The sequence below is a fragment of the Mycobacterium sp. NGS62 genome (assembly GCF_059812285.1).
Window position 1 is genome coordinate 398,038 of record NZ_JCALCK010000004.1, and the last position, 57,256, is coordinate 455,293.

Below are 57,256 nucleotides of genomic sequence, written 5' to 3' on the forward strand. Positions count from 1 at the left end.
TGTCGAACCGGGGCCGGGCCTGACGATTTCGCGGGATTTGCCCAAACTTGGCTACAAAGGTGTCGAAAGCTGCGAGCTGTCGTTTGACGGCTACCGCGTGCCGGCGGCAGCCGTACTCGGCAGCGCGCCGGGGCAGGGCTTTGCGCAGATGATGAAAGGCCTTGAAACCGGCCGCATTCAAGTGGCATCACGAGCACTGGGGGTGGCGTCCGCTGCGCTCGATGATGCGCTGGCTTATGCCCGGCAGCGGGAAAGCTTCGGCAAGCCGATCTGGAGACATCAGGCCGTCGGCAACTATCTGGCCGACATGGCTACCAAGCTCACCGCCGCGCGACAGCTCACGCGCTACGCCGCCGAGCGCTACGACAGCGGCGAGCGCTGTGACATGGAGGCCGGAATGGCCAAGCTGTTCGCCTCGGAGGTGGCGATGGAAATCGCCTTGAACGCTGTCCGCATTCATGGCGGTTACGGCTACTCCACCGAATACGACGTCGAGCGGTACTTTCGCGACGCGCCGCTGATGATTGTCGGCGAGGGCACCAACGAAATCCAGCGCAATGTCATTGCCGGACAGTTGGTTGCCCGCGGCGGGATCTAATTTTCGCGCCGAGCGGCCAGTTATGACACGGTTTTTCGCAGATTACGTGCGTCAACTGGCCACTCGGGCTGCTTTTCGCCGGGCTAGCCGACGGCGTCCACCAGCCCCCATGCCAGTGCTGTCACAGCATCGATTGTCTGCCCGGACAGCACCAAATACGCTGTGCGCCAACGTCCGATCCGGCGCGTGATGCTGACGGTGCCGCCCGCGCCGGGAATCAGGCCGAGGGCCAGCTCGGGCAGCCCGAATACCGAATCCGGTTGCGCTTCAACCCGACCGCAGAATGCCGCCATCTCCAATCCACTGCCCAGTACCTGACCGTGCACCTCGGCGCGGCAGCGCCGACCGAGCCGGCTGGTCAGCGCATCGAGCACTAGGGCGGGACTGTGGCGGGTGCGGGCCAGATGTGCGCTGGCCGGATCAGCGAAGGTGCCGAATTCCGCGAGGTCACCGCCGCTGCAAAACGACGGCCCATTTCCGGTGAGCACTACCTCGTCGACCGACGTGTCGTAGCGGGCGACGTCGAGCGCCTCGAGCAGCGCGGCGCGGGCGTCGGTGGAAAACGCGTTGTGGCGCGACGGCCGGTTGAAGGCGATGCGCAACGCATTGCCGTCGCGACCGGCCCGGACCGGGTCGGCAAGGTCAGGCATCCGGGCAGGCCCCCGTTCGGCAAGCCAGCGGGTGAACTCCGGACCGGACTGCAACGTGGAATAGGCCAGCGACTCGGTGACTACACCGGCCAACGTCGGACCGTCCGCGTCGACGGTTCGCAGTACGTCGTCGCATACCGCGGCGGCCAGCGGCCAGCGTTCCAGCCGCGCCGCGAGTTCGTTGACTGCAGCTTCGATTGACGGCACGGTGATCACTCGCCGGTCGCCGCAGGACTCCTCTGCCAGCGTGAAAGCCGCTTCGTCACTAGGGCTTTCGCTGTTGGTACCGATGACGATGCCGGCTGGCAACTCGACGAGCGTCACACCGAATACTTCTTGACCAGGTCGCCTTTGAACATTTTGCCGGTTTCGGTGCGCGGCAGCTGCGCCTCGAACGACAGCGAGCGCGGGCACTTGTAGTGCGACAGGCGATCTCGGAGCCAGGCCAGCAGCTCGTCGCCGAACTGGTCGGTGGCATCGGCTGGGTCGACGGTCTGCACCACCGCCTTGACGCTTTGACCCATCTCGTCGTCGGGAATGCCGAAGACCGCTGCGTCAAGGACTTTCGGATGGGTGACGAGCAGGTTCTCGGCTTCCTGCGGGTAGATGTTGACGCCGCCGGAGATGATCATGTGGTGACGTCGGTCGGTCAGGTATAGGTAGCCGTCGTCGTCGAGGTAACCGACGTCACCGACGGTCGCCCAACCGTGCTTGTCGCGTGACTTGGCCGTCTTGTCCGGGTCGTTGAGGTACTCGAAGGAGTTGCCGCCCTCGAAGTAGATTTCTCCGGGCTGATTCGGCGGCAACTCGTTGCCATTCTCGTCGAGGATGTGCACCACACACATCATCGGCTTGCCGACCGACCCGGGGCGAGCCAGCCATTCGTCGGCGCTGATCAGTGTCGAACCGTGCGCCTCGGAGGAGGCGTAGTACTCGTCGATGATCGGCCCCCACCAGTCGATCATCTGCTGCTTGATCTCCACTGGACAGGGCGCCGCCGCGTGCATCACGCGCTGCAGTGACGACATGTCGTACGAACTCCGCACAGCCACAGGCAGTTTCATCATGCGAGTGAAGTGCGCGGGTACGAACTGAGCGTGGGTGACCCGGTGGCGCTGGATGGCATCGAGGCAGCCTTCGGGATCGAATTTCTCCAGCACCACTGTGGTGATGCCGGCGGCTTGCGCGCTCATCGACCACACTGACGGGGCGGTGTGATATAGCGGCGCTGGACTCAGGTAGACGGATTCGGGCGTCATCCAGACCGACACCAGCATCGACATCATGCCGGGGGCCTCCGACGGCGGGACGTGCGGCAGTACGCGTTTGATGCCCTTGGGCCGACCCGTGGTGCCCGACGAGTACTGCAGCAGATCACCTTCGATCTCATCGGCGATCGGTGTATCCGGTTGATCGGCAACGCATTCCGGGTAGCGCTGCCAACCCTCGAGATCATCGTCGGCGATCAGCAGCAGGTCGGGCAGACCGTCCGGTAAGTGCTCGGCCAGGTTCTCACACGTCTTGCGCAGCGCGGCCGAGCCGATGATCGCCTTGGCGGCGCTGTTGTCGATGATGTACGCGGCCTCCGGCGCAGTCAGGTGGGTGTTGATCGGCACGTAGTACAGGCCGCTGCGCCGAGCCGCCCACATGATCGCGTGGAGGTGCTCGTTGTTCTCCATGAGGATCGCGACGACGTCGCCTTCGGCCAGACCGGCCCGACGGAAGTAGTGCGCCAGTCGATTGGCGCGGGCCTCCAGCTCGTCGAACGTGATGACCGTGCCGGACGGATGCAGGATGACAGCGGGTTTATGGGCGCCGACATGCTCGCGGATCTGCATGCGCAGACTGTACCGCCGTCAAACTTGACGGGTGTCAAGTGGTCGGTTGACGGCGATGCGCCACAAACCCCGCGAGCGTGCGCAAACCCGGCGACACGCTCGGCGTGTCGCCCGGGGACGCGCACGCTCGCGCAGGAAGGTGACTAGCCCAGCCGCTGCTTGAGCGCCTCGAACTCGTCTTTGACGCCGGTCGGCAACTTTTCGCCGACGAACTCGAACCACTCTTCGATCATCGGTAGTTCTTCGCGCCATTCATCCGCGTCGACCGCCAACGCCCGGTCCACATCGGCGGCGTCGACGTCGAGACCGTCGAGGTCCAGATCCTCAGCACTGGGCACGATGCCGATCGGGGTGTCCTGACCGCCGGCCTTGTGCTCGATGCGGTCCACGATCCACTTCAGCACCCGGCTGTTCTCGCCGAAGCCCGGCCACAGGAACTTGCCGTCATCGCCGCGGCGGAACCAGTTCACGAAGAACACCTTCGGCATCTTGGACTCGTCGGAGTTCTTGCCGATGTCGATCCAGTGCTGGAAGTAGTCGCCGACGTGGTAGCCGCAAAACGGCAGCATCGCCATCGGGTCGCGGCGCACGGTGCCCACCTTGCCCTCGGCGGCCGCGGTCTGCTCGCTGCCCATGGTCGCACCCATGAACACCCCGTGCTGCCAGTCCCGCGCCTGGGTGACCAGCGGCACCGTGGTCTTGCGGCGTGCCCCGAACAAGATGCCCGAGATCGGCACGCCCTGCGGGTCGTCCCATTCCGGCGCCAGGATCGGGCACTGCGACATCGGGGTGCAGTACCGCGAGTTCGGGTGGGCGGCTTTGGTTTCCGTCTCGCGGATGATCCAGTCCTGGCCCTTCCAGTCGATCAGGTGATCCGGCTCGCCCTCCAGGCCCTCCCACCACACGTCACCGTCGTCGGTGAGCGCGACGTTGGTGTACACGGTGTTGCCCGCCTCGAGCGTGCGCATCGCGTTGGGATTGGACTTCCAGTTGGTGCCGGGGGCAACCCCGAAGAAGCCGTACTCCGGATTGACCGCATACAGCCGGCCGTCCTTGCCGAACCGCATCCAGGCGATGTCGTCCCCGAGCGTTTCGGCGCGCCAGCCGGGAATCGTGGGCTGCAGCATCGCCAGGTTGGTCTTACCGCACGCCGACGGGAACGCGGCGGCGAAGTAGTACGCCTTGTTCTCCGGCGAGATCAGCTTGAGGATCAGCATGTGCTCGGCCAGCCAGCCCTCGTCGTGGGCCATCGCCGAGGCAATCCGCAGCGAGTAGCACTTCTTGCCCAGCAGCGCATTGCCGCCATACCCGGAGCCGTAGCTCCAAATTTCGCGGGTCTCCGGGAAGTGGGTGATGTATTTGGTGTCATTGCACGGCCACGGCACATCTTTTTGCCCCGGCTCCAGCGGCGCTCCGACCGAGTGCAGCGCCTTGACGAAAAACCCGTCGTCGCCGAGTTTTTCCAGCGCGGCGGTGCCCATGCGGGTCATCACCTTCATCGAGACGACGACGTACTCGGAGTCGGTGATCTCCACCCCGAGCTTGGGGTCGTCGGCGCCGAGCGGGCCCATGCAGAACGGCACCACCCACATGGTGCGACCGCGCATACAACCGCGGTAGAGGTCGGTCATGATCGAGCGCATCTCGGCCGGGTCCATCCAGTTGTTGGTCGGCCCCGCACCGCTTTCCTGCTCGGTGCAGATGAAGGTCCGGGATTCGACGCGCGCCACATCGGCCGGATCGGACAGCGCCAGGTAGGAGTTGGGCCGCTTCTCCGGGTTGAGCCGCTTGAAGGTGCCCGCCTCGACCAGTTGCTCGGCCAGCCGCAGCCACTCCTCGTCGGAGCCGTCGGCGAACACCACCCGCTCGGGCTCGGTGAGCTCGGCGACCTCGGCCACCCAGGACAGCAGACCCTGGTGGTTTGTCGGCGCGGTATCCAGACCGGGAATGGTCGCTGAGGTCATCGAAATCTCCTGCACTCTTCTGCGTTGATGTTGCGCAGCTGGTTTGCGGTAGTCCTTAATACAGGTTATCGCGGGCCGTATACCCAAAATGGCGCGGGCGTGTATCAGCTAGCTCACGGGAACGATTCAGATCGCCTCATCTGCCACAGCTGTGGGCACGGACACCGTCTCCGCCGGCATCTGATGCGGGTCACCCAGTTCGTCGCGGATGGCTTCAAGCGCGGCCCGCAGCGTCGGCATTTCCCGGTCCCGCAGGGCGGCGGCCCTCGCCGCGACGACGGCATGCTCGCGCAGTTCGGCGTCGATGCCGCCGATCTGATCGGCCAGCCGCGCACCTTCCGCCTCGTCGTGCTTACTGAGCGCGGCGCTCAGCGCGGATTCGGCAGCCACGACCCGGGTAGCGACCAACTGCTCGACCCCGGACCGCAGCGAACCCGTCGCCTCGCCGATCCAGCGGTCGAGCACCGCGCGATCGGCCAGCAGGCCACGAGTGCCCACCACCAGAACCGTTACCGCCAGTCCGACCACCACACAGCCGACGGCGCTGGCGGCGGTCAGGCCCGGAGCCAAGTCGACCAGCAGCCGGCTCAGCGTCAGCGCCACCCCCAACCCGAAGCCGGCGCCCAACAGCAGCATCAGCCGGGTTTCCAGCCGCCGCGACTTCAACGGCGGCGCCGGTATGTCGATCTCGGGCAGCGCACCGGGCGGCGGTTCCACGGCCAGCTTCAGCACGTGCGCCACATCGGCCAGATGCGTCGTGATGCCCTCGTCAACTTCGGTAACCACCTCTTCGATGCGGCCGCGGGCATAGGCCTCGAACTCGGGCAGTTTGCGCCGGGTCAGCCCGGCCGCATCCTCCTGCAGTTCGGAACGCACCGACGCGCAGCGGTTGCGGGCGAAATAGGCCAGCTGGACGCGGGCCTGTTGAGTCTGGCTGCGCAGCGCGATGCTGCGCTCGGATTTGGTCAGCCGCCGTTCCCGCAGCAGCGTGTTGCGCTGCTCGCGCAGGTTGTCGACGCGCGCGCGCCGACCCGCGCCGTCGACCTCCCGGTCATACCGGCGGGCGACCGTCTGTAACCGGGATTCCCAGGCCCGCAACCGGTTTCGTCGCGCGATATCCGACGCGGCAAGTTGCTCGTCGACCGCGGCAACCAGCTCGTCAACGCGTGCAGCACCGCATTCCGGCGCGGCGGCCGCTCCCACCCAAGGCACCCGGCGGTAGCGCGGCGCGTGCTTCGCCAACGCGTCGCGGTTGCCGGCCAGCGTCTCGCGCCAGTTGCGGTGCCGGTCGATCTTGGACACCACGGCGATCACGACGTCGGCGTCGGCCGCCGCGGCATCAAGCAGTGCACAGTCGGATCCGGTCAACGCGGCGGCCGCGGACACCACGAACACCACGGCCGTGGGCGCCTCCCCCGCCGTCAGGTCCGCGGACTCGACAAATGTGTGCCGAGGCAACCGTTGGCGCAGCGCGGCGAGCACGCCGCTGACGCCGGCGAGCCACGGACCGGTGACCAGCACGGCATCACGGCGCTGAACGACAGGTGCGGTCAGCCGTGGACCGATGGCATTCACCAATGCATCCACCTCGACAACCGGGTCGCGGGTCATAAGCGCCCAGCCTGCGACCACAGCCGCAACGACCCCTTGGCGATGTCCGCGCCACAGGCGCGGTGCAGGCTCGTCACCGGCCCCCGGCCGTACCGTTGCCAGCGCACCGCGCGCTGCAGATGCGCTGCGGGGCTGTCGCACCGGTCGACGTGCAGTCCGGCCGCCTCGATGACATCGGCTGCGGCGGCCATCCGGGCGATCACCGTCTCATCGCGGGCCAAAAACGCAGCAACCGACGAGTCGGTGACGGCCATCGCTGCCAGGCCGGCGATGGCGTCGAGCAGCCGCTGATACCGCACCTCGGCGCCGGCGGCCGTGATGGCGCCGACGACGGTGTCGATGCGGCTCAGCCGGCGCAGGCTGGCCTGGACCGACGCCGTGGGTGCTCCGGAGTTGAGGGCGGCGGTCGCCCGGATGACGCCGAAGAGGTCGAGCGTGTCCAGCAGCCGCCGCCGAACCTGCATCGGCAGCGGGTGGGCGGCGGCCAGGAAACTGTCCGCAGAACCCACGTCGGCCGGCTCGCTGGCCAACAGCCGCAGCGCGGCCCACATCGTGTCGTCCAGCAGGCCGTCGAGTACGGCGACGGCCAGCACTGCCACCATGGGCTCGACAGGTACTCCCAGCGCAGCGGTGGGTCCGGCTGCGATGTCGGCCTTGTTCAACACCGCCAGCAGCGGCCGGCGCGTGGCCGCGACGGCGGCGCGATCCTCGGGTTTGACCACTTCGGCGATGACGTAGACCTGTAGGTCCGCATCATCCTGCGACTGTGTCACCGCGATACCGGCGCGGGTGAGGGCCCGCGCGACAGTCCGGCGACCCACACCGCGGCGCCCGCAGACAACTACTCGCACCGGCGCGTTGAGCCGCTCGGCGATTCCCGCGCAGCGTTCGTCGTCGGTCTGGGCGGTGTATCGCGCCAGCTCGTCGACGAAATCCCGGTACCGCTGTCCGATCATGTCCGCCTGCTACATCAGATTGTCTGGTTGCTCGCCGGTTACCCGGCCTGCCATTCTGGCCGCGCGGGGGTGAGGAACCGGCGAGCAGGACCTATCGAATGGTGGCATCTGCCTCGCCGGCCCGCGAGCCACCCGCCAGCGTAAAAGGCAACTGTTGGGTATCAATCTGCACCACGGGCGGCTACCTGATGGGTTTATGGGTAACCATGGACAAATGCATGCACAGCCCGGGGTAGAGGCACGCCCCGATACGGCGGTGTCAGCGCAGCGCACGACCGGCAACTATCCCCGCACGACCAGTTTTCGCACCCGGCGTTCGGCCCTCAGCAACGCCCAGCAGCGGACCTGGGAGCGGCTCTGGCCGGAACTCGGCATGGCCGCCCGCGGCCCAGACGGCCCGGCCGCACAACTGGACGTCGGCGCCTGGTTCGGACGTGAAGCCCCGGTGGTTCTGGAGATCGGTTGCGGCACTGGGACTTCCACGCTGGCGATGGCACAGGCCGAGCCGGACGTCGATGTGATCGCAGTCGAGGTGTACCGCCGTGGCTTGGCGCAGCTGTTGAGTGCCATCGAACGCGAGAACGTCACCAACATCCGATTGATCCGCGGAGACGCCGTCGACGTGCTCGACCATCTCATTGCCCCTGCCGCGCTCACCGGGGTGCGGGTGTTCTTCCCGGATCCGTGGCCTAAGGCCCGCCACCACAAGCGCCGGCTGCTGCAACCGGCCACTGTGGCCCTGATCACCGATCGACTGCGTTCGGGCGGCGTGTTGCACGCCGCGACCGACCACGCCGGCTACGCCGAGCAGATCGCCGAGGTCGGCGACGCCGAACCACGGCTGCACCGGCTGAGTCCCGACGCCCCGGGACTGCCGATCTCGGTTGTTCGGCCGATCACCAAATACGAGACCAAGGCCCGCGACGTCGGCAGCGCCGTGACCGAGTTGCTCTGGGAAAGACGCCAACCATGAGCGTGACGGAACAAGCCGGCACCCAGACACCTGATCCGGCCACACCGGGCGGTGACATCGGCGGCGTGGCACCGGCCGCATCGCGGGTGCTGCTGGTGTGGGATGCACCCAACCTGGACATGGGCCTGGGGTCCATCTTGGGCCGCCGGCCCACTGCACTGGAACGGCCCCGTTTCGACGCGCTCGGCCGTTGGTTACTCTCCCGCACCGCCGATGTGACCGCCGGCGGTCAGGACGGCTCGGCTGAACCCGAAGCCACCGTCTTCACCAATATCGCGCCGGGCAGCGCCGAAGTGGTCCGGCCATGGGTCGATGCGCTGCGCAACGTGGGGTTCGCCGTCTTCGCCAAGCCGAAGATCGACGAGGACAGCGACGTCGACAGCGACATGCTCCACCACATTGCGCAGCGCCGCGGCGAGGGGCTGGCGGCACTGATGGTGGCCTCCGCGGACGGCCAAGCCTTCCGCCAGCCGCTGGAAGAGATCGCCCGCGACGGGGTTCCGGTTCAAGTGCTCGGATTTCGCGAACATGCGAGTTGGGCGTTAGCGTCGGATACCTTGGAGTTCGTCGACCTGGAGGACATACCTGGTGTTTTCCGGGAGTCGCTACCGCGAATCGGACTGGATTCGCTGCCTGAACAGGGAGCGTGGCTGCAGCCGTTCCGGCCGCTGTCGTCGCTATTGACCTCGCGTGTGTGACAACTCAAAAGCAATGCGCGGGTCGCCACAGATCCAGTAAGGAGCTTACGTGTTCGCCTGGTGGGGACGAACTGTCTACCGCTACCGATTCATCGTAATCGGGGTCATGGTGGCGTTGTGCCTCGGCGGCGGCATCTTCGGGATGAGCCTCGGTAAGCACGTCACCCAGAGCGGGTTCTACGACGAGGGCAGCCAGTCGGTGCAGGCGTCAATCCACGGCGACGAAGCGTACGGGCGCGACCGCACCAGCCACGTTGTTGCCGTCTTCACCGCGCCCAAGGGTAAGACCGTCGACGACAAGCAGTGGTTCGACAGCATCAAAAACGGGCTCAACAAGGTCAAAAGCGACCACCCGGACCAGGTGCTCAGTTGGGTGGGGTACTTCACCAACCCCGAGGCGCTGCATAACATGGCCGACCCCGACAAACAGCATGCCTTCGCGTCCATTCAGCTCAAGGGCGACGACGACGACACCATCCTGAAGAACTACCAGGCCGTCGAGCCGAGCCTGCAAAAGCTCGACGGCGGCACGGTCAAACTGGCCGGTTTGCAACCGATCGCCGACGCATTGACCGGCACCATCGCCACCGACCAGACGCGGATGGAGGTCCTGGCGCTGCCACTGGTGGCGGTGGTGCTGTTCTTCGTGTTCGGCGGGGTGGTCGCCGCCGGCCTGCCGGTGATGGTCGGCGGTTTGAGCATCGCGGGGGCGACGGGCATCCTACGGTTGGTCACCCTGTTCGGGCCGGTGAACTTCTTCGCCCAGCCGGTCATCAGCATGGTCGGTTTGGCTCTCGCCATCGACTACGGGCTGTTCATGGTGAGCCGCTTCCGCGAGGAGATCGCCGAAGGCTACGACACCGAGGCCGCGGTGCGGCGCAGTGTGATGACGGCCGGTCGTACCGTGGTGTTCTCCGCGGTGGTGATCATCGTCTCGGGCGCCGCCCTGCTGGTGATGCCGCAGGCCTTCGTGAAGGGGCTGACCTACGCCATCTTCGCGGCGGTGGGGCTGGCGGCGCTGCTGTCGATCACGTTGCTGCCGGCCTGCCTGGGCGTGCTGGGCCCCCATGTCGACGCGCTCGGGGTGCGAACCCTGTTGCGGGTGCCGTTCTTCCGTAACTGGAAGCCGATGAACTGGTGGCTGAACTTCTTGGCGGACAAGACCCAGAAGACCAAGACGCGCGAGGAAGTCGAGGGCGAGTTCTGGGGCAAGCTGGTCAACATCGTGATGAAGCGGCCGCTGGCGTTCGCCGTCCCGATCGTGGTCGCGATGATCCTGTTGATCATCCCGTTGGGCAAGCTGTCCTTCGGCGGTATGAGCGAGAAGTACCTGCCACCGGACAACTCCGCCCGCGTGGCCCAAGAGCAGTTCGACAAGATCTTCCCCGGCTTCCGGACCGAGAAGCTGACGCTGGTGATCGAATCCGAGAACCACAAGGACGTCACCAACCAGCAGGTCGCCGACGTCCGCAACAAGGCGATGGCGATCAGCGGGTTCGTCAAGCCCGACAACAATCCGGCCGACATGTGGAAGGAACGCCCCGAGCTGCCGGGCGCGTCGAAGGACAAGTCGGTGCGGGTGATCGAAAACGGCCTGATCACCCGCAACGACGCCGCGCAGAAGATCAAGGACCTGCGGGCGATCCCTGCCCCCAAGGGGCTCAAGCTCCTGGTCGGCGGCACCCCCGCGCTCGAGCAGGACAGCATCCACGCCTTGTCCGCCAAGGGTCCGCTGATGCTGGTGATCCTGCTGACCACCACCACCCTGTTGATGTTCCTGGCGTTCGGGTCGGTGGTGCTGCCGCTCAAGGCCACGGTGATGAGCGCGTTGACGCTCGGGTCCACGCTGGGCATCTTGACGTGGATCTTTGTCGACGGGCACGGTGCGGGGTTGCTGAACTTCACCCCGACGCCGTTGATGGTGATCATCATCGCGCTGGTGGTCGCGGTGGGCTGGGGCTTGGCCACCGACTACGAGGTGTTCCTGGTCTCCCGGATGGTGGAGGCGCGGGAATCCGGGATGTCCACTTCGGAGGCGATCCGGATCGGCACGGCCACCACGGGACGGCTGATCACCGCGGCGGCGCTGATCATGGCCGTGGTCGCCGGCTCGTTCGTGTTCTCCGACCTGGTGATGATGAAATACCTGGCGTTCGGCTTGGTGGCGGCACTGTTGCTGGACGCAACCGTGGTGCGGATGTTCCTGGTGCCGGCGGTGATGAAGTTGCTCGGCGACGACTGTTGGTGGGCGCCGCGCTGGATGAAGCGGCTGCAGAACCGCCTGGGGCTCGGCGAGATCCACCTGCCCGCCGAGCGGAAACGGCCGACTCGTCGACCCCAGCAGACTCCCGTCGCGGCGCTCGTCCCGGCTGCCGCAAAACCTCGACCGCCGCACGATCCCACCCACCCGGTGGAAGGACCTGCCCGTCGGCGTCCGCCCGTTCGGCCGGATCATCGGCCGCCGGTTCCGGAGGCGCCGTCGACTGCCGGTACCACCCGGATGCGGGTTCCGGAGCCCGACAACTCAGACGAGCCGGCGACGACTCGCATCCCCAAGCCCAGAGATGCCGCACCCGCTCCCACCCGCGGCGGCGACCGCCCACCCGCGTCGAGCGGTCAACCTGCAACGGGCGAACCGCCCGCCGGTGCGGGAGATCGCGAGATCGAGTCCTGGCTCAGCGAGCTGCGTGGCCCGAAACAAGGTGAACAGCAAGCCGATTCGCGCGACACGGCCAATGCCACACCGGTGCCGCCGGACCGACCCGCCGAGGAGGCATCCTCCGACGAGGGTGACACGACGACCGCCATCCCAATCGCGCCGTCGGATGACAGCGATTCCGACGCGGCAACCGAGAAGCTGAATTCTCGCGGTGCGGATTCTTCCAACACCGAACGGCCCCGACGCCGTGGCGGCGGCCTCAGCGCGCAGGATCTGCTGCGCCGTGAAGGAAGGTTTTAGCCCGACGCTGGCTCGGCTTCGACGTCGTCGGGTTCGGCCTCGATGATGGCCTCGCCGTTTTCGGCGAGCTCCTCGGCCTCCTCCGACGGTTCCTGGGCGAGCAGCACTTTGAACGCGTTATTGAGGAACGCCACCGTCGGGACGGACAGCAGCGCGCCGACGATCCCGGCCAGCACCCCGCCGGTCGAGATCGCCAACACGATCGCCAGCGGATGGATCGCTACCGCCCGCCCCATCACCAGCGGCTGCAGGATGTGCGCCTCGAGCTGGTTGACCCCGACGATGATGCCCAAAGTGATCAGCGCGTAGACGAATCCCTTTGCGAGCAGCGCCACCACCACGGCCAGAAAGCCACTGATGACCGCACCGATCAGCGGGATGAAGGCGCCGAGGAACACCAGCGAGGCCAGCGGCAGGGCCAGCGGCACACCCAGGATCGCCAGCCCGATGCCCACGCCCGCCGCGTCGACCAACGCCACCAGCGAGGTGCCGCGTACGTAACCGATCAGCGACCCGTATCCAGCCCGGCCTGCCTCGCGCACCCGTTCTCGCGCGTTGACGGGAAAGATCTTGGTGACGTACTCCCAGATGTTGCGACCGCCGTAGAGGAAGAAGATCAGCGTGAACAGCATCATCAGCCCGGCGGTGACGATCTCGGTGAGGGTTGCCGCCGTGGCCAGGGCACCGCTGGTCAGCTTCGCCTGGTTGTTCTGCAGCGCCTCGATCGCGGTGTTACCCGCGTTGTCGATCTGCTGACGGCTCACATGCAACGGGCCTTCGATCAGCCATTTGCGGGTGGAATCGATGCTTTGCGTGACCCGGTTGATCAGGTCCGGCAATCCGATGACGAACTGGGTGATGACGAACGACAGAATGCCGCCCAGAATCGCAAAGCCGCTCAACAACACCAGCGTCACTGCGAGGCCGCGTGGCACGCGCCGACGGTCCATCCAATCCACCGCCGGCACCAGCAGAGCGCTGAGCATCAACGCCAGCAGCACCGGGACGACGATGATTTCCAGCTTTTTGACGACCCAGAGGAACGCAACAGCAGCGGCCAAGATGACCAATAATCGCCAGGCCCAGGCCGCTGTTTTGCGGACGAGGGGTTCAACCGAGTCGTCGATTGACGGCATGCCGGTAAGCGTAACCGTCGATCCACCGCACCAACCGGCTAACAAACCGGTGCCGAAGGCGACACGGCGCGCCGCGGCGGCGAACATGGCGCCACCTGCGCGGCTACCCTAAACCACGTGTCGCACGACGCACCGTCCAACACCGTCGACGGTCAGCAGGAACTACCAGCCCACGGCAAGTATTGGTGGCTTCGTTGGGTTGTCCTGGGCATCGTCGCGATCGTGCTCGCCGTCGAGGTGGTGCTGGTCTGGGACCAGTTGGCCAAGGCGTGGAAGAGCCTTTACACAGCGAAGTGGTGGTGGCTGCTGGCCGCCGCGATCGCAGCCGGCGCCTCGATGCACAGCTTCGCCCAGATCCAACGCACGCTGCTGAAATCCGCCGGCGTGCACGTCAAACAATGGCGGTCGGAAGCCGCGTTCTACGCCGCCAACTCGCTGAGCACCACACTGCCCGGTGGACCGGTGCTGTCGGCCACGTTTTTGCTACGGCAGCAACGGCTTTGGGGGGCTTCGACGGTAGTGGCGTCATGGCAGCTGGTGATGTCGGGTGTACTGCAGGCAGTGGGGCTGGCGCTGCTCGGTCTGGGCGGCGCCTTCTTCCTGGGCGCGAAGAACAACCCGTTCTCGTTGCTGTTCACGCTCGGCGGCTTCGTCGCCTTGTTGCTGCTCGCCCAGGCGGTGGCATCGCGGCCGGAACTAATCGACGGCATCGGCGTCCGGGTGTTGTCCTGGATCAACTCGGCGCGCGGCAAGCCGGCCGACACCGGCGTGGCCAAGTGGCGCGAGACGCTGCACCAGTTGGAATCGGTCAGTCTGGGCCGCCGCGACCTTTCCCTGGCGTTCGGTTGGTCGCTGTTCAACTGGATCGCCGACGTGGCCTGTCTGGGCTTCGCCGCCTACGCCGCCGGCGGCAATGCCTCGGTGGCCGGGCTAACCGTCGCCTACGCCGCGGCCCGCGCGGTCGGCACCATACCGCTGCTGCCCGGTGGGCTGTTGGTGGTCGAAGCGGTTCTGGTGCCCGGGCTGGTATCGAGCGGCATGACGCTGCCCACCGCGATCTCGGCGATGCTGATCTACCGGCTGATCAGCTGGTTGTTGCTGGCCGCAATCGGCTGGGTGGCGTTCTTCTTCATGTTCCGCACCGAGAACGAGGCCGACCCTGACGCTTTGGAAACGAACGCCGAAACCGAGACCACACCCGACGCTCAGGCTCACACGGGGCCAGCAACACCGCAAAACGGAACCTCTCCCACCGATCCGTCCGACAACGCACTGCAAGGCCCGCTGCCCCCGCTGGAGCAGCACGCCAATAAATCGGTGCGAAACGAGGGCTGAGCGCCTACCTGCCCGGGGTTGACGACGCCGGGGGCGGACCCGGAAGCGGTCCCGTCGCCGCCGGAACCGTGCCCTGCATCCCGGCGACCGCCTGCGCTGCTGCACCTCCCGGCAACCCACCGGGCAGCCCACCCGGAAGCCCACCCTGCGCAGCTTGCATGGCGCCGAGCACCTGAGGGATCGAAATCGGCAGCTTGCACCGGGTCGACAAGCCGGTAAGCGGCTGCGAGATCGCCGTCAAATCGCCGGCCACCTTGGGGTTGGCTTCGAAGTAGGTCTTCAGCGACGCGACCGATTGGGGTCCGGCCGGCTGCTGCATGATCGCGGTCATCGCCTGGTTGGTCTCCGGGTGTGAATCCAGATAGTCACCAGCCGACTTCGCCACGGAGCTGACTGTCCGCGCCATCTCGCTGGCAGCGCAGGGATCCGAGGCACCGACCGCCCACGGCGCAGCCAACGACAGCGCCGCGGTGCCGCCCAGCGCAGTGGCGGCCAGCACGCCCAGCAGGCTGCGGCGCGGTGTGCTCCCGGACAGGAAACTCATCGATAACTCCTCGACGTCGGCGATCACCGGACATCCTGCCATCGGGTGCAGCGACCCGGCCAATTCACACCGCTGAGAGGCTGCTGTGGATCGGCGCCCCGTTGCCGAGTTGTTGCTGCTCAGAGACCGCCAAGCCGCAAAACATTACCCCATGCTGCGGTAGGCTCGCCTGCACGCAACGCGGGAGAATGCGGGGAGACAAGAAATCCAGCAATTCATAATGCGCCTCAGCAGTAACCTGCGCCGATTCCGCTGGTTGGTCTTCACGGGTTGGCTGCTGGCGCTGATACCCGCGATCTATCTGACGGTGACCGAATCGGGTCACCTCACCGGCGGCGGCTTCGAGGTGGCCGGCTCGCAGTCGTTGAGCGTCCATGACGAACTCGAGGCGCATTACCCTGACCAGGGCGCATCGTCGCTGGCGCTGGTGGCCGCACCGCGCGCGGACGCCGGCTACCAGGACATGAACGACGCCGCCGCGATGCTCAAGCGGGTTGCCGGTGAGGTGGCCGACGTGGTGATCGTGCCCAACCCCACCCAGCGGGCGCCGCAGCCGGACCGTCCCTATGTGGTGTCGCTGCGGCTGGACTCCAACAACACCGGCGCGAGCGCAAGCGACGCCGCCAAGAAGCTGCGCACGAAAGTCGGTGTGCACGGTGACCGGCCCGGACAGATCGAGAACGGCCGGGTGCGGCTCTATGTCATCGGTCAGGGTGCGCTCAGCACGGCCGCGGCGGCCAACACCAAACACGACATCGCCGCCGCCGAGCGATGGAACTTGCCGATTATCCTGATCGTGCTGCTCGCGGTGTTCGGTTCGCTTGCCGCCGCGGCGATCCCGCTGGCACTGGGCATCTGCACGGTCGCCATCACGATGGGTCTGGTCTACCTGCTGTCGGCCTACACCACGATGTCGGTGTTCGTCACCTCGACGGTGTCGATGTTCGGCATCGCGCTAGCCGTCGACTACTCCCTTTTCATCTTGATGCGGTTCCGCGAGGAACTGCGGGCCGGACGTCAGCCGCAGGAGGCCGTTGACGCGGCGATGGGCACCTCGGGGCTGGCGGTGGTGTTGTCCGGGATGACGGTCATCGCCTCCTTGACCGGGATCTACCTGATCGACACCCCGGCCCTGGCGTCGATGGCCACGGGCGCCATCCTTGCGGTTGCGGTGGCGATGCTGACCTCGACCACGATGACGCCGGCGGTGCTGGCGACATTCGGGCGGGCGGCCGCCAAGCGATCCGCGGCGCTGCACTGGTCGCGGCGGCCCGAGACCACGGTGTCGCGGTTCTGGACGCACTGGATCGGGTGGGTGATGCGCCGGCCGTGGGCGTCAGCGTTGGCCGCCTCGGCAGTCATGGTCGCGATGGCGGTGCCGGCGCTGTCGATGGTTCTGGGTAACAGCCTGCTGCGACAGTTCGACTCGTCGCACGAGATCCGCGCCGGCGTCGCCGGGGCGGCCGAGGCGCTCGGTCCCGGCGCGCTGGGTCCGGTGCAAGTGCTGGTGACCTTCCCCAACGGCGACGCGTCCTCGCCGGACCACAGCCAGGCACTCGCGGCGATCCGACACGAGATCGCCCGGGCCCCCGAGATCGTCACAGTGGCGCCACCGGTGTTCGCCGACAACAACAGCAGCGCGATGTTGGCTGCCGTGTTGTCGGTCGACCCGGAGAATCTGGCCGCCCGCAACACCGTCGACTGGATGCGCGCCCACCTACCCGGCCTGCCGGAGGTCGGCTCGGCACAGGTGGACGTCGGCGGGCCGACGGCGCTGATCAAAGACTTCGACGACCAGGTGTCGAAGACCCAGCCGCTGGTACTGCTGTTCGTCGCGCTGATCGCGTTTGTGATGCTGCTGGTCTCGATCCAATCGGTGCTGTTGGCATTCAAAGGCGTGCTGATGACCGTGCTGTCGGTGGCGGCCGCCTACGGCAGCCTGGTGATGGTTTTCCAGTGGGGGTGGCTCGAGAAGCTCGGCTTCACACCGATCACCTCGATCGACAGCACCGTTCCGCCCCTGGTCCTGGCGATGACCTTCGGTTTGTCGATGGACTACGAGATCTTCCTGCTGACCCGGATCCGGGAACGCTTCCTGCAGACCGGCAACACCCACGACGCGGTGGCCTACGGAGTGAGCACCAGCGCGCGGACCATCACCAGCGCGGCGCTGATCATGATCGCGGTGTTCATCGGTTTCGCGTTCGCCGGCATGCCGCTGGTCGCCGAAATCGGAGTGGCGTGCGCGGTTGCGATTGCGGTGGACGCCACAGTGGTGCGACTGGTGATGGTCCCGGCGCTGATGGCGATGTTCGACCAGTGGAACTGGTGGCTGCCAGCCTGGCTGCACCGCATCCTGCCCTCGGTCGACTTCGAAAAGCCGCTGCCGACAGTGGATCTGGGCGATGTCGTGATGATCCCCGACGACATCTCCGCGCCGGTGGTGCCCGGCGCCGACCTGCGCGTGGTGCTCAAGTCTGCGGCCAAACTGAAGAACCTTGCCCCCGACGCGATCTGCGTGGCCGACCCGCTGGCTTTCACCGGCAGCGGACGCGGCGGCGAGTTTCGCGGGCGAGTCAAGGGCGGCGACGACGCCTCCGCCAACCGGACCGCTCTGGTCACCGCGGCCGCCGGCAACGGTGGATCGATGGCCCGCAAATTCGTCGGCGGTCTGGCTTATCGCAACGGCAACCGGGCAGCACCGCGGACGGTGCGCCCGGTGCACCCGGTCACGTTATGGCGCGGCCGGCTCTCGGTGGCGCTCGACGCGCTGCAAACCGAGGCCTCCGAGAGCGATGTCGAACAGTTGGTGTGCGAGCGGCGCAGCCCGGTCGAAACCACCCACGTGCAGCTCCCCACCGGCGACCGCCTACAAATCCCGACCGGCGCCGAAACACTGCGCTTCAAGGGCTACCTGATCATGTCCCGCAACAGCAGCCGCGACTACGCCGAATTTGCTGAGCTGGTCGACGCGATGGAGCCCGAAACCGCCGCGGTCGTGCTGGCCGGGATGGATAGGTACTACTGTTGTCAATCGTCCAGGCGAGAATGGATCGCCACCCAGTTGGTTCGTCGGCTCGCGGATCCACATCCATCCGACATCGACGACGACGGTTGGCCGGACCCAGACGGGAAGGCAGACTGGGAGAAGGTCAGACAGCGCTGCCTGTCGGTGGCGGTAGCCATGCTGGAGGATGCGAGGTGACGTTGGCAGCGGACCGACGCCCCGGACCGGCGCCGCGTCGGTCCGGCGCTGACCGCGGGCCGGTGACGCAGCCGCCTGGCGGCTCCTCCCAAACCGATCAGCCGGTCGAGTTCTGGCCGACTTCAGCGATCAGTTCGGCGCTGGAAAGCGGCGATATCGCCACCTGGAAGCAGATTGCCGTCGCAATTAAACGCGACCCGTACGGCCGCACCGCCCGCCAGGTCGAGGAGGTGCTGGAGCGCTCGCGCCCCTACGGGATCTCCAAAGCGCTCGCCGAGGTGCTCGACCGTGCCCGCGCTCATCTGGAAGCCAATGAGCGTAAGGAAGTCGCTCGCCACATGCTGGTGCTGGTCGAGCGCTCCGGGCTGGAACGAAACGAGTTCGCGTCGCGCATCGGCGTGCCCGTCGACGAGTTCGCCGCCTACCTCGACGCCGAGGACAGCCCGTCGGCTTCGCTGATGATCCGGATGCGCCGGCTGTCCGACCGGTTTGCCAACGCGCGCTCGCGTCGTCCCCCCGGAAACAACTGATGGTCGGTCAGCCCGACGCCGAGGCGCTGCGGCGCATCCTGGCCGAGACTCAGACGATCGCGGTGGTGGGGGCATCGGCCAACCGCAGCCGGCCAAGCTATGACATCTACTCGTATTTGATCTCGACCGGCCAGTATCGGGTGTTCCCGGTCAACCCGACCATCACCGAGATCGACGGCGCCCGCGTTTACCCGCGCCTTGCCGACCTGCCGGTGATACCCGATATGGTCGACGTCTTCCGGCGGCGCGAAGAGTTGCCGTCGGTGCTGGCCGACACGCTCGCCCTGCAACCGCGCCCGAAGACGCTGTGGCTGCAGCAGGGGTTGTGGCATGAGCAGGTGGGCCGCGAAGCCGAAGCCGCCGGGCTGCAAGTGGTGATGGACCGTTGCCTGATGGTCGAGCACGCGCGGCTGCGCTGAGGCCGCGTCGGTCGCCACTATTGGGGGTTGACCGGGCCCCAATCCAGCACCAGCCAGCGGCCGCTGTCCTTGGTGAGGGCAACCTGCAGGGCACGGCTGGCACGGCTGGGCTCCTGCCCCGGTTCGCTCTGGGTCACCCGTAGGATCACCGCCACCACCGCCCGCGACGGCCCGAGCGCCTCGACACCGGCCGACAGGGTCTGCGCCTGCGCAGTGACATTGCGGTGTTTCACGTCTTCGGTGGCCTTCAGGTACTGCTCCTTGAGCGCACCGGCCTTGTCGGGCACCATCATGGCTGTCGCGCGGTCGATCGAGGCGTTGGGCGCACCCGGGGCGAATGACGCCGCCGCCTCGGCCATCCCGGTCGCGACGGCCACCACCTCGGTCGCGTCGTGTTTGAGGTCGCGGTCCGGCACGGTCCAGCGGGTGTACCCGACCACGACGGCGGCCACCAGCGCAGCGGCACATACGCCTACCACAGCCAGTCGCAGCCCGGGCCCGGCGTCGTCGGTGCCGACAGTGACCGAATCTCGGCGCAGCAGAGCAAAATTGACCACCACACCCTCGACGACCAACAGCACCAACACCGAGCACGCCGATACCCACCACAGCGGCCAGCCGAGAACAACCCCGATCGTCAGCAGCGCGGCGATCGCGGCCACCGGCGCTGCCACATCAAACGCCAATAACCGCCACGCGTTCCTCATCGAATCGACTCCAGCCGTGAGATCAGCAGCTTGCCGTCCACGTCAGAGACGCCCAGCCGCAAACTCCAGGGCACGATCCGCGGCTTGCCGCCGGCGTTCTCGCTGACCGACGTGGCGACCACCATGACGGAGTCGGTGCGGCGGGCCATACCGGCCGGTAGCGGTTCAGCCGGCCGGCGGGTGCCGGGCTGGGCGTCCGGGTCGTGGCGCACCGCTTCGATCGCGATCGCCTCGATCTGGCCCACACTGCGCGTCTGCAGCTTCTGCACCACTTGGCGGTAGGGCTGGATCGCAGAGTCGAAATCGACGTTGAGCTGGCCGACGGTGCCGTCGTGCAGCCGCTCCAGGCTGGAGTCGACGTTGTCGGCGTGCATGTTGATCAGCACCCCGGCCCAATCCGCGGCTGTCCGCATAACCCGGGTCTGGTAGTTGCGTTCATCGAGGTCGCTGCGGTGCGCAGACCAGATGACCACGCCCAGCACGATCGCCGCGACCGACAGCGCACCCAGCACCGCCGATGCGATGCCGTAGGCCGAGAAGACCGGACCACCCGACGGTTCGGGTGTCTCGTCGGCGGACGTCGGCTCGGTCTGCTCCCCGTCGGGCATGGCCGTGAGGCTACCGGGCGCCCGCAGCCGCCCGGCCACCGCCGTTGGAGATGGAAGGATGGTGGGGTGACGGTAGAAGCCCTCCGCTCAGGTATCGACCTGAGCCACGTCGACGCCGATGCCCGCCCCCAAGACGACCTGTTCGGTCACGTCAACGGCCGCTGGCTGGACGAGTACCGGATCCCACCCGACCGCGCCACCGACGGTGCCTTTCGATCGCTGTTCGACCGGGCAGAGGTCCAGGTCCGGGATCTGATTGCCGAGGCCGGCGAATCCGGCGCGGCCGCCGGCTCCGACGAACAACGCATCGGCGACCTCTACGCCAGCTTTCTCGACGAGGACTCGGTACAACGCCGCGGTGTGCAACCGCTGCTCGACGAGTTGGCCAGGATTGACGAAGCCGCCGACCCCGACGCGCTGGCCGCCGTCGTCGGCGCGTTGCAGCGCACCGGCGCGGGTGGCGGGGCCGGCATGTACATCGACACCGATTCGAAAAACTCGGCCCGCTACCTGATGCACCTCACCCAGTCCGGTATCGGATTGCCCGACGAGTCGTACTACCGCGACGAGCAGCACGCCGAGCTACTGGCCGCCTACCCCGATCACATCGCGCGGATGTTCGCGTTGGTGTACGGCGGTGATCCGGGCGACCACGCGCACACCGCCGCCCGCATCGTGGCCCTGGAGACCAAGCTCGCCGCCGCGCACTGGGACGTGGTCAAGCGGCGCGACGCCGAGCTGACCTACAACCTGCGCACGTTGGCTGATTTGGAGACGCAGGCGCCCGGCTTCGGTTGGGCCGGCTGGGTGGGCGCGCTGGGCAGCACGCCCGAGCAAGCTACCGAACTTGTGGTGCGCCAACCGGATTACCTGACTGCGTTCGCGGAGCTGTGGCGCGGCGCGGAATTCGGCGACTGGAAGCGGTGGGCGCGCTGGCGGCTGATTCATTCCCGCGCCGGGTTGCTCACCGATGCGCTGGTGCGTGAGGACTTCGCGTTCTACGGCCGCAGACTGACCGGGGCCGAGGAAATCCGGGAGCGCTGGAAGCGCGGCGTGTCGCTGGTGGAGGGTCTGCTGGGCGACGCCGTCGGAAAGCTCTACGTGCAACGGCATTTCCCACCGGACGCCAAATCTCGCATCGACGCGTTGGTGGATAACCTGCGGGCGGCGTATCGAATCAGCATCACCAACTTGGACTGGATGACGCCGCAGACCCGGCAACGCGCGCTGGAAAAGCTGGACAAGTTCACCCCCAAAGTCGGCTACCCGGAGAAATGGCGCGATTACTCGACGCTGGTGATCGACCGCGACGACCTCTACGGCAACTACCGCCGCAGTTATGCGGTCAACCATGACCGTGAGTTGGCCAAGCTTGGCGGTCCGGTCGATCGTGACGAGTGGTTCATGACACCGCAGACCGTCAACGCCTACTACAACCCGGGAATGAACGAGATCGTCTTCCCCGCAGGGATTTTGCAGCCGCCTTTCTTCGACCCCAACGCCGACGACGCGGCCAACTACGGCGGCATCGGCGCGGTGATCGGCCATGAGATCGGCCACGGATTCGACGACCAGGGCGCCAAGTACGACGGCGACGGCAACCTGGTCGACTGGTGGACCGACGATGACCGCACCGAGTTCGGCGCCCGAACCAAGGCGCTGATCGAGCAGTACGAGGTCTACACGCCCCGTGGGCTCGACGATGGCCACCACGTGAACGGCGCGTTCACCGTCGGGGAGAACATCGGCGATCTGGGCGGGCTGTCGATCGCTCTGCTGGCCTACCAGTTGTCGCTGGACGGTCGCCCCGCCCCGGTGATCGACGGGCTGACCGGTGTGCAGCGGGTGTTCTTCGGCTGGGCGCAGGTATGGCGGGCCAAATCACGTGCGGCCGAAGCGATCCGGCGCCTGGCAATCGACCCGCATTCCCCGCCGGAGTTTCGCTGCAACGGCGTGATCCGCAACCTCGACGCCTTCTACGACGCCTTTGATGTGGACAAGAGCGATGCGCTGTACCTGGACCCGGACCGTCGGGTCCGCATCTGGAATTAGAGCTGCCAGTCGTTGGAGCCGTCGTTCTTGTTGTAGGTACCGACGGAGTTCTTCACCACGATGGGATCACCGGTGCCGAAATTGTCGAAGAACCACTTGGCATTCGACGGGCTGATGTTGATGCAGCCGTGGCTGACGTTTCGCTTGCCCTGATCGGCCACCGACCACGGCGCGCTGTGCACGAAGTCACCGCTGTTGTCGAACATGACGGCGTTCTCGACATCCACCTTGTAGCCGTATGACGAGTTGACCGGCACCCCGTAGGTGGTGGAATCCATCACCATCTTGGCTTTCTTGTCGAGCACGTAGTAGGTGCCGTTGGCCGTGTGGTGGCCGCCGGCCGCCATGCCCATCGACATCGGGATGGTTTTCTCCACGGTGCCGTTGCGGGTGACGGTCATTGTGTGAGTGGCGTCGTCGGCCGTTGCCACCAGTGCGTCCCCGGTGTGGAAGTCCGAGGTGGTTCCGGCGGCGTCGATGTGCACATTGGTGTGGGCCGGCCAGAAGTTGATCGGCCGCCAGCGCACTTGGCTGGGTGTCATCCAGTAGAACTTGCCGGGCACCGGCGGGGTCGACGAAATGTGAATCGCCTGCTCAGCCATCGGCTTGTCGGCGATCGGGCGCTGGAAGTTGATGATGATCGGCTGGGCCACCCCCACCATCGAGCCGCTGACCGGCGTGAAGGTCGGCGGCAGGAACGGCGGCTGGCCGGTGAACGGCTCCGGGTTCTGCCCGGCTGCCGGGCCGGACGGGGCCGCCGCCGGTGCCGGCCCAGCGGCCGGCGCCGGGCCCGCGAGCGGGTCCGCAGCTGGCGGCGCCGGTGCGTCTGGCGGCGGCGGTGCGAACGGATCGGCCCAAGGCGGCGGGGGCGGCGCGTCGGCGGGCGCAGCATCGAGCGCAGCCGGATCGGGCGGCGGCGGCGGTTCGGGGTCGGCCCATGCCGAACCACTACCCAGCGCCAGCGCAGCGGCCATTCCGGCCGTGCTGGCAGCGGCGACGAGAAAACGCCTCGTGCGTCGCGACATATGCATACCTCCAGTCACAATCTCAACCAGTGTGGCACAGCGCAGCGGCCCGCTCCCGGCTCAGCAGCCGCCCCGCGCGCCCCTTCACGACGCTGACCTGCTGTGTTAATCGCGGTGTAGTGGCGGAACGTTACCGGCGCTCGGCCGGCAGCGGGACATCGAACAGGTGCCGGCTCGCCGTGATACCGGCCAGCGCGACGCCCATCAGGACCGCCGACGCGGCCAGCATCACCGAGACGCTGTGTTCATACAGCAGCCCGCCGGCCAGGGAACCAGCCATGATGCCGACCTGAAACGCCGTGACATACAGCGCGGACGCGCCGTCGGGGTCGTCGGCCGCATTGCGCATCGCCGCTGACTGCAACATCGGCGAGACGGCCGTCGCCATCGCACCCCACAGCACGATCGCACCGGTCCCCACCAGCGTCGTCGCCGCAACGGTTGGCCCGCCAAAGGCGAGTACGGTCAGCACGACGAACGCCGCCGCCAACCCGGTCATGCAGATGATGACGGCGCGCTTGGGTCGGCGGTCCAGCGGGCGCGCCACCACCGGGACGGCCACCAGCCCGGCGATACCGTAGATGGCCAGCACCCAGGCCAGATTCGGTCCCGGAACGCCGACCACATCGCGGATGATCACCACGATGAAGGTGTAGGAGATGAAATGGCCGCCGACTGCGACCATGGTGAGCAAGCTGACGGTCCATAGCCGGCCGTTGCGGTGGTGACGGGCTGCCGGACCGACGCGTTCGAGCTGTTCGGCGGACAGCACCATTTCCGGCAGCACCAGCCACGCGGCGGCGGTGACGATCGCCGCAGCCACGGTGATGCACACCACGGCCCACCGCCAGCCCCACATCAAGCTCATTGCCGCCGTCAACGGACTGCCCACCACCAGCGCGAGGCTGGTGCCGACGTAGATCGCCGTCGTCGCCCGACCGGCGTGGCTGGGCGGCACCAGCCGGGTCGCGATCGGCGCGATCACCGACCACATCAACCCGTGGGTGATCGCGCAAAGCACGCGTCCGCCGGCCAACACCGCGAAATTAGGAGCCAGCGCGGAGATGAGCTGGGACGCGGTCAGACAAACCAGCGTCAACAGCAGCGTCCGCCGGCGCGGCCAGTGCGCAGTCCAGCGCACCAGCGGGATCGTTGTCAATGCGGCCACCAGCGCGTACCACGACAGCAGAGTGCCGACCAGCGCCAAACTGACGTGCAGGTCGCGGGCAATGGCCGGTAGGGCGCCTACCGGCACGACTTCGGCAGTGACATAGATGAACGCCGCCGCGGCCAGTACCGTCAACTGCGTTGCGATCCGCGGCGTCCACGGTCTGGTGCGGGTTGTTCCGGTCTGGGCAGTCATGGCGTCGGAGGTGGCGTCGGCCGACTGGGACACGATCGCGCTGCTCCTACCGTACGCACTACCGCCACGCCGATTACCCAATCACGCGATTCGGCGCGGCCCCCGGATCAAGACCGGACAAGTCGCGCGATCGCGGCAGAAGCTTCGGCGAGCTTCTCCTCGGCCTCGTCGCCGCCGTCGGCCACCGCGCGGGTGACGCAGTGGCCCAGATGCTCGTTCAGCAGGTTCAACGCCACCGAGCGCAGCGCACTGTTGACGGCGCTGATCTGAGTGAGGACGTCGATGCAGTACTTGTCGTCATCGATCATCTTCGCGATGCCACGCACCTGACCCTCGATGCGGCGCAGCCGCTTGGCGTAGTTGTCCTTCTGTGCCGAATATCCGTGCGCGGATGTCATCTACCCTCCCGGCATCTTGGCCAGCTGCTCGATCTAGGCATGCGAGGCATACCGCCACAGTACCCTATACCCCTGTAGGGTATTAAAAGGATTTGGGTGGGTATGAGGTCACGAGCATACTTGGACAATGGCCCACAGCACTGACCCGTCGACCGTCGCCCCGGACATCAAACCCCGCAGCCGCGACGTCACCGACGGCCTGGAGAAAGCCGCTGCCCGCGGGATGTTGCGCGCGGTCGGCATGGACGACGACGACTTCGCCAAACCCCAGATCGGGGTGGCCTCGTCGTGGAACGAGATCACCCCGTGCAACCTGTCACTGGACCGGCTGGCCAAGGCGGTAAAGGAAGGGGTCTTCGCCGCGGGCGGCTATCCGCTTGAGTTCGGCACGATTTCGGTGTCCGACGGCATTTCGATGGGCCACGAGGGCATGCACTTCTCGTTGGTGTCGCGCGAAGTGATCGCCGACAGCGTCGAAACCGTGATGCAGGCCGAGCGCCTCGACGGCTCGGTGCTGCTGGCCGGCTGTGACAAGTCGCTGCCGGGGATGCTGATGGCCGCTGCCCGACTGGATCTGGCGTCGGTGTTCCTTTATGCGGGCTCGATCCTGCCCGGGCGGGCCAAGCTGTCCGACGGCAGCGAACGCGACGTGACGATCATCGACGCCTTCGAAGCGGTCGGCGCGTGTGCGCGTGGCCTGATGCCCCGCGAAGACGTCGACGCGATCGAGCGTGCCATCTGCCCCGGCGAGGGCGCGTGCGGCGGCATGTATACCGCCAACACGATGGCCAGTGCCGCTGAGGCGCTGGGGATGTCACTGCCCGGCAGCGCGGCGCCGCCGGCGACCGACCGCCGCCGGGATGCCTTCGCGCGGCACAGCGGCCAGGCCGTGGTCGAACTGCTGCGCCGCGGCATCACCGCCCGCGACATCCTCACCAAGGAGGCGTTCGAGAACGCGATCGCGGTGGTGATGGCCTTCGGCGGCTCGACCAATGCGGTGCTGCATCTGCTGGCCATCGCCTACGAGGCCGGCGTCAAGCTGACGCTGGCCGACTTCAGCCGCATCGGGTCCAAGGTGCCGCACCTGGCCGACGTCAAGCCATTCGGGCGCCATGTGATGTTCGACGTCGACCGCATCGGCGGGGTGCCGGTGATGATGAAGGCGCTGCTGGATGCCGGTCTGCTGCACGGCGACTGCCTCACGGTGACCGGTAAGACCGTGGCCGACAACCTCGCCCACATCGCGCCGCCGGATCCCGACGGCAAGGTGCTGCGCGCCCTCGACAAGCCGATCCATCCGACCGGCGGCATCACTATCCTGCACGGATCGCTGGCGCCGGAGGGCGCGGTGGTCAAGTCGGCCGGCTTCGACTCCGACGTGTTCGAGGGCACCGCACGGGTTTTCGACCGGGAGCGGGCGGCGCTGGATGCCCTCGAAGACGGCACCATCACCGCGGGCGACGCGGTGGTGATCCGCTACGAGGGCCCCAAGGGCGGCCCCGGAATGCGCGAGATGCTGGCGATCACTGGCGCCATCAAGGGCGCCGGACTGGGCAAGGATGTGCTGTTGCTGACCGACGGCCGGTTCTCCGGCGGCACTACCGGCTTGTGCGTCGGGCATGTCGCCCCCGAGGCCGTCGACGCCGGACCGATCGCCTTCCTGCGCGACGGCGACCGCGTCCGGCTCGACGTGGCCAACGCGACCCTCGACGTCTTGGTCGATGCCGACGAGTTCGCCGCTCGCCGTGCCGGTTTCACTCCGCTGCCGCCGCGGTACACCACCGGCGTATTGGCCAAGTACGTCAAGCTGGTCGGCTCAGCTGCGATCGGCGCGGTCTGCAGCTAAGTGCGCTCCTGCCTCTTGCGCGAGCGTGCGTGTCCCCGGCCGACACGCCGGGCACTGGGCCGGGACTGCGCACGCTCGCGCCGAACAGGAAAGGTGAGCCATGGACATCGCGGATCGACTGCGACTCGACGTCCCGATCGGCCAAGCCGGCATGGGCGGCGGACTGGCCGGGGCACGCCTGGCCGGTGCCGTCGCCAGCGCCGGCGGCCTAGGCACGCTGGGGCTGGCGCCCCCCGCCCAACTGCGAGCGGCGATCGACCAAGTGCGGGCTGAGGCGCCTGGCCGCGCCGTCGCGGTCAACCTGCTCATGCCCTTCGTGCGGCGCGGTCACGTCGACGTCTGCATCGACAACCGGGTCGACGTTGCGGTGGTGGCATTCGGCGGTGATGGTGACATTGTCGAGCGCCTGCGCGACGCCGGGATCTTCGTCTTCGTGATGGTCGGCACCGACACCCAGGCCCGCGAGGCAATCAGCTGGGGCACTGACGGTTTGATCGCACAGGGCCGCGAAGCCGGCGGCCATCTGGTGGGAACCGTACCGGCGCTCGAGTTCCTACCCCAGGCGTTGGCGGCAGCCGGCGGCCGTCCGGTGTTCTCAGCCGGCGGCATCGCCACCGCCGCCGACACCCGCGCGGCGCTCGACAACGGAGCCGTCGGCGTCATCGCCGGCACGAAGTTCCTGTTGACCAAAGAAGCCGGCGCACATCCCGAATACCAGCGGCGCGTCATCAACGCCGAGAAGACGGTGGAAACCACGCTATTCAGCGTGAGTTGGCCGTTACGGCACCGAGTTGTTCCGAACGCGGCCACCCGTCGCTGGTGCCGCGGCGACGGGTCCGCGAAGGCATTGCCCAGTGCCATCAGCGCCAGCAGCCGGTGGCTGTCCGTGCTCGCCAATCTCGACCCCGGCAAGCTCACCCGCCTGCAATCTGCTGCGCTGCCGGTGTTCACACCATTGGCGCCGCTGGCGGGCATGCCGGATTCGGCGGTGGACTCTTGCGCCCTCTACGCCGGCGAGACCGCGTTGCGGATCAGCACGATCACGTCGGCTCAGCAGGCGGTCGAGGCTCTGACGCCCTGACGGTCACTTGACCAAGGCCATCGCGAAGCCGTCCCATTCTTTGGCGCCGACCGTTTGGATCACGGCGGTATCCAGGCGCGGATGCTCACCCATCACCTGCAGCGTCTGGCGCACCACCTCCATCAGATGATCATCGGGTGCGGGCGCCAAGATGTGCCCTTCACGAATCACGTTGTCCACCAGGATGACTGACCCCGGCCTGGCCAGCCGAACCGCCCAATCCAGGTAGCCCAGGTTGTTTTCTTTGTCGGCGTCGATGAATACCAAGTCAAACGGGCCGCCGGTCAGCGTCGGCAATGTCTCCAACGCGGGGCCGACCACTACCTCTACTCGGTCATCGACGCCCGCGCGAGACATGTTCGCTCGCGCCACCTCGGCGTGCTTGGGTTCATATTCCAGCGTCACCACCTGCCCGTCCGGACCGGCTGCGCGGGCCAACCAGACCGTGCTGTAACCACCCAGCGTGCCGATCTCCAGGATTCGCCGCGCCCGGATCGCGCCGGCCAGCAGGTAAAGAAACTTGCCTTGTTGAGCCGAAACAGCGATCTGCGGCAACCCAGCCGCCGCACTGGCGTCGAGCACCGCGGTCAATTCCGGATCGTCGCCGACGACGGTGGTGTCCAGAAATGCGTCCACGTCCTTGGGATTCGGCTGCGGGGTCATGCGGTCCACGCTAGCGGATCGGCGCCACAAAGTTCCGTCGCAGGCCTTTACGGCATACCCGTATGGGGTATATGTTGAGCGGGTGGTTGTCCGCGGCAGGACAGGCACTCGGAAGTACCCGGATCCCGCCGAGCAACTGGGGTCCCCGACACAGATAAGGGTGAAACACATGGGCAGCAACGAGGCAGGCACTGTTCTCACCTGTGGCCACGAGGGCTGCGGGTGCCGTGTTCGTATCGAGGTCGCATGCCATTGCGCCGGTGCGGGCGAACCGTACCGTTGCACCTGCGGCGACGAACTGGTCGCTGTCAGCTAGATACGGAATTCGCGGTCCGGGCTAGCCGGTCATCGCCCGAAGTGGCGGCCGGCTAGCTCGGTTTCCGCGGTCAGTTTCAATGCGCTTGCCGACGCGCCGATTGCCACCGCATACAAGCCCTCATCGATTCGCCAGCTGCCGGCATCCCCGTCATAGCGGGCCAGTAGCCGCGGGTCCGCCTCGATGGTGACCAGGCGAGTTTCGGCCGGCTCGAGTTCAACCCGCTCGAAACCGAGCAATCGCATGCGTGCTCCCGCCGGGGCCGCTGTCAGATATAGCTGTGGCACGTCGGCGCCGCGGCGGTTGCCGGTATTCGCCACGGTGAAGCGTGCGATGACGGTGGCGCCGCCGTGTACCTGTAGATCGCGGTACTCGAAGGTCGTGTAGGACAGGCCGTGCCCGAACGCGAACAGCGGGGCGCGGCCCTGCTTGGCGAACCACCGATAGCCGACCTCGGCACCTTCGGTGTAGTCGATCGTCGTTGGAGTCCCCCACAGTTCGCCTAGCCCCGGTAACTCGGGCCGCGGAGTCTGGCCCAGGTCGACGGGAAAGGTGATCGGCAATCGGCCCGACGGATTGACATGCCCGGCAAGGATTTCCGCGATCGCCTGACCGCCGGCCTGCCCTGGGTACCAGGTCTGCACAATCGCCCTGACCGCGCCGCGCCAGGGCATCTCGACCGGATTACCGGTCTGCAGCACCACCACCGTATTCGGGTTGGCTTCAGCGACAGCGGCGATCACCGCGTCTTGACCCCAGGGCAGCGACATGTCGACGCTGTCGAGGCCTTCCCCTTCCACGCGGACAGCGAACACGATCGCGACATCTGCGCGTCGTGCCGCCAACGCCGCCTCCGCCGGGCTGATACCGGGATCAAACTCCACCCGCGCGCCCGGGAGATGGGTCCGCAGCTCGGTTACCGGTGACGACGGCAATACATAGAGGTTGCGTAGACCCCCAGGCCAGCCGAGCGGGATCACTTGAGCATAGCCGCCGGGCGGAACCACGGTGCTCGACCCGCAACCGGCCACTACACCCAGTTGCGCGCATCCGCCGACCGCGGCGATGCTGGCATCGGGTGAAAGCGGCAGCACCCCATCGTTTTTCAACAAGACGATGCCCTGCCGAGCAACCTGTAACGCGATGCCGTGGTGGGCATGCATATCCGGCGCGGGCGCGGCGTCCCATCGATCGGCACCGACAGCGAAAATGGACCGCAGGATCCGGCGCGTCATGTCTGACAGGCGCTCTTTGGATAGTTTGCCTGCGGCATAGGCGGCTTTGAGCTGGTCACCGAACGCCTCTGCCTGCCAGAACAATGTGTCGATCTGCGCTCCGGATTCCTGATCGAGGCCGTTGAGCGCGAATTCCCAGCTTCGTGTCGCGCCCCAGTCGGACATCACCCAACCGCGGTATCCCCAAGCAATTTTCAGCACATCATTGATCAAGATGTCGTTGCCGCCTGCGTAGTCGCCGTTGACTTTGTTGTAGGCAGTCATCACCGCGCCGGGTTGCGCGCGCTCGATGGCGATTTCGAACGCCAGCAGGTCCGATTCGCGGTGGGCAGACGGTTCGATAACGGCATTCAGCCAGTGCCGGTTGGTTTCGTTGCAGTTCAGCGAGTAGTGCTTGATCGTGGATATGACGCCTTGCCGCTGGATGCCCTCGATCGATGCGGCCGCGATTGTGGCACTCAAAAGCGGGTCCTCGGAGAGGTACTCGAAGTTTCGGCCATTACGCGAGTCGCGGGCGAGATTGATACCACCGGCCAGTAGCACGTTGAAGCCCCGGCTGCGGGCCTCAGATCCGATCGCCTCTCCAGCGCCACGGGCCAGCCCCGGATCAAAGCCGGCGGCCAGCGCCAGACCGGCGGGCAGCGCGGTGGCAGTATCTCCCGGCCGGAAGCCGGGGTTGGTGATTCCCAGACTGGCGTCACTCATCAGCAGTGCCGGCACACCGAGGCGCGGGACGCCGGGCACATAACCGGCACTCATCGGGACGTCGGGCGGAATGCGCTCATCGCGCACCGGCAACAATTCGTTGGCGCCCATCACACTGCGCAGCAGCGAAAACCGCTCGTCGTCGGTCATCTGCGCCTCGACCTCGCGGGCACGAATGTCGGCGTCGGTGGGGAGCACCGCGCCTACTTCGCTCACCCGTTCAACGGTAGCCCTACCTGACGCCCTCTTTGGCGTACACCACCCGCAACAGGTATCCGAGCTCCGGACCCATCACCAGCTCGGCCAGTGTGCACATGGTCGCGACGAACTGAGGTCCGTGCGGCGGCTGCGCGTCGCACAGATGATGCGTGATTTCGTGCAGGACCACCAGTTCACGCATCGCCCAGTCCGCGGTGTCGCGATCTGGCACCGCGATAACGCCTGCCCCACCATGGCTTTCGTAGTGCGCCGCGGTGGCCGCTCGCCGAGAACGCACCCGCAGCGGCAGGATATGCGGCCACCGCTGCCGCACCGTCGGCAGCGCCAGCACGTCGTCGACGTAGCGCTGCACCGCCGCTACTGAGGCAAAGCGCGCTTCCGGCGGAAGCGTCACCCGCCCGCCAAAGAATTCGACGTCGCCGGACCCGTGTTCAGCGGCGCGTTCGAACAGCGTCCGAACGAATTCCTCAGCGGCATAGACCTTCGAGCGCTGTGCGTCGCGGGGAGTAGAGTCTTCGCTGCTCACCGACCCAGCGCGGTGTGCGCCCCCGACAGCTCCGCGCTGTTGCCCAGCCGCGCCCGCTTACCGGCCCGATCGCCCGCCCGTCGCGCTGCCGACGAGTAGCCCGCCGATGCCCGGCTGGCCTGCCAGGTACCGCGCGCTTTGGACGTACCGCGGTAATAGTCACGTAGCTCGATTTCTTTGTTGCGCAGCGCAATAGCGGTACCCGGGGCACGACCGCGGTCCTTCTTGGCTTCACGCTGAGTCTGCTCGCGGGTCTCGGTCAATCGCTGACCTATCCGGGACCCGAAGGCCAGCTGAAAATTGAGCCGCGCGGTGATCGTCGGGGTGGGCCGGTGCGCGCCGGTAGCGATGTAGGCATCCGAGGCGCGCACCATTTGGACCACCAGGCTCGCGTACAGCGCATGGGTGGTGTCGATGTCCTCGGCGAACCCATAGGCATAGACGAACGTCGAATTGGACGCCACATCGCAGCGCACGTCGTTGGCGTGGGCGATCACCACGAACAGCTGCACATAGGTACGCAAACCCTTGGTGCCGGCGTCGCCGATGCTGATGGTGCGCTGGACCGGCGTCTGCGCGGGCGTGCGCTTGGCGGCGTGTGATCGGGCTACCGCCAAGTCGATGGATGTCGCAGTGGCCAGCCGTTGCGCGGCCGCCATGAACGCCTCGGCCTCATGGACGTTGTCGGTGCCTTCGGCTTGGCGCAACAGCGCGGCGATCCGCGTCAGCATCTTGTCGTCGCTCATACCGCCAAGCTAGTAGACGGGGACGACATCGCCTTCCGGCTATTCACAGCCGCGCGTCGATCCAGGACACCACGTCGTCGAGCACCTGATCGCGCTCGGGCTCGTTGAATACCTCGTGGTACAGCCCGGGATAGACCTTCAGCTCGACGTCGGGACTGCCCACCGCCTGGACCAGCCGGTGGCTGCCCTCGACGGTGATCAGCCGATCTTCCGAACCGTGTACGACCAGCAGCGGCGCGGTCAGCGCCGGCGCCCGACGCGGCATCGTCTCGCCAACCAGCAGCAGCGCGCGGGCGATGCCGGCGGGCACCTTGCCGTGGTGCACCAACGGGTCGGTGTTGTAAGCGTCGACCACCGCCGGGTCGCGGGATATCGCGTTGGCGTCGAGCTCTTGCACCGGCAGACCCGGAGCGATGGCGCCGAGGGTCTTGGCCGTCAGCGCCAGCAGCTTCGGCACGGCGGATTGCGCTGCGACGGCAGGTCCGGACAGCACCATCAAGTCGTAGTTGTCCGGGCGTTCGACGCCGTAGGCGAACACGATGCCGCCGCCCATGCTGTGGCCCAGCACGATGCATTGACATCCCGGGTACTCCTTGGCGGCAATGCCGACAAGGGTGTCGAAGTCGCCGGTGTACTCGGAGATGTCCTTGACCAGCACCCGCTTGCCGCCCGAACGGCCGTGCCCACGGTGATCGAGCGCATAGGTCACGAGGCCGGCTGCACCGAACCGCTGCGCAACGTGGTCGTAGCGGCGGGCATGTTCACCCAAGCCGTGGGAGAGGACGACAACCGCGCGTGGCGTGGTGTCGGGGGTCCAGACGTCGTAGACGATGCGTACGCCGCCGACGCCGTCGAAGTTTCGTTCGGTACGGGTCGTAGTCATCAACGGCAGCATGTCACACGTTCTGCGTAGGCTCACTCGGGTGAGCCTCCTCGCAGAAAGCCTCGAAGGCGGCGATTTCTCCACCCGCGCCGAACCCTACCGTCGTGAACTGCTTGCGCATTGCTACCGCATGACAGGTTCGCTGCACGACGCCGAAGACCTGGTCCAGGAAACCTATCTGCGGGCCTGGAAGGCCTTCGACCGTTTCGAGGGCAAGTCGTCAGTACGGACGTGGCTGCACCGCATTGCCACCAACACCTGCCTGACTGCGCTCGAGGGTCGGGCGCGCCGACCGTTGCCGAGCGGACTGGGGACGCCCAGCTCCGATCCGACTGCCGAGTTGGTGGAACGCACCGAGGTGCCGTGGCTGGAGCCGCTGCCTGATACGTCTAACGATCCGGCTGACCCCGCGGTGATTGTCGGCTCGCGTGAATCGGTGCGGCTGGCGTTCGTCGCAGCACTGCAACACCTGTCGCCGCGGCAGCGGGCGGTATTGGTGCTGCGCGACGTGCTGCAGTGGAAGGCCGCCGAGGTGGCCGACGCGATCGGGGCGAGCACCGCCGCCGTCAACAGCCTCCTGCAACGGGCTCGCGCCCAGTTGGACGCGGCCGGGCCCAGCGCCGATGACCGCCTGGCTGCGCCGGATTCGGCGGAGACGCAGGATCGGTTGGCCCGCTACATCGCAGCGTTCGAGGACTACTACGTCGACCGGCTGGTGGAGTTGTTCACCGCCGAGGCGGTTTGGGAGATGCCCCCGTTCGTCAGCTGGTATCAGGGTCCCGCCGCGATCGCCGCCCTCATCCGCCAACAGTGCCCTGCGCAAGCGGCCGGTGATATGCGCCTGCTCCCGTTGGTCGCCAACGGCCAGCCCGCCGCGGCGATGTACATGCGCGACGGCGACAGACATCTCCCGTTCCAACTGCAGGTGCTCGACGTCACCGACAGCGGCGTCAGCCATGTCGTCGCTTTCCTCGACACCTCACTGTTCGCGAAATTCGGCCTGCCTGCCCGCCTTTGACCGGCTGAGCGGCCAGTTATGACACACGTTTGGCTGAAAATCGTGCAATAACCGGCCACTCGGCGCCTGCTTGATGAAGCGCGGCACATACTCGGGCGACTACGACTCCGGGCCGGTAGCGCAGGAGCTCGCTGCTGACGCGGATGATCACCCAGCCACGCGCAGCAAGTTCGGCATAGCGGTCGATGTCGGCCGTGCGACGCACAGGATCTGTCCAATGCTGCGCCCCGTCAAACTCGATACCGACCTTCCATTCGCGATACCCCATGTCGATGCGTGCGAATGGATATCCGAAACGGTCCGCCACCGCTATCTGGGTCTCGGGTTTCGGCAAGCCCGCGCGCACGAGCAGTAGCCGAGTGCGCGTCTCCTGGGGTGATTCGGCTCCCCCATCCATCAGCTGAAGAACTTGACGTAGTTGCACCAGCCCCCGTACACCCCGATGCCGTTGGATTAAGTCCTCAACTTCGACGGCTCCCAACGTGGTGGCGTTACTCAGCGCATCCAGCCGAATGACCGCAGTTGTCAACCCGTTCCGCCTGCCAAGATCGAAGGCCGTTCGCGCCGGCGTGGTGGTAGGTATCCCGCCGACCGTGCTGACCTCGTCACAGCACAGTTCGTCGCGATGGATGACGACTCCGTCAGCTCGCTTGCCGTTGCGTCTGTAGAGCTCTGCGGGTAACCGAGAATCGACCCAGCGAGAACCATGCAGTGCCGCGGCGCTTACGCCGGCAACCGTGCTCGTCCGTCCTGACCACAACCACGCCGCGACGCCGCGGGTCACAGCAGTGAGCTCATGGCCGTTCGGGATATAGACATTGCGATAGACGGCCTCGTGTCGGCCAGCTAGTGCGCGTCTAGTGACGCGTCCGTCGGCTAACGCTTCGGTGCCGATGAACGGCCAATCGTCGTCTCCCATGTGCCGACCATGTCAGCAATGTGCAACTCAGGTGTGCGGCAGTCATGCTCGTTGTGGATGGTCAGTTGCCGATCGGCCAGTTATGACACGGAAACTCGCCCGCCTTTGGGGTGCTTTAACTGGCCACTCGGCGCGTTAGTCGTCAGAACAGCCGGCTGTCGGCTGGCGGGCCGACGACGGGGCGAACCACGCCGGCTCCGGTGATCAGCGGTAGATCCAACGCCGACAGCAGCCCCGGCTGCGCCTGACACACCGCCGGAATGGCGTTTACCATTCGCGATGCGCCGGCGATCCGCGCCCCCAGGTCGTGATCATGGTCATCAGCCATCTCGAACTCACAGCGCATGCTCGGCGATCCGTCGATTTCCACGCGATACAGCCCCCGACCGGATGCCAATCCATATCCGAGATCCCTTGGCTCGATCGAAACGTGCGGCTGCGGCCACTGCGGCGCAATGTCGTCGCGCATGCGGGTGACGTGGTCGATCACGAACGTCGGTCTTCCGTCGACGTAGCCGGTCAGGGTGGAGCGCATAGCGGCGATCGTGCCGGCGGCGATGTGGCCGGTCGGAGTGTCGAACGACTCGCTGGCCGCGACGCGCTCCACGTTCTCGTCGATGTGATCGATCTCCACCCCCAGCCCGGCGGCGAGCTGGTGCAGCACCGGACCCCAACCGAAGGTGAACATTCCCGGTTGCGCCGCGAATGCAGCGAACTCCGCCGGCTTGCCGAACCCGAGGATCTCGTAGACCGCCGCCTTGTCCGGGTAGGTAGCGTAGTTGAACATTTCGGTCACCCGCACGCTTTCGATGACCCGTGAAACGCCCGAAAGCGCCAGCGGTAGAATGTCGTTCGCGAATCCGGTGTCGATCCCAGTGGTGAAGAACGACGCACCGCCGGCCAGCGCGGCCTCGCGCAGCGGGTCGGTGAACGCGGCGTCGACGGCGCCGGGGAACACCAGCGGAACCACCGAGCAGGACACCACGTTCTTGCCGGCCCGGAGAATCGACGCCATGTCTGCGATCGCGTCGGCCGGGCGCAGGTTGGCCGCCGCCGCGTAGACCACTGCGTCGGCATCACCGGCGAGCAGTGCAGCGGGGTCTTGGGTTGCGGTCACGCCGACGGCGTCGATTCCGCACAACTCCCCCGCATCGCGCCCGGCCTTCGCGTCGCTGTGGACCACCAAGTCGACCAGTTGCAACTGCGGATGGTCAATCACCCCGCGCAGGGCGATCAACCCCATCGATCCCGGACCCCAGACGCCAACCTTCAGCAATGTAATCTCCTATTATTAGGATGCATATTCCAAGATCATGGCCAGATCGTAAGGAGGTGATCGTGGCATCGTCAATGGCCAAGTCGCCACCCACTCGCCGGGTCATGGATGTCCTTGCCGCACTGGCCGATTCACAGCAAGGTCGCACCTCGGCCGAGTTGGCCAAGATGTGCGACATCAGCACCTCGACGTGCGCCCTGGTGCTCGCCGAACTCGAACGTCGAATCTGGGTGTCGCGGCGTGACGACCGGCGCTACGCGTTGGGTAGTGGCCTATTCGGGCTCGTGCACGGCCTGCGCGCGCAGTTTCCGCTGCTCGATCGTGGCCGCGAAACACTGACGCTTCTGCACCAGGAACTCGGCGCCGGGTGCTCGATGTCCAAAATCGGCGCGGCCCATCTGACCACCGTCGACGCGGTGGGCCACGGCACCGACAGTGAACATGCCGTCGGCCAACAGTTCCCGATCGATCCGCCCTTTGGCCTGGTCGCCATGGCCTGGCGCGACGACGATGCGGTCGACGGGTGGCTGCGCCGCATCACTCCCCGGCTCAGCCGCGCCGATATCGCCGCGCACCGGCAAGTCCTCGCCGACATCCGCGACCGCGGCTACGGAGCATGGCGGTTCGACGACGCCCACGCCTCGCTGCACGATCGGCTAACCGCCGTGCTGGCCTCGCTGGAGCCGACGGCACAAGTAACCCGCCAGCTCAGCACGCTGATGACAATGGTGACACTGCACTCGGTGACCAACGAGCTCGAAACCAACTTGCCGTCAACAGAATTCGTGGTACTACCGATCTTCGACAGCAACAAACAGCCGGAATACCAAATCGAAATCCACCTCGGCCGCTCGCAGGCGTTGACGCTGCGCGAACTCGACGCGGCACTCACGCAGGCACAGACGCTGCTGGGCGGCGGGGTAGCCTGACCCGCCATGGGACGCGTAGACGGAAAAGTCGCACTGATCAGTGGCGGCGCCCGCGGCATGGGCGCTGCGCACGCGCGGGCATTGGTTGCCGAAGGAGCGCGGGTGGTCGCCGGCGACATTCTCGACGACGAGGGCAAGGCGCTGGCTGAGGAACTGGGCGCCGCCGCCCGGTTCGTCCACCTCGACGTCACCCAGCCCGACCAGTGGAAGGCGGCGGTGGAGGCGGCGACGGGCGAGTTCGGCATCCTGAACGTGCTTGTCAACAATGCCGGCATCGTCAACGGCAACACGCTGCAGAACTTCCCGCTTGCCGACTGGCAGAAGATCATCGACATCAACCTGACCGGGACATTCCTGGGCATGCAGGCCGCCGTCGAACCGATGATCGCGGCCGGCGGTGGGTCGATCATCAACATCTCGTCCGTCGAGGGCCTGCGCGGCAGCCCCGGTCTGTACGGCTACGTCGCCTCCAAGTTCGGGGTACGCGGGCTGGCCAAGGCCGCGGCGCTGGAGTTGGCGCCGCACAATATCCGGGTCAACTCGATTCATCCGGGCATGATTCGCACCCCGATGACAGCGGGCATCCCCGAGGACTTTCTGCAGATCCCGTTGGGTCGCGCAGCCGAACCCGGCGAGGTGTCCGCCTGCGTGGTGTACCTGGCCTCAGACGAGTCGTCGTACTCCACCGGTGCGGAGTTTCCCATCGACGGAGGCCTGACGGTCGGGGTTCCACACAAGACCATGTAGGGCACCATATGAGCAGCTCAGGCGATAAATCAGGGGCTGTTCTGTAACGTGTTCTGGCTCGTTGGCTAAGATCGCTCGGATGAAGACCAAGGGCGCACTGCTATGGGAGCTGAACTCGCCATTCGCAGTCGACGAGATCGAGGTCGGCGATCCCGTCGACGACGAGGTTCAGATCAGGATGCATGCCGCGGGCATGTGCCACTCCGACTACCACCTGACCACCGGGGCCACCCCGATCGGACTACCCGCTCTCGGCGGCCATGAAGGCGCCGGCGTCGTCACCAAGGTCGGCAAGGGAGTCACCGGACTGGAAGAGGGCGACCACGTCATCCTGGCGTTCATCCCGGCCTGCGGTGCCTGCCCGCCCTGCCTGAAGGGCTTCCGGTCACTCTGCGATCGCGGCGCGGTGTTGTTGGGCGGCAAGGCGATCGCCGACGGCACTTCCCGGGTGCGCGCCGGGACTCATGACGTGTCGCCGATGAACCTGCTCGGCACGTTCGCCCCCTACATGACGGTGCACAAGGATTCCGTGGTCAAGATCGACCCCGACGTGCCGTTCGAGTCGGCGGCGATCCTGGGTTGTGCGGTGCCGACCGGATTTGGATCCGCGACCAACGTCGCGCAGGTGCAGCCCGGTGAGACGGTGGCGATCGTCGGTGTGGGCGGCATCGGGATGAGTGCGCTACAGGGCGCGGTGCTCTCCGGAGCCAAGCATGTCATCGCGATCGACCCGGTGGAGTTCAAACGTGAGCAGGCCATCAAGTTCGGCGCCACCCATGTCTATCCGTCCATGGCCGAAGCCATCGCCCCGATGATCGACCTCAGCTACGGCCTGATGGCCGACAAGACCATCATCGCCGTCGGCGAGATGCGCGGGGAGATGATCGAAGAGGCGATGATTCTGACCGCCAAAACGGGTACCTGCGTGGTGACCGGCATGGGCGCTATGACCGACGTCGACGTCAAGCTCAACTTGTTCCTGTTCACGATGTTGCAGAAAACGTTGAAAGGCAACATCTTCGGCGGCGGCAATTCGCACATCGAAACGCCGCGGCTGGTCGGGCTGTACAAGTCCGGGCTGCTGAAGGTCGACGAGATGGTCACCAACACCTACCGGCTCGAAGACATTAACGACGGCTACCAGGACATGCTCGACGGCAAGAACATTCGCGGTGTCATCCAATACACCGAGGCCGACTGGTAAAGGTTCACGGGCGGGTACCGTGGAGCCTGTGCCTGCCACCGTCGACATCAGACGTGCGCAGGACCGTGCCGTCACCAAGACGTCCTGGCTGAACTCACGGCACTCGTTCTCGTTCGGTGATCACTACGACCCGGACAACACCCACCACGGCGTGCTGCTGGTCAACAACGACGACATCGTCGAACCGGGTTCGGGCTTTGACATGCACCCGCACCGTGACATGGAGATCGTCACCTGGGTGCTGGACGGCGCACTGGCCCACCGTGATTCGGCAGGCAATTCCGGAGTGGTGTACCCGGGTCTGGCGCAGCGCATGTCGGCCGGCAGCGGCATCCTGCATTCGGAGAAGAACGACTCTGATAGCGAGCCAGTACATTTCGTTCAGATGTGGGTGACGCCCGACCAATCTGGCGCCGCCCCCGGCTACCAGCAGGACGAGGTCGGCGACCAATTGCTGGCCGGCCGGCTGGTCACCATCGCCTCCGGCATCCCTGGCCATGATGCCGCGATCACCATCGGCAACCGTTCAGCGGCTCTACACGGCGCGCGGCTGCGTCCCGGTGAGGCAGTCGAATTGCCGTCGGCGCGCTATGTGCACCTGTTCGCGGCGCGCGGCAGCGTCGACGTCGAAGGCCTCGGCAAGGTCGTCGACGGCGACGCTGTCCGCTTCACCGATTCCGGCGGGCGCCGGCTAACCGCCGGTGAGCCGTCAGAAATCCTGGTCTGGGAGATGCGTACCGGGTTGGGCGGCTAGCGCCGAAGCCCCATCCGGCGCCCGCCGACCTGGCTGCCACTGCGCCCGGTGATGCCCACGTAGATGGCAATCAGCAGGACCGCGACAGCGACGCCGACCAAGAAGGGAATGACTTCCCACCCTCCGTTTGCGTTGGTGTATCCAAGCTTGTAGGTCAGCCACGATCCGACTAACGAACCGACGAAGCCGAGCAGGATTGTCATGATGATGCCGATGTGTTGCGGGCCCGGCATTACCAGGCGCGCAAGTGCGCCGACGATCAATCCGATGACAATGGCGCTGACGATTGTTCCAATCATTGCTGCTCCTCTGTTTGCCGCCGAAGCGTCCTCTGACGCCATCGTCAACCGGGAGTTCCCTCTTTTGCGGATCTCCTAACGTGGCGGCGTAATCACCACCCGCCGTCTTCCGCCGACATAGGGTAGGCCCGACGACAGGAGCGGGTATGCCTCAACCTCAGCACCACGCAGCGGCCACCGTGAAAGCGACCCGGACGGTGCGGTTCTGGGCGGTGCCGATTGTCGTCACATTGGCCGTATTGTCAGCACTGGCCGCCTTGTACCTGGGCGGCATCCTCACACCGATGACCAGCCTGCGGCACTTTCCGGTGGCCGTCGTCAACGAGGACGCCGGTCCGACGGGCGCACAGGTCGTCAAAGGTCTGATCGCCGGCCTGGACAAGAACAAATTCGAGGTGCGAGTCCTGACCCGCAAAGAGGCGTTGCACGAACTGGATACCGCAAAGCTCTACGGCGCAGTGGGGATACCGCCCAATTTCTCTTCGAAGCTGCAAGCCTTCGCGAGAAGCGTGACAGTACCGGGCCGCACGGACCGACCGAGAATCGTCGTCTCAACGAACCCGCGAGCCGGTACGCTGGCCTCCAGCATCGCCGGGCAGACGCTTTCCCGCGCTGCGATAGCTGTCAACCATAAGGTGGGAGAACGGCTTTCGGAAGAGGTCGCGCTGCAGACCAACAACGCGCCGATGGCCGCAGGCGTTACGGCGATGCTGGCCAACCCGGTCGACATCCAAAGCGAGGTTTACAGACCTCTTCCCAACGGGACGGGCAACGGCCTCTCGGCGTTCTACTACGCGCTATTGCTGTTACTGGCTGGATTCACCGGCAGCATCGTGGTCAGCACACTGGTGGACTCGATGCTCGGTTATGCGCCAGCCGAATTCGGGCCGGTATACCGGTTCGCCGAGCAGGTCAACATCTCGCGGTTCCGCACGCTACTGGTCAAATGGGCGTTGATGGTGGTGTTGGCACTGTTGACGTCTGCCGTCTACATGATGATCGCCAACGGGTTGGGCATGCCCATCCCCCACGGCCGCGCGTTGTGGCTTTACGGGGTGTTCGCGATCGTCGCGGTCGGCGTGACGTCGACGTCGCTGATCGCCGTGCTGGGTTCCGTTGGCCTCCTGGTCAGCATGTTGCTGTTCGTCATCCTCGGACTGCCGTCAGCGGGGGCGACCGTTCCATTGGAGGCCGCGCCGCCGTTCTTCGGTTGGCTGGCCAAGTTCGAGCCCATGCATCAAGTCTTTCTCGGCGCGCGGGCACTGCTATACCTCGATGGTCATGCCGACGCCGGATTGACTCATGCGCTGATCTTGACGACGATCGGATTGGTGATCGGCCTGCTGCTTGGCGGCATCGTCACCCGGATCTACGACCGTCGGGGTTACCACCGGATTCCGGCTGCGGCCGAACCATCGGCCAGCGGGCAACCGCCGGACCGTGGTGACGCGACACCAACGGAGGAGCCCGCGTCCGGCGCCGACGAAACGACGCCCGCTTCCGAGTAGCGCTCAGTCCGGCCGGGCGGTCAACTCGCCGGAAAGTCCAAGCAGCGGAACGTCATTGCGGCGCGGCCAAAGCGTCATCCGATCGTTACGCAAGTTGACTCTGTTATAGGCGTGGTTAATGGTGTGCTTGTTGTATCGACGTCCGCGCCGAAAGGTCCCCCCGTGTCGACTCTCGCCGTCACCTTCCGGCGCATGGCAGCTTGCTGCGCCGTGGCGATGTTGTGCGTGGCCGTGGCCACCAGTGTGGGGCAACCGGTGGCCCGCGCCGAGGCGCGGGATTTGCTGGCCAGCGCCATCGCCGGGACCCGGGGTTCCTACCTGGTGTACAACTTCGGCGCCGGCCACCCCGCGCCGATGCTCAATGCCGGCGGCAGCTGGTACGACGGCACCAGTGGCGGCCATTTGATGATCATCAAGGCTGCCTCGCAACGTCTTTCACCGCACTTGCTGGTGGACAGCCACCGCGGTGCGCAATCGCGGTGTGAACGTACCCCCGGAGCGCGTACCGGCGACGGGCTGATGCAGGCCTCCGAGATCTACTCGCCGCTGCAGGCTTGGCAGCTGCTGGGCCAACCGACAATTGCCATCAACGCCAACTTCTTCGACGTGCGGGGCCAAAAGGGCGGGTCGTGGCGGTCGACGGGCTGCAGCTCGCCGCTGGGCGCCTACGTCGACAACACCCGCGGCCAAGGCCGGGCCAACCAAGCGGTCACCGGCACGGTGGCCTATGCCGGCAAACAGGGCCTCTCGGGCGGCAACGAGCACTGGAGCGCCTTGGCAACGATGATCATGCCGACGCGCGGTGCGCCATTCGTGGTATGGCCCAGAGGCGGTCGGGACGGCAGGGACTACGACGCCGCCACCCCGGTCGTACAGGGCTTGGTGGACAAGGGCGAGCCGTTCGTCGCGGTGAGCGGGCTGGGTCTGTTGTCGCCCGGCAGCACCGGCCAGCTCAACGACGATGGCCCGAGCGCGGCACGTACGGCCATCGCCTACTCCAAGCCCAAAGACGAGATGTATGTGTTCCAGGGCGGCAGCTACACACCAGATAACATCCAGGATCTGTTCCGCGGATTGAACAGCGACACTGCGGTTTTGCTCGACGGCGGTGGATCGTCGGCAATCGTACTGCGCCGCGACACCGGCGGCATGTGGGCCGGCGCCGGGGTTCCCAAAGGGTCCTGCGACACCCGCCAGGTACTGTGCGACTCCCGTGAACGGGCACTACCCAGCTGGCTCGCGTTCAATTAAGCCGCGTCAGGGTCGGCCGAACCGAAAGATCAGCAGGCTCACCGTGACCACAGCGGCGGCCAATCCGATCACCGGCGCCACCATGACCCGAGACAGCGTCGCGCCCAGAATGGCACCACCGCACATCGCGGCGATCACGCTGTAGCGCAGCTTTTCACGTTCACCGCCGCCGCCGGCAAGCCGGCTGTCTACTCCGAGGCCGACGACGGTCGACGTCAGCACGGTGGTGGTGAGCTCCTGGATGCGGAACTGGCGTGCGGTGGCGTTCTGCACGCCGAAAGTCAGTGCCAGGCCGGCGATCAGGATGAGTTTCGTATTGGAGTGATAGTTCAGGATGCCGGTGCCGGCCAAAATTGACAGCACCACCAAGATGGTGACCTCCAAGCCGAGTGCCGCTGTCAGCCACCGCCGGGTCTGGTGTCCGAGGATGCGAATCAAGCGGCCGCCGAGCACAGTGCCGACGAGGAACCCCGCGAAGGCGACGACCGCTGCGGTCAGGTCGACGCCGGCGCTCGGCACGAACCAGAAACCCAGGAAGATGACATTGCCTGTCATGTTCGCGACGAACACGTGACCGAGGATCAACACACTGATCGCGTCGACCAGGCCGGTGGCGAAGGTCAGCAGCAGCAGCGCCGCAACGGTCAGTCGATCGGATACCGGCGAGACGATCGCGCCAGCAGCCATCGGGGCCAGTACCTTTCGGTGAGCTGCCTTACACGTGGGGCGTCAAATCCAAGGAGGTGATGGTGTTCATCTTGGTCACCAACCAGCGCGCGTGGTCGCGTTTCATCATCAGCCGGTAGGACAGGTACCTCAGCGTCGGAACGTTTTTCGTCAGTGGGCTGGTAGATGTTGTATTGGTGTACACGATCGCGGTGGCGTTTGTCGGGTTCAGAGATTCCACCGCTGCACCGGTGACCTCAGTGGTGTTGGTGATCTGCGCTTGCTTGTTGGGCGGGACGACCGCATCGATGTATTTGCGGTACTGGGCTTCGAAATCGCCGCTGAGGTACTGCGCCGAGCGATCAGCCAGTTTATCCATGTTGTCCGGATTGTAGGTCCACAATGTCGTGATCGCGTTGGCGGCAGTGCGCGCGACTTGCAGCTTGGTAGCCACGGTGGCGCGATCGGTCAGGTATGGCTGTAGGGTCGCACCGGCGAACGCTGCAGAGCCTACGAACAGTACGGCCGCAGCGGCTACAGCAATGGCAAGCCGCCGGCCGGCCGGTCGTCTGGCGGCGGTTTCCGCGGCCGGTAATTCGTCGACATCTCCTTCGCGCTCGGTGTCGCCGTCAGTGTCTTGCGCTTCGTCGACGCCGATCTGGTCAGAACCGCCGTTGGCGGGCCGAGTTGCGGCCTCGTTACTTTCGACGCTTTCGGCCCCCTCTTCGGCCGAGGGTTCATCGTGGGACGCCGCCAATTCGGGTGGCTGGGCGTCTGGTTCGGCAGCTTCGGTCTCGGCGGTGGCGTCGGGCTCAGGCACGCTGGAGGCCGAGCCGACTTCCTCGGTTCGAGCCGCCGTGGCCTTATTGCGGCCTCGACGAAGCCGCGCCCACCGGCGCTTCCGATGTGGCGGGCGGTTGTTTGTCAGAGCACTTGCTGGAGGCTGCTGATCTTCCACTGGTCGCCTTCCCGCTGAGCGGTTAACACCCAACGATTCGTGTTCTCGATTGTTTGCTTTCCGTCGGGCGACTTATACGTGACTTCGGTGGCCACCAGCAGGTTTGCGCTGCCGTCGTCATTCCACCTTTCAACGCCGGCTTCCAGAGCAGTGCCCTTGGTAGGCTCAGCTTGGGCGACGTGAAGGAGGACCTGGTTCTCCTTTTCACGGTACTGCTTGGCGAAATCACCTGTGCCCTGGGCCAATAGCCCCTCCACGTAGTCGTTGGCGTGAAACGGATCCAGCGTCGTGAAGCTTGTCATGAACGACCGAGCGAAGCCGAGCACGTCGACTTCCTTCATCGCTGCCTGGTGGTGCGACCTGTGGTCGACCAGGATGAGCGAGGACGACGTGATCGCGCCTGCCGCAAGCAGCCCGGCGACGGCGATCGCCATGGGCGCGGCCCACTGCCGCGACGGTTTCCACCACTGGCGCGGTAACCTCAACCGCCGCGCCGTTAGGCGCGACCACAGCGATGTTTTCGGTATCCGCTCGATGAGGAGCGGCTCTTCGCCAAGCTGAATTCGGCGGCGGGGGCTCATTTTGCGCTCTTGGGTGGTTTGGGTTTTGTGACCACCGACAGGTCGTCGACGAGCCAGCGCGCGTCTGTGCCTTTGACAAACGAAACCCGAACGGTGGCGGTGATGTAACGCTCCCGGTCCTCCCCGCCGCGGTGGCCCTGCAAAAACAACAGCATCGTCGCCCGATCCGGCGTCGCGGACAGCACTGCGCTGTTGGTCACCCAATACTCGTTGACGACGGGGTGGCCCTTTTGCACTTCCTCCTGCTGGGCAGCCAACTGCGTCCGGTATTTGTCGGTCGTCAGCGACAGCGCCCGAGCGAAATCCTCCTGCAACGATTTCGGCTCGTAGGTCAGCATCTCGGTGACAATCTTCGGTCCCTGCGCCTGGATCGCGGCGCGGGTCTGGTCGGACCCACGATCATGCAGGAAGACCACCGTGAAGCTCAACGCGGCACCGCCTACGCACAGCAGCACCGCGCCCGAGACCACGATTGCGGCGAGTCGCCGGATGCTGCCGGGCCGCTGATCCGGTCGGACGCGACGCACCTCGGTGCGCAGCAGCAAGTCGGCGAAGGTCCGTCGGCGCGCGTCCCACAGCGGCCATAGCCAGCCCACGAATACCGAGATGGTGTCCAGTAGGTGGGCGAGGTCTCGCAACAGCAACCGCCCCAGTCCGGGGGAACCCCCGTCTGGGCACACAACGGAGATTCCCATGAGGGCACGGCCCAGGCTCCAGCCGCGGTTCGCCGGCCACACCGTCCGGTTGATCAAAGTCAGCAGTATCACGGTCGCTGAGACCGAAATGCATAGCCACCACCACGTGCTGCGCACCGGCACCGCCAACGAGACCAACGCCATCGTCGCCACTACGGCAACGCCAGGCAACACATCGGTGACGAACGCAGCCGCGCGGATCTGCCAGCGCGCCAGGTTATTCGGCGCTGCCGCTTCGAATTCCGGCGTGGTCTCGGTCTCTTCGAGCACCACCGTCACTTCGCCACCTGCTCAAGCTTGGCAATCCGGTATTCGCCTTCAGCGGGTACCATCGTCACCCGCAATCGGTAGCCCACTTCTCGGTCCTGCGCTTCACTGTTGGACACTTTTACTCGGAGTGCCACCAGCACGTCGACCGGCCCCTCACCACTGCTCCGTTCCGCCGCCGCACGCAGATCGGACACCTGGACATGCACGTCCGCAGCCTGATACGCCTGGACGAACAGATTGCTGTAGAGAATCGCTTGGCTGCGGAAATCGCCGGTGGCGCAGTCGATGATCTTCTGTTCGCTGGCAACCAACGCACCGATGTCGGGGGCCTGGGTTGCCGCGACGCAATCCTTTGCGGCCTGTACGGCTTCCGCGTCGTTGCGCGCGATGGCCTGGCTCTCCTGGTTGGCGCGCAGCGCGAAATAGCCACCGGTACCGACAGCGCCGGCCAACACGAGAAGCGCCGCGGTGATGCCGATCAACCACCGTCGTCCCAGACGCGAGGAATTCCGCTCGGCAACAAGAGAGTCCCCTCCCTCGGAGTCATCGTCGGCGGTTGCCTCGGTACTGGCCTGGTCGGCTCCTACCTCGGATTCGGACGAATCCTCGCTCTTTACCTCCGAAGACGACGAATCGTCGGCATCGGTTGGGTTCAGCCGGCTGGCGCCAGCATCTCCTTCCATCCGTCGTCTCCTGTGCTGCTCGAGTTATTGACCGAGTACTTAACGCCGTCGGGGCCGGTCAGCTCACCGCTCTGCGGACTATAGACCGCGGTGGGGCCCCCGCTCGGAGTGTAGACACACGGGTTGGGCTGCTGGCCGTTGCACTGGACGGTACCCGAGCCCGGCCGCTGCAGCGGATCGTTTTTCGGCGGCGGCGTCAGCCCTTCTGGCGGCAGCTTGTTGGCGGGCAGTGGGTTCAGACCGTTGTTGATCGACGGCGCCGGTATCACCTGGCCGGGGTTGACCGGCTGATCGCAGCGGGCACCGGGGGCCGGGCAGTTGAGGATCTGGTTCGGGTCGCCGTACCACGGGTTGGTGCCCATCGGCTCGTAGGGTTTGCCACTGCGGCACTCCTTCGGCGTCGCCGCGCGTTTACCGGGAACGTCGACGCACTCGATGTTGCGCACTCCGCGCACCGAATTGGAGGGGGCGTCCTGCGGGATTTTGCAGTACGCGCCTTTGGGGTGGGGAATCAAGCTGGTGTCCGCTGGTGATCGCCACTCCGCTGCCGAAGGCCACCCGGTCAAACATGGCGGCGGTTGATTGATCGCAAACCCGAGGTCCAGCACAAGCGTGTGGTCTTTCTCGAACGGCACGGAGATCGTCTGGATGAACGAACCAATCTGCGGCAAGATCGTCAGCGCCTGCTCGACGCCGGGGTGGTAGCGCTTGAGCATCTCGATCACCACCGCGAGATTGGCCAGGGTCTGCGGCAGCGACTCCCGCAAGTCGCCCAATGCCGCGTCGAGGTCATCGGCGGTCGGCGCCGCCTTCGACAGCACGCTTTCCAAATCCTGGTCCTTTTCCGCGGCCTGGGCGCCCAAGACGTTCAGGTTGCGCGCCCAGCGTTCGATCGCGCTGCTGGAATTAGCCTGGCTGTCCAGGATCGGCGTGGAGTTTTGGATGATGTCATCGACGTCGCGGATATTGGTTTTGAAGTCACCGGCGATTGCCTGGGTGGCGTCGACCAACCGTTGCAGCGCGGGCCCCAGCCCGCCGACCGCTTGCGCGGTCTCGTCGAGCAGCGAGGCGATTTTGTCTTTGGGCAGCACTTCCAACCCGCGGTTGGCGGCGTCCAGCGCCGGCCCGATCTGGCTGGGCACCGTACCTTTGGTGATGGTCTGTCCGGGCGAAAGGAACTTGCCCGGATCGCCTGTCGACACCAGGTCCAGGTACTGCTCACCGACCGCGGACACCGAATGCACGTTCGCCGACGCATCGACCGGGATCTTGTAGCGGCTATCGATGCTCATCGTCGCCTGTGCGCCCCGTTCGGTCGGCTCGACGGCGGTGACCTTGCCGATGGTGACACCGCGATAGGTCACGTTGGCCGTGGAGTACAGGCCTCCCGACGCCGGCAGGTCGGCCGTCAGCTCGTACTGGCCGATACCCACCAGGCTCGGAATCCGCAGGTAGTACCAGCCCAGCACCACCAGGGCGATCACCGTGATGGCGCTGAACAGGACCAGCTGGCGTTTGATGAAACGGGTCAGCATATCGCCCTCTCCACCAGTGGTCCGCCGGGGGCATCGTTGGGGTTCGGCGTGTAGCGGACATCGGGAATCATCGTTTCGGGATCGCGACCATACGACTGCTCGAGCGCCCGCAACGCACCGGACAGCCCGGTGCCGGTGAGGAACGCATTGTCAACGGTCGACAACGTCGCGTCGAGATTGATCGACGAATTCATGAAGTCACCCCGAATCAGCTTCGGAGCGGTGTCGAGGTCGAACGGCACGGTGGCGAGGATCTTCAGCACACCGAGCAGATGAGGCGCGGCGCGGCCCAGTTCCCGCAGCGGGCACTGCAGCGACTGCAGGTTCTGATGCAGTGGGCCCCGGGTTTCGGACAGGTACTGGTCGGCGGCCTGGCTGAGCCGGCCCACCGCATCGGTGGCGTTGATCAGCAGTTGTTGCTTGTCGGCGAAATGCTTGATCAGTGGCGGGAATTCGGTCAGCACCCGATCCACGACCTCCGACCTATCGCCCACGTAGGCCAGCAGCCGGTTGGTGGAATCGATGGCGTGGGTGATGTCGTCGCGTTGCTGGTTGAGCTCGGCGGTAAAGGTGTCCAGTTTGCCGAGGAACGCGCGGATCTGTGGCGCGCGACCGCGCAGCATGTTGTTGACCTCGTTTTGAAGCACCTCGAGGTTCGGGATGCCTCCGCCGCGCAATATCATCGCGAGGCCGGCCAACGTGCGCTCGATGGTCGGATACGCCGACGAGTTCTTCAGCGAGATGGTGTCGCCGTCTTTCAGCGGTTGCGTCGACGCATTGGGCGGCGCGGACAACTCAATGTGCTGAGAGCCCAGCAGGCTGGTCTGGCCGATCTTCGCGGTGGCGTTCCTCGGCAGCTTCACACCTTTGTCCAAGCCCAGCGTCAAAGTGGCAACCCAATTCTTGAGCTTGATGTCGCGGATCGAGCCGACTAACACGTCGGCCACCAGCACCTTGCTGTTGCCGTTGATCGCGAGCGTGTCCGGCACCTGTACATAAATGGTGTAGGAACCGGATCCGCTACCCGGGCCGCCGGGGATCGTCACGTTGGAGAGACCACGCCACCCGCACGAGCTCAGCATCAGCGCGGCCACCAACAGAGCCAGCCCCTCCCAGACCCGGCAGCGTGCCCAGCGCATTACCCGATTCACTGACCGCCTCCTGTCGATGCGGCCGCCTCAGCGGGCAGCGGCGGTCCTGCGGGTCCCGGCCCCGACACCGGCGCCGGCGTCGGGGCGACGGGACCGGGCACCACGTCCGGTCCGGGCGGCGGCGGCGAGATCGGTTGCGGATTGCCGGGCTGCCCGATATACGGCAGTGGGCCGGGCTCCTCGTTGTACGCGTTCGGCGGCCCAGGCGGGGTTTGATACTGCGATTCAACGGGTTCGATGTCCGGGCCACCCATCAGTTCGGCCAGCGATTCCGGGGTCAGCAGGCCCTCCGTGATCGGGCCTACCTGTACGCCCTGCATCCCGGGCGCCGTGATCCACCCGTGCTGGGTGTTGCGGTGCGAGAGTGCTGTGTCGGGCACCCAGATCCCGGGGACGGTGGTGTCCTTGTAGCCGGGCGGTGGTTGCAGCCGCGGCTCGGAGTAGGCGACCTGCTTGGGTAGCGTCGCGGCGGTGGTGAACGGGTTCAACCCGAACGGTATGTAGTTGAACTTGATCGCATCGAGAATCGGCGCCAGGTACTGGGCACAGATTTCGGCAGATTCCTGGTAGCCCAGCCGGCTGCCCGCCTGGATCGTACTGCAGATCAACTGCATTGGGTTCGCGAAGCCGATGGCACCGAGGAGTGACACCGGCTGGGCCACGACGGCGCCCTGTGCCGGGTGGTAAATGTTAACCCCATTCGCCAGTGCCGTCGGCAATACGTGCAACAAGGTTTCCAAAGCGTCCAATGGTTCGGGTTGGAGCAGCGCGTTGGTCACGTCGGCGAGGTTGTTGACGTCGTGCGTCAGCACCTCACGGTTCTTGGCGAGGAACGGGCGAAGAGTCGTGAGCAAACCGTCGAACTGCTGTATTGCGTTGGCCAGGTCCCGGTCGGAGCCGGTCAGGCTGTTGGTGAATTTGGCCAGGTTGGTGTTGAGCGCAACGAACTTCTGGTCGTCCTCGTGCAGCGCGTTGACGAACAGCGCCAGACTGCGCACCACGGCGAAAAAGTCGCCGCGGCCCTCGTTGAGCGCGGTCAACGACCGCGAGAGGCTGTCCAGCGTGGCGTTGAGTTGCTTGCCCTTGCGGGACAGCCCGTCGGCGAACGACTCGATGACCTCACCGAACGGTCCCTTGGGCTGCTCCTTGGTGGGCCCGAATTTGTCGATGATGTTGGTGACGCTATTGCGCAGCGCGTCCCACTCGGTCGGCACCTGGGTGCGCTCGATCGGGATCACCGCGTTATCGCCCATCACCGGACCACCCCGATACGGTGGATCCAATTGGATGTTCCGGGCCGCCACCAGGGTGGGGTTGAGGATCGACGCCTGCGCGTTGGCCGGCACCTTGTACTTATTGGAGTAGTGGAAGGTCACCTTCATCTTGTCGCCGGCCGGCTCGACCTTGTCGATCGCACCCACCTTCACGCCCATGATCCGGACTTCGTCCCCGGAATAGAGCGCGTTGGCTTCCGGGAAGTAGGCCACCACGGTGTTGTTGACCAACTTCTTGTAGAGCTGAATCCCAACGAAGCCGACGACCAGGGCAAGCACAATCACGAGCGAGCCGATGATCACCGACGCCCGTGACAGCTTGGGCAGCCGCAGGTTGCGGATATCAAAAATGGTGCTCATGGTGGCGGGCTACTCCCCCCTAGGCTGCCTCCGCCTCCGCCGGGCTGGCTTCCCCCCACGCCGGGCGGGATGAACGGAGCTGGCAGCTGTTGTCCTGGTCCGGGTGGCGCTGCGGGTCCGGGTGGCAGCCCGGGCGCGAATGTCGACGGCGGTGGGGGCGGACCGGCCGGCCCCAGCGGCTCACTGCGCGACCCGGGCGGTCCCGGCGCGATCGGCACCGGGGTGCCGGGAACGTCCGGAGGCGCATCGCCCGGTCGCCCGCCGATCGGGATTCCCGGTGTCGGCGGCAGGCCGTTGGAGTTCGGCGGTGACGAGAGGACATCGGGCAACACCGGATACGGCCCATTAGGCCCGTACGGCCCCAGCGCTTGGTCGAGGCCCGCACACGGCATCGGGTTCCACGGCCGCGGCAGCAGGTCCGGCGTCGGCGTGTACGAGCACGGCGATCCCGGCGCAACCGCCGGTCCCGGATGATCCGGGATGCCCTCCAGCACCGGTGGCGCCGGGGGTGGCGCACCGTTGGGGAATCGGGTGCCGTTGGGGTCGGGGAACCGGAACGCCGGCAGGCCCGCGTTGCGCCAGAATTCCTCGGGATCGATGCCGCGCTTCTTGAACGCCGCATCCACCCACGGCTGCAGGACCTGGTACGGCGTCAGCAAAAACTGTTCCAGCGATACCTTGAAGTACGGTCCCGACGCGACAGTTTCGTTGAGGGCGGTGACGTGAGTGGAGAGCATGGAGACCGTTTGAACCAAGTCCTCCTTGCGGGCCATCAGCAGGTCGCTGACGCTACGCAATTGCTCCAGCACGTGGTTCAGGTTGGGGTTGTCGTTGATGAGCCCCTGCACCTGGGTCGAGAACGCAGACACATTACCCAGCAGCGCGCTGATTGCCCGGCTGCGCTCGTTGAACGCGGCCAGCAGCGTGTTGGCGTTGACGAACAGCCGGTCGACCTGTTCGCTGCGATCACCCAGCACGCTGGCGATCTGGTTGGCCTGCGCGAGTAAGTGCGTGATCTGCTCGTCGCGCTTGCCGATGGTGTCGGAGAATTTCTCCACCCCTTTGAGCGCGTCGCTCAGGTGCGGGTAGGTCTCATCGACGGTCTCCGTCAACACATGCAGCGATTGTTTGACGGTGTCGACGTCCCAGCCCTCGGCGGCCCTGGTGACGTCGAAGAACGCGTCGTAAACCTGATACGGGGTGGTGCTTTGCCCCAGCGGCAGCGTGGCGTTCGCCCGCAGTGTCTGGGTGCCGCGCGGCTCGATCTCGAGCACCTTCCGACCCAGGATGGTGTCGGTCTTGATCGCCAGCCGGCTCTCGGTGCCGATGGTGTTGGCCCCGGTCGTGAACTTGATCACGACGCGGTCGCCGTCGATCTCGATCCCTTGTACGTCGCCGACGTTCATGCCGGCGATGCGCACCCTGTCGCCCTTGTGCAGTTGACCGCTGTCCGGGAACTGTGCGTAGTAACTCGGCTTGGCGAACAGCATCGGCACGCTGGTGAGGCTTTGACCGACGGCGGTGGCGAGCACCACCACGATGATGCCCATGAGTCCAATCCGGAGGCGGTTGGGAGGTTCCAGCGTTCTCATTGCGGCGTGCACCTACCTGTCGGCTGCTGGAAAATCCTGACCGTGCGGACCGGCCCGTTGGGCTGCAGTCCGTTGGTCTTCAGCGTGAAGTCGCAGAGGTAGAAGTTAATCCAGTCTCCGTAGCTGGCGATCGCGCGGTCCACGATGTTTATTCCGGTCGGTGCCCGGTGGAGTAGGTCGTCGTACTGGTCGCGCCGATCGATGATGGCTTGCTGGATCGGGTCCAGGTAGTTCAGGGTGTCGTGCAGCAGGGCCCGGTTGTCGGCCAGCAAGTCGGCCACCGTTCCGGCGGCATTGCTGATGCTCGCGGTGTTTGCGGCCAGCGGATCGGCGTGGTTGTTCAGCCCGGTAATCAGTTTCTCGAAGTTGTCGACGGTCTGGTCGAACTCCTTGCGGTGCCTGACTGTGGTGTCCAGCACGATGTTCAGGTTCTTGACCACCTCGCCGATCGCCTGGTCACGCTCGGCGATGTGGGAGGTCAGCTGCGCGGTCTGGTCGAGGATGTCGTTGATGGTGCCGCCTTGGCCCTGGAAGACGGTGATGATGGCCGACGCGATGTTATTGACCTTTTCCGGGTCCAGCGCCCGAAACAGCGGCTTGAAACCGCCGATCAACGCGTCGAGATCCAGGGCCGGATGCGTGCGCGACAGGGGGATGAAACCACCGGGCGGGAGAACCCGGTCCGCGCCCTCGCCCTCACCGCGTTTGAGTTCCAGGTAGCGGTCACCGATCAGGTTGAGGTAGCGAATCTGGGCGGTCGTCGACTGATACAGCGGCACCGAGCGGTCGATGTCGAAGTCCACCCGCACCCGCCGGCCGTTGTCGACCAGCTTGATCTTTTTGACCTTGCCGATCTCCACCCCGGCGGCGCGGACGAACTGGCCGTTCCGCAACCCGCTGGCATTGCTGAACTCCGCGGAGTAGCCATTGGTCCGGTCGAACCGCATCTGACCGAACACCACGACGAGCAGTGCCGTGAAGAGCAGCAGCACCACCCCGACGGCGCCGAGCTTGATGACAGTGCCTCTGATACTCATGGGTTGATCGTGTTGTCCCCTACTTGGCGGCCCCAGACGTACTCGATGGCGTACGGTGAGCCGACGTCTACGTGGTTGTACGGCGCCAGGCTGGCGCCGGTGTCCGTCACCAGATACGGGGTCGGCCACAGCTCGCGGGTGATCTGCTGCCAGCACCCCGGCGCCCCGCCGGGCCCGCCGCGAGCGTTGGTCCGCGGCAGATTCTCCGGGTAGATATAAGGATTCGGCGCGCCGCCGACGAGTCCGGCTAACCCCGCGAGTCCCATCGTGCCCGCTGTGATGCCGATCCCCGGGAGAGACGCGAGCAGTCCCGCCCCGCCCAGGAACGTGAGTTGGGTTCGCAGTTCGTAGCCGCCAAAGCCGCCCGTACCCGCGGCGATCTTCGGTTCGGCCTCGTCGACGTTGCGGGCGGTGCAGTACAGCGCCGGCGCGTAGGTGTGCAGCAGCTGGGCAGTGGGCACCAGATCGGCGGCGCCGCGGGCCAAATACGGCCCGCCGCGCTCGAAGATGTCGGCGCCGGTGTTGCCGAATCCGGTCGCCGCCAACAACGCTTGATCCAGTTCCTTTTCATGGCTGTGCAGTGTGCGTGCCGTGGTGGCCCCGTTGTTGAGGAACTCCAGCAGGTCTGGCGCTGCGTTGGCGTAGGTATCGCCCAGAGCGGCCAGTGCCTGAATGTCGTGACGGATAGTCGGCATTCGCGGATTGACGTCATCGAGGATGGCGTTGCCGTTGACGATCGACTGTCCGAACTTGTCGCCCAACCCGCTCAACGCATCCGCGGCCGCGCTCAGCGTCAGATTCAATTTGACCGGATCCACCTTTTCGGTGATCGAAGTGATCGTCTGGAACACCGTGTTGATCTCTGTCGTGACATGTGTCGCGTCGATCGTGGTGTGCGGCGAGATCCGTTTCTTCGACGGGTCTTTCGGCGAGGTGAACGATACGTACTTGCCCCCGAACAGTGTGGTCGCCACGATTTTGGCGTCCACATTGGCCGGGATCAGCTTGAGATAGCGGGGATACACGTCCAAAGCGAACTTGGCCGCCGGCTTGCCGTCCTTCTGCACCTCGGAAATGCTCGCCACCCGGCCGATCTGCACGCCGTTGTAGGTGACCTTCGAGCCGGGGTCCATCACCAAACCCGCCCGTGAAGCCAGCATCGTCAGCTGGGTCTTCGGCGTGAAATCGCCCTTGTACTGCAGGTACACCACCCACAGCACCAGCGCACCGACCAATGCGACCACCACCCCGGCCGTCCGGTACGGCTGGAACGGTGGCTTGTTTTCTTTCGACTGTGGATATGTCATGGCCGCTACACCGTGAAAGCGAAGTTGGGATCGACGCCGTAGAGCATCATCTCGGCCAGCAGGACAATGACGTTCACCGACACCAGCGAGAAACGCATCGATCGGCCGACAGCTTCACCGACACCGACCGGGCCGCCGCTTGCGGTGTACCCGTAGTAACAATGGGTCAGCATCACGATGCCGGCCATGATGATGACCTCCGCGAATGACCAAAACACGTCGTCGGGGCGCAGGAACGTCCGGAAATAATGCTCGTAGGTGCCGGAAGGCTGACCGAAGAACACCGTGGTGACAACTTGCGGCGCCAGGAACGACGTGATCAGCCCCAGTGCGTAGAGCGGGATGATCACCACCAGTCCGGCCAGCGCCCGGGTGGACACCAGATACGCCATCGACTTGATGCCCATCACTTCCAGTGCGTCGATCTCTTCGCTGATCCGCATGGCGCCCAATTCCGCGGTAGCACCGGCGCCGACGGTGGCCGCAAGCACGACGCCGGAGACGACCGGGGCAACGAGGCGAACGTTGATCAGCGCCGCGACGAACCCGAGCAGCGTCTGGATACCGATCTGGCTTAGCGCCGAAAAACCCTGAAGGGCGACCAGGGAGCCAGAGGACAGTGTCACAAAGGCGATGATCACGGCGGTGCCGCCGACGACGGCCATGGCACCGGTGCCCATGCCGAGTTGGGCGACCAGCCGTACGATTTCCGTGCGGTAACGGGTCACCGCCCACAGCATGTCGCGGCCGCCGATCAGCGCGAACCAGCCCATCTTCCCGGCTTCTTCGAGCGGTCGGCCCGCAGCGCCGCCGTAACGACGAAGACTGCCGGCTGCCCGCGGGAAGCGGGCACGTAGTACTTGGGCCATCGTCATATCCGGGCCGCCGTTCCGAACTTCACACCGATGGCAGTCAGAATCACGTTGACCGCGTACAGCGCGACCACACACAGCACCACGGTCTCGTTGACGGCGGTGCCCAGACCCTTGGAACCGCCGCTGGTGGTCAGCCCTCGGTAGCAGCCAACCAGGCCGGCGATCAGTCCGAATGTCAAGGCTTTGATTGTCGCGATGACCACTTCGGGCAGCCCGGTGATCAGGGTCAACGTGGCGAGGTAGGCGCCGCCGGACACGTTCTGGAGGTAGACGCCGAAAATGAAGCCGCCCACCAATCCCACCATGCTCACCAAGGCGTTGAGCAACATCGCGACCAAGGCGCAGGCGACAACCCGGGGCAGCACCAACCGGTGAATGGGGTCGATGCCGAGCACCTCCATCGCGTCGATTTCCTCGCGGATGGTGCGTGCACCCAGGTCGGCACAGATGGCTGTGGCCGCCGCTCCGGCGACCACCAGTACCGTCACGATCGGCCCGATCTGGGTGACCACAGCGACCCCCGCGCCCGCACCCGAGATGTCGGCGGCGCCCACCTGGATCAGCAGGATGTTGAACGT

The 57,256-nt window shown here is 65.9% G+C and carries 52 protein-coding genes (2 of these 52 running past the window's edge); 19 read left to right on the forward strand and 33 right to left on the reverse strand.

The genetic code is table 11. The annotated features are described in order from the left end of the window. Positions 1–598, forward strand: the 3' portion of a protein-coding gene (locus AC5Y49_RS13965; RefSeq protein ID WP_499887864.1) for an acyl-CoA dehydrogenase family protein. It extends 557 nt beyond the left edge of the window; 598 of the gene's 1,155 nt are visible here — the last part of the coding sequence; its start codon lies off the left edge, out of view; the stop codon is at positions 596–598. 83 nt (positions 599–681) lie between these two features. On the opposite strand, the gene AC5Y49_RS13970 is transcribed toward AC5Y49_RS13965, so the two are convergent. From AC5Y49_RS13970 to AC5Y49_RS13990, 5 genes are all read right to left on the reverse strand, one after another. Further along, complete coding sequence (locus AC5Y49_RS13970) at positions 682–1,557, reverse strand: enoyl-CoA hydratase/isomerase family protein (protein WP_499888029.1); 876 nt, start codon at positions 1,555–1,557, stop codon at positions 682–684. Positions 1,558–1,568: 11 nt separating this feature from the next. Beyond that, on the reverse strand, positions 1,569–3,086 hold the full coding sequence (gene fadD4 / locus AC5Y49_RS13975; protein ID WP_499887865.1) for a fatty-acid--CoA ligase FadD4: 1,518 nt from the start codon (positions 3,084–3,086) through the stop codon (positions 1,569–1,571). A gap of 143 nt (positions 3,087–3,229) precedes the next feature. Beyond that, positions 3,230–5,050 carry a phosphoenolpyruvate carboxykinase (GTP) gene (locus tag AC5Y49_RS13980; protein WP_499887866.1) on the reverse strand — a complete coding sequence of 607 codons (1,821 nt, stop codon included), beginning with the start codon at positions 5,048–5,050 and terminating at the stop codon, positions 3,230–3,232. A 126-nt stretch (positions 5,051–5,176) separates the two neighbouring features. Beyond that, positions 5,177–6,661: a hypothetical protein gene (locus AC5Y49_RS13985; RefSeq protein WP_499887868.1), complete on the reverse strand. Its 1,485-nt coding sequence runs from the start codon at positions 6,659–6,661 to the stop codon at positions 5,177–5,179. Beyond that, positions 6,658–7,617, reverse strand: a complete 960-nt coding sequence (locus tag AC5Y49_RS13990) for a hypothetical protein (protein WP_499887870.1) — start codon at positions 7,615–7,617, stop codon at positions 6,658–6,660. Before AC5Y49_RS13990 ends, AC5Y49_RS13985 begins: the two co-directional genes overlap by 4 nt. 196 nt (positions 7,618–7,813) lie before the next feature. On the opposite strand from AC5Y49_RS13990, the gene trmB reads away from it, so the two are divergent. The 3 genes from trmB to mmpL3 are packed head-to-tail and all read left to right on the forward strand — an operon-like array spanning position 7,814 to position 12,247. Further along, on the forward strand, positions 7,814–8,590 hold the full coding sequence (gene trmB / locus AC5Y49_RS13995) for a tRNA (guanosine(46)-N7)-methyltransferase TrmB (protein WP_499888031.1): 777 nt from the start codon (positions 7,814–7,816) through the stop codon (positions 8,588–8,590). Then, on the forward strand, positions 8,587–9,288 hold the full coding sequence (locus AC5Y49_RS14000) for an NYN domain-containing protein (protein ID WP_499887872.1): 702 nt from the start codon (positions 8,587–8,589) through the stop codon (positions 9,286–9,288). Before trmB ends, AC5Y49_RS14000 begins: the two co-directional genes overlap by 4 nt. Before the next feature lie 49 nt (positions 9,289–9,337). After that, positions 9,338–12,247, forward strand: a complete 2,910-nt coding sequence (gene mmpL3, locus AC5Y49_RS14005) for a trehalose monomycolate exporter MmpL3 (protein WP_499887873.1) — start codon at positions 9,338–9,340, stop codon at positions 12,245–12,247. On the opposite strand, the gene AC5Y49_RS14010 is transcribed toward mmpL3, so the two are convergent. After that, a complete protein-coding gene (locus AC5Y49_RS14010) occupies positions 12,244–13,383 on the reverse strand; it encodes an AI-2E family transporter (protein WP_499887875.1) in 1,140 nt (379 codons plus the stop codon). The two genes, mmpL3 and AC5Y49_RS14010, sit on opposite strands and share 4 nt — an antisense overlap. 117 nt (positions 13,384–13,500) lie before the next feature. On the opposite strand from AC5Y49_RS14010, the gene AC5Y49_RS14015 reads away from it, so the two are divergent. Then, positions 13,501–14,718 (forward strand): lysylphosphatidylglycerol synthase transmembrane domain-containing protein, encoded by a 1,218-nt coding sequence (locus AC5Y49_RS14015; protein ID WP_499887876.1) that lies wholly within the window; start codon positions 13,501–13,503, stop codon positions 14,716–14,718. A gap of 4 nt (positions 14,719–14,722) precedes the next feature. Here AC5Y49_RS14015 and AC5Y49_RS14020 read toward each other — a convergent pair whose 3' ends face one another. Beyond that, complete coding sequence (locus AC5Y49_RS14020) at positions 14,723–15,262, reverse strand: hemophore (RefSeq protein WP_499888033.1); 540 nt, start codon at positions 15,260–15,262, stop codon at positions 14,723–14,725. 217 nt (positions 15,263–15,479) lie between these two features. Between AC5Y49_RS14020 and AC5Y49_RS14025 the strand changes: the two genes are divergently transcribed. From AC5Y49_RS14025 to AC5Y49_RS14035, 3 genes are read left to right on the forward strand one after another with little or no spacing between them, the layout of a single operon-like run. Beyond that, complete coding sequence (locus AC5Y49_RS14025) at positions 15,480–18,467, forward strand: MMPL family transporter (RefSeq protein ID WP_499888035.1); 2,988 nt, start codon at positions 15,480–15,482, stop codon at positions 18,465–18,467. Next, positions 18,464–18,997 carry an XRE family transcriptional regulator gene (locus AC5Y49_RS14030; RefSeq protein WP_499887877.1) on the forward strand — a complete coding sequence of 178 codons (534 nt, stop codon included), beginning with the start codon at positions 18,464–18,466 and terminating at the stop codon, positions 18,995–18,997. The genes AC5Y49_RS14025 and AC5Y49_RS14030 overlap by 4 nt, the downstream gene beginning before the upstream one ends. Then, complete coding sequence (locus tag AC5Y49_RS14035; protein WP_499887879.1) at positions 18,997–19,416, forward strand: CoA-binding protein; 420 nt, start codon at positions 18,997–18,999, stop codon at positions 19,414–19,416. The genes AC5Y49_RS14030 and AC5Y49_RS14035 overlap by 1 nt, the downstream gene beginning before the upstream one ends. A 17-nt stretch (positions 19,417–19,433) precedes the next feature. On the opposite strand, the gene AC5Y49_RS14040 is transcribed toward AC5Y49_RS14035, so the two are convergent. Beyond that, a complete protein-coding gene (locus AC5Y49_RS14040; RefSeq protein WP_499887881.1) occupies positions 19,434–20,123 on the reverse strand; it encodes a hypothetical protein in 690 nt (229 codons plus the stop codon). Next, positions 20,120–20,731, reverse strand: coding sequence for a hypothetical protein (locus tag AC5Y49_RS14045; protein WP_499887882.1), 612 nt, complete (start codon positions 20,729–20,731; stop codon positions 20,120–20,122). Before AC5Y49_RS14045 ends, AC5Y49_RS14040 begins: the two co-directional genes overlap by 4 nt. Positions 20,732–20,797: 66 nt before the next feature. On the opposite strand from AC5Y49_RS14045, the gene AC5Y49_RS14050 reads away from it, so the two are divergent. Further along, positions 20,798–22,783, forward strand: a complete 1,986-nt coding sequence (locus AC5Y49_RS14050; RefSeq protein ID WP_499887884.1) for a M13 family metallopeptidase — start codon at positions 20,798–20,800, stop codon at positions 22,781–22,783. On the opposite strand, the gene AC5Y49_RS14055 is transcribed toward AC5Y49_RS14050, so the two are convergent. The 3 genes from AC5Y49_RS14055 to ricR form a co-directional block, all read right to left on the reverse strand. Continuing rightward, complete coding sequence (locus tag AC5Y49_RS14055) at positions 22,780–23,808, reverse strand: L,D-transpeptidase (RefSeq protein ID WP_499887886.1); 1,029 nt, start codon at positions 23,806–23,808, stop codon at positions 22,780–22,782. The two genes, AC5Y49_RS14050 and AC5Y49_RS14055, sit on opposite strands and share 4 nt — an antisense overlap. A 130-nt stretch (positions 23,809–23,938) precedes the next feature. Then, positions 23,939–25,171: an MFS transporter gene (locus AC5Y49_RS14060; protein ID WP_499888037.1), complete on the reverse strand. Its 1,233-nt coding sequence runs from the start codon at positions 25,169–25,171 to the stop codon at positions 23,939–23,941. A 107-nt stretch (positions 25,172–25,278) separates the two neighbouring features. Further along, the gene (ricR, locus tag AC5Y49_RS14065) at positions 25,279–25,569 is read right to left on the reverse strand and encodes a copper-sensing transcriptional repressor RicR (RefSeq protein WP_499887888.1); all 291 of its coding nucleotides are present in this window, start codon (positions 25,567–25,569) and stop codon (positions 25,279–25,281) included. 127 nt (positions 25,570–25,696) lie between these two features. Here ricR and ilvD point away from each other — a divergent pair, with 127 nt between their 5' ends. Both ilvD and AC5Y49_RS14075 read left to right on the forward strand, forming a co-directional pair. Next, entirely contained in the window at positions 25,697–27,415 is a 1,719-nt protein-coding gene (gene ilvD, locus AC5Y49_RS14070; protein WP_499887890.1) for a dihydroxy-acid dehydratase, read from the forward strand. Positions 27,416–27,515: 100 nt separating this feature from the next. After that, positions 27,516–28,496, forward strand: coding sequence for a nitronate monooxygenase (locus AC5Y49_RS14075; RefSeq protein WP_499887892.1), 981 nt, complete (start codon positions 27,516–27,518; stop codon positions 28,494–28,496). A 3-nt stretch (positions 28,497–28,499) separates the two neighbouring features. Here the strand turns inward: AC5Y49_RS14075 and AC5Y49_RS14080 are convergent, their stop codons facing one another. Beyond that, a complete protein-coding gene (locus AC5Y49_RS14080; protein WP_499887894.1) occupies positions 28,500–29,159 on the reverse strand; it encodes an O-methyltransferase in 660 nt (219 codons plus the stop codon). 169 nt (positions 29,160–29,328) lie between these two features. Between AC5Y49_RS14080 and mymT the strand changes: the two genes are divergently transcribed. Continuing rightward, positions 29,329–29,475 (forward strand): copper-binding metallothionein MymT, encoded by a 147-nt coding sequence (gene mymT, locus AC5Y49_RS14085; RefSeq protein WP_082969432.1) that lies wholly within the window; start codon positions 29,329–29,331, stop codon positions 29,473–29,475. A gap of 29 nt (positions 29,476–29,504) precedes the next feature. Here the strand turns inward: mymT and AC5Y49_RS14090 are convergent, their stop codons facing one another. The 4 genes from AC5Y49_RS14090 to AC5Y49_RS14105 all read right to left on the reverse strand — a co-directional run bounded on the left by AC5Y49_RS14090 (position 29,505) and on the right by AC5Y49_RS14105 (position 33,789). Further along, positions 29,505–31,565, reverse strand: a complete 2,061-nt coding sequence (locus AC5Y49_RS14090) for a glycoside hydrolase family 3 C-terminal domain-containing protein (RefSeq protein WP_499888039.1) — start codon at positions 31,563–31,565, stop codon at positions 29,505–29,507. 82 nt (positions 31,566–31,647) lie between these two features. Beyond that, on the reverse strand, positions 31,648–32,160 hold the full coding sequence (locus AC5Y49_RS14095; RefSeq protein ID WP_499887896.1) for a TIGR04338 family metallohydrolase: 513 nt from the start codon (positions 32,158–32,160) through the stop codon (positions 31,648–31,650). Continuing rightward, positions 32,157–32,906, reverse strand: coding sequence for a DUF2786 domain-containing protein (locus AC5Y49_RS14100; RefSeq protein ID WP_499887898.1), 750 nt, complete (start codon positions 32,904–32,906; stop codon positions 32,157–32,159). Before AC5Y49_RS14100 ends, AC5Y49_RS14095 begins: the two co-directional genes overlap by 4 nt. A gap of 43 nt (positions 32,907–32,949) precedes the next feature. Further along, on the reverse strand, positions 32,950–33,789 hold the full coding sequence (locus AC5Y49_RS14105; protein ID WP_499887900.1) for an alpha/beta hydrolase: 840 nt from the start codon (positions 33,787–33,789) through the stop codon (positions 32,950–32,952). Between AC5Y49_RS14105 and AC5Y49_RS14110 the strand changes: the two genes are divergently transcribed. After that, positions 33,737–34,807: a sigma-70 family RNA polymerase sigma factor gene (locus AC5Y49_RS14110; protein ID WP_499887902.1), complete on the forward strand. Its 1,071-nt coding sequence runs from the start codon at positions 33,737–33,739 to the stop codon at positions 34,805–34,807. The genes AC5Y49_RS14105 and AC5Y49_RS14110 overlap by 53 nt on opposite strands. 16 nt (positions 34,808–34,823) lie before the next feature. Here the strand turns inward: AC5Y49_RS14110 and AC5Y49_RS14115 are convergent, their stop codons facing one another. Beyond that, a complete protein-coding gene (locus AC5Y49_RS14115; RefSeq protein ID WP_499887904.1) occupies positions 34,824–35,726 on the reverse strand; it encodes a type IV toxin-antitoxin system AbiEi family antitoxin in 903 nt (300 codons plus the stop codon). A 142-nt stretch (positions 35,727–35,868) separates the two neighbouring features. Continuing rightward, on the reverse strand, positions 35,869–37,002 hold the full coding sequence (locus AC5Y49_RS14120; RefSeq protein ID WP_499887906.1) for an NAD(P)H-dependent amine dehydrogenase family protein: 1,134 nt from the start codon (positions 37,000–37,002) through the stop codon (positions 35,869–35,871). A 104-nt stretch (positions 37,003–37,106) separates the two neighbouring features. Between AC5Y49_RS14120 and AC5Y49_RS14125 the strand changes: the two genes are divergently transcribed. The 4 genes from AC5Y49_RS14125 to AC5Y49_RS14140 all read left to right on the forward strand — a co-directional run bounded on the left by AC5Y49_RS14125 (position 37,107) and on the right by AC5Y49_RS14140 (position 40,636). Further along, a complete protein-coding gene (locus AC5Y49_RS14125; protein WP_499888041.1) occupies positions 37,107–37,931 on the forward strand; it encodes an IclR family transcriptional regulator in 825 nt (274 codons plus the stop codon). 6 nt (positions 37,932–37,937) lie between these two features. Next, positions 37,938–38,678: a glucose 1-dehydrogenase gene (locus tag AC5Y49_RS14130; protein ID WP_499887907.1), complete on the forward strand. Its 741-nt coding sequence runs from the start codon at positions 37,938–37,940 to the stop codon at positions 38,676–38,678. Between the two features lie 79 nt (positions 38,679–38,757). Then, complete coding sequence (locus AC5Y49_RS14135; RefSeq protein ID WP_499887908.1) at positions 38,758–39,882, forward strand: NDMA-dependent alcohol dehydrogenase; 1,125 nt, start codon at positions 38,758–38,760, stop codon at positions 39,880–39,882. A 28-nt stretch (positions 39,883–39,910) separates the two neighbouring features. Next, positions 39,911–40,636 (forward strand): pirin family protein, encoded by a 726-nt coding sequence (locus AC5Y49_RS14140; protein ID WP_499887910.1) that lies wholly within the window; start codon positions 39,911–39,913, stop codon positions 40,634–40,636. Here the strand turns inward: AC5Y49_RS14140 and AC5Y49_RS14145 are convergent. Beyond that, positions 40,633–40,935, reverse strand: a complete 303-nt coding sequence (locus tag AC5Y49_RS14145; protein ID WP_065014801.1) for a GlsB/YeaQ/YmgE family stress response membrane protein — start codon at positions 40,933–40,935, stop codon at positions 40,633–40,635. The two genes, AC5Y49_RS14140 and AC5Y49_RS14145, sit on opposite strands and share 4 nt — an antisense overlap. Positions 40,936–41,081: 146 nt before the next feature. Between AC5Y49_RS14145 and AC5Y49_RS14150 the strand changes: the two genes are divergently transcribed. Beyond that, positions 41,082–42,443 (forward strand): YhgE/Pip domain-containing protein, encoded by a 1,362-nt coding sequence (locus AC5Y49_RS14150; RefSeq protein WP_499887911.1) that lies wholly within the window; start codon positions 41,082–41,084, stop codon positions 42,441–42,443. 192 nt (positions 42,444–42,635) lie between these two features. Continuing rightward, positions 42,636–43,694 (forward strand): phosphodiester glycosidase family protein, encoded by a 1,059-nt coding sequence (locus AC5Y49_RS14155; protein ID WP_499888043.1) that lies wholly within the window; start codon positions 42,636–42,638, stop codon positions 43,692–43,694. Between the two features lie 6 nt (positions 43,695–43,700). On the opposite strand, the gene AC5Y49_RS14160 is transcribed toward AC5Y49_RS14155, so the two are convergent. The 13 genes from AC5Y49_RS14160 to AC5Y49_RS14220 form a co-directional block, all read right to left on the reverse strand. Beyond that, entirely contained in the window at positions 43,701–44,381 is a 681-nt protein-coding gene (locus AC5Y49_RS14160; RefSeq protein ID WP_499887913.1) for a YoaK family protein, read from the reverse strand. Between the two features lie 28 nt (positions 44,382–44,409). Beyond that, complete coding sequence (locus AC5Y49_RS14165; protein WP_499888045.1) at positions 44,410–45,117, reverse strand: hypothetical protein; 708 nt, start codon at positions 45,115–45,117, stop codon at positions 44,410–44,412. A gap of 167 nt (positions 45,118–45,284) precedes the next feature. After that, on the reverse strand, positions 45,285–45,899 hold the full coding sequence (locus AC5Y49_RS14170) for an Rv1363c family protein (protein ID WP_499887915.1): 615 nt from the start codon (positions 45,897–45,899) through the stop codon (positions 45,285–45,287). Then, on the reverse strand, positions 45,896–46,873 hold the full coding sequence (locus tag AC5Y49_RS14175; RefSeq protein WP_499887916.1) for an RDD family protein: 978 nt from the start codon (positions 46,871–46,873) through the stop codon (positions 45,896–45,898). The genes AC5Y49_RS14170 and AC5Y49_RS14175 overlap by 4 nt, the downstream gene beginning before the upstream one ends. Then, positions 46,870–47,547 (reverse strand): Rv1363c family protein, encoded by a 678-nt coding sequence (locus AC5Y49_RS14180; RefSeq protein ID WP_499887918.1) that lies wholly within the window; start codon positions 47,545–47,547, stop codon positions 46,870–46,872. Before AC5Y49_RS14180 ends, AC5Y49_RS14175 begins: the two co-directional genes overlap by 4 nt. Further along, on the reverse strand, positions 47,517–49,082 hold the full coding sequence (locus tag AC5Y49_RS14185) for a virulence factor Mce family protein (protein ID WP_499887920.1): 1,566 nt from the start codon (positions 49,080–49,082) through the stop codon (positions 47,517–47,519). The genes AC5Y49_RS14180 and AC5Y49_RS14185 overlap by 31 nt, the downstream gene beginning before the upstream one ends. Next, positions 49,076–50,221: a virulence factor Mce family protein gene (locus AC5Y49_RS14190; RefSeq protein WP_499888047.1), complete on the reverse strand. Its 1,146-nt coding sequence runs from the start codon at positions 50,219–50,221 to the stop codon at positions 49,076–49,078. Before AC5Y49_RS14190 ends, AC5Y49_RS14185 begins: the two co-directional genes overlap by 7 nt. 8 nt (positions 50,222–50,229) lie before the next feature. Next, on the reverse strand, positions 50,230–51,867 hold the full coding sequence (locus AC5Y49_RS14195; protein ID WP_499887922.1) for a virulence factor Mce family protein: 1,638 nt from the start codon (positions 51,865–51,867) through the stop codon (positions 50,230–50,232). Continuing rightward, the gene (locus AC5Y49_RS14200; protein WP_499887924.1) at positions 51,864–53,459 is read right to left on the reverse strand and encodes a virulence factor Mce family protein; all 1,596 of its coding nucleotides are present in this window, start codon (positions 53,457–53,459) and stop codon (positions 51,864–51,866) included. Before AC5Y49_RS14200 ends, AC5Y49_RS14195 begins: the two co-directional genes overlap by 4 nt. Beyond that, positions 53,456–54,496 (reverse strand): virulence factor Mce family protein, encoded by a 1,041-nt coding sequence (locus AC5Y49_RS14205; RefSeq protein ID WP_499887926.1) that lies wholly within the window; start codon positions 54,494–54,496, stop codon positions 53,456–53,458. Before AC5Y49_RS14205 ends, AC5Y49_RS14200 begins: the two co-directional genes overlap by 4 nt. After that, entirely contained in the window at positions 54,493–55,803 is a 1,311-nt protein-coding gene (locus tag AC5Y49_RS14210; protein WP_499887928.1) for an MCE family protein, read from the reverse strand. Before AC5Y49_RS14210 ends, AC5Y49_RS14205 begins: the two co-directional genes overlap by 4 nt. A 5-nt stretch (positions 55,804–55,808) precedes the next feature. Beyond that, complete coding sequence (locus tag AC5Y49_RS14215; protein WP_499887930.1) at positions 55,809–56,678, reverse strand: ABC transporter permease; 870 nt, start codon at positions 56,676–56,678, stop codon at positions 55,809–55,811. After that, on the reverse strand, positions 56,675–57,256 hold the 3' portion of the coding sequence (locus AC5Y49_RS14220) for an MlaE family ABC transporter permease (protein ID WP_499887932.1). It continues 225 nt past the right edge of the window; only the last 582 of its 807 coding nucleotides appear in the window; its start codon lies off the right edge, out of view — the gene reads right to left on this strand; it ends in the stop codon at positions 56,675–56,677. Before AC5Y49_RS14220 ends, AC5Y49_RS14215 begins: the two co-directional genes overlap by 4 nt.

Excerpts from the sequence above, each read along its gene's own strand:
- AC5Y49_RS14060 (WP_499888037.1), bottom strand. The coding sequence starts at position 25,171 with ATGACTGCCCAGACCGGAACAACCCGCACCAGACCGTGGACGCCGCGG.
- AC5Y49_RS14040 (WP_499887881.1), bottom strand. The coding sequence starts at position 20,123 with ATGAGGAACGCGTGGCGGTTATTGGCGTTTGATGTGGCAGCGCCGGTG.
- AC5Y49_RS14190 (WP_499888047.1), bottom strand. The coding sequence starts at position 50,221 with ATGCGCTGGGCACGCTGCCGGGTCTGGGAGGGGCTGGCTCTGTTGGTG.
- AC5Y49_RS14010 (WP_499887875.1), bottom strand. The coding sequence starts at position 13,383 with ATGCCGTCAATCGACGACTCGGTTGAACCCCTCGTCCGCAAAACAGCG.
- AC5Y49_RS14200 (WP_499887924.1), bottom strand. The coding sequence starts at position 53,459 with ATGAGAACGCTGGAACCTCCCAACCGCCTCCGGATTGGACTCATGGGC.
- fadD4 (WP_499887865.1), bottom strand. The coding sequence starts at position 3,086 with ATGCAGATCCGCGAGCATGTCGGCGCCCATAAACCCGCTGTCATCCTG.
- AC5Y49_RS14130 (WP_499887907.1), top strand. The coding sequence starts at position 37,938 with ATGGGACGCGTAGACGGAAAAGTCGCACTGATCAGTGGCGGCGCCCGC.
- trmB (WP_499888031.1), top strand. The coding sequence starts at position 7,814 with ATGGGTAACCATGGACAAATGCATGCACAGCCCGGGGTAGAGGCACGC.
- AC5Y49_RS14055 (WP_499887886.1), bottom strand. The coding sequence starts at position 23,808 with ATGTCGCGACGCACGAGGCGTTTTCTCGTCGCCGCTGCCAGCACGGCC.
- AC5Y49_RS14000 (WP_499887872.1), top strand. The coding sequence starts at position 8,587 with ATGAGCGTGACGGAACAAGCCGGCACCCAGACACCTGATCCGGCCACA.
- mymT (WP_082969432.1), top strand. The coding sequence starts at position 29,329 with ATGGGCAGCAACGAGGCAGGCACTGTTCTCACCTGTGGCCACGAGGGC.
- AC5Y49_RS13985 (WP_499887868.1), bottom strand. The coding sequence starts at position 6,661 with ATGACCCGCGACCCGGTTGTCGAGGTGGATGCATTGGTGAATGCCATC.
- AC5Y49_RS14110 (WP_499887902.1), top strand. The coding sequence starts at position 33,737 with ATGCGTACGCCGCCGACGCCGTCGAAGTTTCGTTCGGTACGGGTCGTA.
- AC5Y49_RS14215 (WP_499887930.1), bottom strand. The coding sequence starts at position 56,678 with ATGACGATGGCCCAAGTACTACGTGCCCGCTTCCCGCGGGCAGCCGGC.
- AC5Y49_RS14035 (WP_499887879.1), top strand. The coding sequence starts at position 18,997 with ATGGTCGGTCAGCCCGACGCCGAGGCGCTGCGGCGCATCCTGGCCGAG.
- AC5Y49_RS14090 (WP_499888039.1), bottom strand. The coding sequence starts at position 31,565 with ATGACCGACGACGAGCGGTTTTCGCTGCTGCGCAGTGTGATGGGCGCC.
- AC5Y49_RS14185 (WP_499887920.1), bottom strand. The coding sequence starts at position 49,082 with ATGCTGACCCGTTTCATCAAACGCCAGCTGGTCCTGTTCAGCGCCATC.
- AC5Y49_RS14155 (WP_499888043.1), top strand. The coding sequence starts at position 42,636 with ATGGCAGCTTGCTGCGCCGTGGCGATGTTGTGCGTGGCCGTGGCCACC.
- ricR (WP_499887888.1), bottom strand. The coding sequence starts at position 25,569 with ATGACATCCGCGCACGGATATTCGGCACAGAAGGACAACTACGCCAAG.
- AC5Y49_RS14150 (WP_499887911.1), top strand. The coding sequence starts at position 41,082 with ATGCCTCAACCTCAGCACCACGCAGCGGCCACCGTGAAAGCGACCCGG.
- AC5Y49_RS14160 (WP_499887913.1), bottom strand. The coding sequence starts at position 44,381 with ATGGCTGCTGGCGCGATCGTCTCGCCGGTATCCGATCGACTGACCGTT.
- AC5Y49_RS14210 (WP_499887928.1), bottom strand. The coding sequence starts at position 55,803 with ATGACATATCCACAGTCGAAAGAAAACAAGCCACCGTTCCAGCCGTAC.
- AC5Y49_RS14125 (WP_499888041.1), top strand. The coding sequence starts at position 37,107 with ATGGATGTCCTTGCCGCACTGGCCGATTCACAGCAAGGTCGCACCTCG.
- AC5Y49_RS14075 (WP_499887892.1), top strand. The coding sequence starts at position 27,516 with ATGGACATCGCGGATCGACTGCGACTCGACGTCCCGATCGGCCAAGCC.
- AC5Y49_RS13990 (WP_499887870.1), bottom strand. The coding sequence starts at position 7,617 with ATGATCGGACAGCGGTACCGGGATTTCGTCGACGAGCTGGCGCGATAC.
- ilvD (WP_499887890.1), top strand. The coding sequence starts at position 25,697 with ATGGCCCACAGCACTGACCCGTCGACCGTCGCCCCGGACATCAAACCC.
- AC5Y49_RS14080 (WP_499887894.1), bottom strand. The coding sequence starts at position 29,159 with ATGACCCCGCAGCCGAATCCCAAGGACGTGGACGCATTTCTGGACACC.
- AC5Y49_RS14020 (WP_499888033.1), bottom strand. The coding sequence starts at position 15,262 with ATGAGTTTCCTGTCCGGGAGCACACCGCGCCGCAGCCTGCTGGGCGTG.
- AC5Y49_RS14115 (WP_499887904.1), bottom strand. The coding sequence starts at position 35,726 with ATGGGAGACGACGATTGGCCGTTCATCGGCACCGAAGCGTTAGCCGAC.
- AC5Y49_RS14180 (WP_499887918.1), bottom strand. The coding sequence starts at position 47,547 with ATGGAAGGAGATGCTGGCGCCAGCCGGCTGAACCCAACCGATGCCGAC.
- AC5Y49_RS14135 (WP_499887908.1), top strand. The coding sequence starts at position 38,758 with ATGAAGACCAAGGGCGCACTGCTATGGGAGCTGAACTCGCCATTCGCA.
- AC5Y49_RS14170 (WP_499887915.1), bottom strand. The coding sequence starts at position 45,899 with ATGAGCCCCCGCCGCCGAATTCAGCTTGGCGAAGAGCCGCTCCTCATC.
- AC5Y49_RS14105 (WP_499887900.1), bottom strand. The coding sequence starts at position 33,789 with ATGACTACGACCCGTACCGAACGAAACTTCGACGGCGTCGGCGGCGTA.
- AC5Y49_RS14100 (WP_499887898.1), bottom strand. The coding sequence starts at position 32,906 with ATGAGCGACGACAAGATGCTGACGCGGATCGCCGCGCTGTTGCGCCAA.
- AC5Y49_RS14045 (WP_499887882.1), bottom strand. The coding sequence starts at position 20,731 with ATGCCCGACGGGGAGCAGACCGAGCCGACGTCCGCCGACGAGACACCC.
- AC5Y49_RS14145 (WP_065014801.1), bottom strand. The coding sequence starts at position 40,935 with ATGATTGGAACAATCGTCAGCGCCATTGTCATCGGATTGATCGTCGGC.
- AC5Y49_RS13980 (WP_499887866.1), bottom strand. The coding sequence starts at position 5,050 with ATGACCTCAGCGACCATTCCCGGTCTGGATACCGCGCCGACAAACCAC.
- AC5Y49_RS14195 (WP_499887922.1), bottom strand. The coding sequence starts at position 51,867 with ATGAGCACCATTTTTGATATCCGCAACCTGCGGCTGCCCAAGCTGTCA.
- AC5Y49_RS14205 (WP_499887926.1), bottom strand. The coding sequence starts at position 54,496 with ATGAGTATCAGAGGCACTGTCATCAAGCTCGGCGCCGTCGGGGTGGTG.